The sequence below is a fragment of the Burkholderia sp. RF7-non_BP4 genome (genome assembly GCF_001521935.1).
Classification (GTDB): Bacteria; Pseudomonadota; Gammaproteobacteria; order Burkholderiales; family Burkholderiaceae; genus Burkholderia; species Burkholderia diffusa.
Genome location: NZ_LOTA01000033.1, coordinates 1 through 57671, shown reverse-complemented (window position 1 = coordinate 57671; position 57671 = coordinate 1). Strand labels below are relative to the sequence as shown.

42 protein-coding genes are annotated in these 57671 nt (G+C 65.6%); 27 read left to right on the top strand and 15 right to left on the bottom strand.

Features of this window, described 5'->3' with window-relative positions:
• Window positions 1–46: 46 nt before the first annotated feature.
• Both WS49_RS13820 and WS49_RS13815 read right to left on the bottom strand, forming a co-directional pair.
• Window positions 47–1306: a c-type cytochrome gene (locus WS49_RS13820; protein ID WP_059529223.1), complete on the bottom strand. Its 1260-nt coding sequence runs from the start codon at window positions 1304–1306 to the stop codon at window positions 47–49.
• An 82-nt stretch (window positions 1307–1388) separates the two neighbouring features.
• Window positions 1389–3116 (bottom strand): methanol/ethanol family PQQ-dependent dehydrogenase, encoded by a 1728-nt coding sequence (locus WS49_RS13815; protein WP_059529219.1) that lies wholly within the window; start codon window positions 3114–3116, stop codon window positions 1389–1391.
• 540 nt (window positions 3117–3656) lie between these two features.
• Here WS49_RS13815 and WS49_RS36065 point away from each other — a divergent pair.
• From WS49_RS36065 to WS49_RS13795, 4 genes are all read left to right on the top strand, one after another.
• Complete coding sequence (locus tag WS49_RS36065) at window positions 3657–4442, top strand: energy transducer TonB (protein WP_082725517.1); 786 nt, start codon at window positions 3657–3659, stop codon at window positions 4440–4442.
• 10 nt (window positions 4443–4452) lie between these two features.
• Window positions 4453–5172, top strand: a complete 720-nt coding sequence (locus tag WS49_RS13805; protein WP_059529213.1) for a MotA/TolQ/ExbB proton channel family protein — start codon at window positions 4453–4455, stop codon at window positions 5170–5172.
• Window positions 5169–5597: an ExbD/TolR family protein gene (locus tag WS49_RS13800; protein ID WP_059529210.1), complete on the top strand. Its 429-nt coding sequence runs from the start codon at window positions 5169–5171 to the stop codon at window positions 5595–5597. Before WS49_RS13805 ends, WS49_RS13800 begins: the two co-directional genes overlap by 4 nt.
• Before the next feature lie 88 nt (window positions 5598–5685).
• Entirely contained in the window at window positions 5686–7986 is a 2301-nt protein-coding gene (locus tag WS49_RS13795; RefSeq protein WP_059529207.1) for a TonB-dependent receptor, read from the top strand.
• On the opposite strand, the gene WS49_RS13790 is transcribed toward WS49_RS13795, so the two are convergent.
• Complete coding sequence (locus tag WS49_RS13790; RefSeq protein WP_059529203.1) at window positions 7971–8948, bottom strand: alpha/beta fold hydrolase; 978 nt, start codon at window positions 8946–8948, stop codon at window positions 7971–7973. The genes WS49_RS13795 and WS49_RS13790 overlap by 16 nt on opposite strands.
• Window positions 8949–9281: 333 nt before the next feature.
• Between WS49_RS13790 and WS49_RS13785 the strand changes: the two genes are divergently transcribed.
• The 6 genes from WS49_RS13785 (at window position 9282) to pqqE (ending at window position 14781) form a co-directional block, all read left to right on the top strand.
• Window positions 9282–11291, top strand: a complete 2010-nt coding sequence (locus WS49_RS13785) for a sigma-54-dependent Fis family transcriptional regulator (RefSeq protein ID WP_059529200.1) — start codon at window positions 9282–9284, stop codon at window positions 11289–11291.
• Window positions 11292–11583: 292 nt separating this feature from the next.
• Window positions 11584–11658 carry a pyrroloquinoline quinone precursor peptide PqqA gene (pqqA, locus tag WS49_RS33555; RefSeq protein WP_006410019.1) on the top strand — a complete coding sequence of 25 codons (75 nt, stop codon included), beginning with the start codon at window positions 11584–11586 and terminating at the stop codon, window positions 11656–11658.
• Between the two features lie 64 nt (window positions 11659–11722).
• Window positions 11723–12646: a pyrroloquinoline quinone biosynthesis protein PqqB gene (gene pqqB, locus WS49_RS13780; protein ID WP_059529197.1), complete on the top strand. Its 924-nt coding sequence runs from the start codon at window positions 11723–11725 to the stop codon at window positions 12644–12646.
• Window positions 12647–12648: 2 nt separating this feature from the next.
• The gene (gene pqqC, locus WS49_RS13775; RefSeq protein WP_059529194.1) at window positions 12649–13368 is read left to right on the top strand and encodes a pyrroloquinoline-quinone synthase PqqC; all 720 of its coding nucleotides are present in this window, start codon (window positions 12649–12651) and stop codon (window positions 13366–13368) included.
• Window positions 13365–13646: a pyrroloquinoline quinone biosynthesis peptide chaperone PqqD gene (gene pqqD / locus WS49_RS13770; protein WP_006751646.1), complete on the top strand. Its 282-nt coding sequence runs from the start codon at window positions 13365–13367 to the stop codon at window positions 13644–13646. The genes pqqC and pqqD overlap by 4 nt, the downstream gene beginning before the upstream one ends.
• A 16-nt stretch (window positions 13647–13662) precedes the next feature.
• Window positions 13663–14781, top strand: a complete 1119-nt coding sequence (gene pqqE, locus WS49_RS13765; protein ID WP_059529243.1) for a pyrroloquinoline quinone biosynthesis protein PqqE — start codon at window positions 13663–13665, stop codon at window positions 14779–14781.
• A 51-nt stretch (window positions 14782–14832) separates the two neighbouring features.
• Here the strand turns inward: pqqE and WS49_RS13760 are convergent, their stop codons facing one another.
• Entirely contained in the window at window positions 14833–15879 is a 1047-nt protein-coding gene (locus WS49_RS13760; RefSeq protein ID WP_059529191.1) for a DNA topoisomerase IB, read from the bottom strand.
• Window positions 15880–16304: 425 nt separating this feature from the next.
• Here WS49_RS13760 and WS49_RS13755 point away from each other — a divergent pair, with 425 nt between their 5' ends.
• From WS49_RS13755 to yjfF, 4 genes are all read left to right on the top strand, one after another.
• Window positions 16305–17267, top strand: coding sequence for an ABC transporter substrate-binding protein (locus WS49_RS13755; RefSeq protein ID WP_059529188.1), 963 nt, complete (start codon window positions 16305–16307; stop codon window positions 17265–17267).
• A gap of 68 nt (window positions 17268–17335) precedes the next feature.
• The gene (locus WS49_RS13750; RefSeq protein WP_059529185.1) at window positions 17336–18850 is read left to right on the top strand and encodes a sugar ABC transporter ATP-binding protein; all 1515 of its coding nucleotides are present in this window, start codon (window positions 17336–17338) and stop codon (window positions 18848–18850) included.
• Window positions 18847–19887 (top strand): ABC transporter permease, encoded by a 1041-nt coding sequence (locus tag WS49_RS13745; protein WP_059529182.1) that lies wholly within the window; start codon window positions 18847–18849, stop codon window positions 19885–19887. The genes WS49_RS13750 and WS49_RS13745 overlap by 4 nt, the downstream gene beginning before the upstream one ends.
• A complete protein-coding gene (yjfF, locus tag WS49_RS13740; protein ID WP_059529179.1) occupies window positions 19884–20993 on the top strand; it encodes a galactofuranose ABC transporter, permease protein YjfF in 1110 nt (369 codons plus the stop codon). The genes WS49_RS13745 and yjfF overlap by 4 nt, the downstream gene beginning before the upstream one ends.
• Window positions 20994–21143: 150 nt before the next feature.
• On the opposite strand, the gene WS49_RS13735 is transcribed toward yjfF, so the two are convergent.
• The 4 genes from WS49_RS13735 to WS49_RS35005 form a co-directional block, all read right to left on the bottom strand.
• Complete coding sequence (locus tag WS49_RS13735) at window positions 21144–23477, bottom strand: sensor histidine kinase (protein WP_059529240.1); 2334 nt, start codon at window positions 23475–23477, stop codon at window positions 21144–21146.
• Window positions 23470–24303 (bottom strand): response regulator transcription factor, encoded by an 834-nt coding sequence (locus WS49_RS13730; protein ID WP_059529176.1) that lies wholly within the window; start codon window positions 24301–24303, stop codon window positions 23470–23472. Before WS49_RS13730 ends, WS49_RS13735 begins: the two co-directional genes overlap by 8 nt.
• 47 nt (window positions 24304–24350) lie before the next feature.
• Complete coding sequence (locus WS49_RS35010; protein ID WP_156441393.1) at window positions 24351–24626, bottom strand: hypothetical protein; 276 nt, start codon at window positions 24624–24626, stop codon at window positions 24351–24353.
• A 424-nt stretch (window positions 24627–25050) separates the two neighbouring features.
• Entirely contained in the window at window positions 25051–25260 is a 210-nt protein-coding gene (locus tag WS49_RS35005; RefSeq protein WP_156441392.1) for a hypothetical protein, read from the bottom strand.
• Window positions 25261–25786: 526 nt separating this feature from the next.
• Between WS49_RS35005 and WS49_RS35000 the strand changes: the two genes are divergently transcribed.
• The 6 genes from WS49_RS35000 to uvrA all read left to right on the top strand — a co-directional run bounded on the left by WS49_RS35000 (window position 25787) and on the right by uvrA (window position 40709).
• The gene (locus WS49_RS35000) at window positions 25787–29782 is read left to right on the top strand and encodes a YadA-like family protein (RefSeq protein ID WP_059529173.1); all 3996 of its coding nucleotides are present in this window, start codon (window positions 25787–25789) and stop codon (window positions 29780–29782) included.
• A 125-nt stretch (window positions 29783–29907) separates the two neighbouring features.
• Entirely contained in the window at window positions 29908–30570 is a 663-nt protein-coding gene (locus WS49_RS13720) for an OmpA family protein (RefSeq protein ID WP_059529238.1), read from the top strand.
• A 203-nt stretch (window positions 30571–30773) separates the two neighbouring features.
• Window positions 30774–31688: a LysR substrate-binding domain-containing protein gene (locus tag WS49_RS13715; protein ID WP_059529235.1), complete on the top strand. Its 915-nt coding sequence runs from the start codon at window positions 30774–30776 to the stop codon at window positions 31686–31688.
• Between the two features lie 182 nt (window positions 31689–31870).
• Window positions 31871–33145, top strand: a complete 1275-nt coding sequence (locus WS49_RS13710) for a dicarboxylate/amino acid:cation symporter (protein WP_059529230.1) — start codon at window positions 31871–31873, stop codon at window positions 33143–33145.
• Window positions 33142–34602: an amino acid racemase gene (locus WS49_RS13705; RefSeq protein WP_156441391.1), complete on the top strand. Its 1461-nt coding sequence runs from the start codon at window positions 33142–33144 to the stop codon at window positions 34600–34602. Before WS49_RS13710 ends, WS49_RS13705 begins: the two co-directional genes overlap by 4 nt.
• 203 nt (window positions 34603–34805) lie before the next feature.
• Window positions 34806–40709, top strand: coding sequence for an excinuclease ABC subunit UvrA (gene uvrA, locus WS49_RS13700; protein WP_059529170.1), 5904 nt, complete (start codon window positions 34806–34808; stop codon window positions 40707–40709).
• A gap of 86 nt (window positions 40710–40795) precedes the next feature.
• Here the strand turns inward: uvrA and WS49_RS13695 are convergent, their stop codons facing one another.
• On the bottom strand, window positions 40796–41737 hold the full coding sequence (locus WS49_RS13695) for an amino acid ABC transporter substrate-binding protein (protein ID WP_059529167.1): 942 nt from the start codon (window positions 41735–41737) through the stop codon (window positions 40796–40798).
• A 13-nt stretch (window positions 41738–41750) separates the two neighbouring features.
• Window positions 41751–43058 (bottom strand): dicarboxylate/amino acid:cation symporter, encoded by a 1308-nt coding sequence (locus WS49_RS13690; RefSeq protein ID WP_059529163.1) that lies wholly within the window; start codon window positions 43056–43058, stop codon window positions 41751–41753.
• 612 nt (window positions 43059–43670) lie between these two features.
• On the opposite strand from WS49_RS13690, the gene WS49_RS13685 reads away from it, so the two are divergent.
• Window positions 43671–44528, top strand: coding sequence for an HpcH/HpaI aldolase/citrate lyase family protein (locus WS49_RS13685; RefSeq protein WP_059529227.1), 858 nt, complete (start codon window positions 43671–43673; stop codon window positions 44526–44528).
• 215 nt (window positions 44529–44743) lie between these two features.
• Here WS49_RS13685 and WS49_RS13680 read toward each other — a convergent pair whose 3' ends face one another.
• Together WS49_RS13680 and WS49_RS13675 are read right to left on the bottom strand one after the other, a co-directional pair.
• On the bottom strand, window positions 44744–45187 hold the full coding sequence (locus WS49_RS13680; RefSeq protein ID WP_156441390.1) for a hypothetical protein: 444 nt from the start codon (window positions 45185–45187) through the stop codon (window positions 44744–44746).
• Window positions 45188–45217: 30 nt separating this feature from the next.
• Entirely contained in the window at window positions 45218–45670 is a 453-nt protein-coding gene (locus tag WS49_RS13675; RefSeq protein WP_059529155.1) for a pyridoxamine 5'-phosphate oxidase family protein, read from the bottom strand.
• A gap of 288 nt (window positions 45671–45958) precedes the next feature.
• Between WS49_RS13675 and WS49_RS13670 the strand changes: the two genes are divergently transcribed.
• From WS49_RS13670 to WS49_RS13645, 6 genes are all read left to right on the top strand, one after another.
• The gene (locus WS49_RS13670; protein WP_059529152.1) at window positions 45959–47050 is read left to right on the top strand and encodes an Acg family FMN-binding oxidoreductase; all 1092 of its coding nucleotides are present in this window, start codon (window positions 45959–45961) and stop codon (window positions 47048–47050) included.
• Between the two features lie 368 nt (window positions 47051–47418).
• Window positions 47419–48498, top strand: a complete 1080-nt coding sequence (locus WS49_RS13665) for a type II asparaginase (protein ID WP_082725515.1) — start codon at window positions 47419–47421, stop codon at window positions 48496–48498.
• A 174-nt stretch (window positions 48499–48672) separates the two neighbouring features.
• The gene (locus tag WS49_RS13660) at window positions 48673–50070 is read left to right on the top strand and encodes an MFS transporter (RefSeq protein ID WP_082725514.1); all 1398 of its coding nucleotides are present in this window, start codon (window positions 48673–48675) and stop codon (window positions 50068–50070) included.
• Between the two features lie 67 nt (window positions 50071–50137).
• Window positions 50138–51148: a LysR family transcriptional regulator gene (locus WS49_RS13655; RefSeq protein WP_059529149.1), complete on the top strand. Its 1011-nt coding sequence runs from the start codon at window positions 50138–50140 to the stop codon at window positions 51146–51148.
• A complete protein-coding gene (locus tag WS49_RS13650) occupies window positions 51114–52526 on the top strand; it encodes an aspartate ammonia-lyase (protein WP_059529145.1) in 1413 nt (470 codons plus the stop codon). The genes WS49_RS13655 and WS49_RS13650 overlap by 35 nt, the downstream gene beginning before the upstream one ends.
• 76 nt (window positions 52527–52602) lie before the next feature.
• On the top strand, window positions 52603–53106 hold the full coding sequence (locus tag WS49_RS13645; protein WP_059529142.1) for a prolyl-tRNA synthetase associated domain-containing protein: 504 nt from the start codon (window positions 52603–52605) through the stop codon (window positions 53104–53106).
• Window positions 53107–53325: 219 nt separating this feature from the next.
• Here the strand turns inward: WS49_RS13645 and WS49_RS33525 are convergent, their stop codons facing one another.
• From WS49_RS33525 to WS49_RS35840, 3 genes are all read right to left on the bottom strand, one after another.
• Window positions 53326–53727, bottom strand: coding sequence for a hypothetical protein (locus WS49_RS33525; RefSeq protein ID WP_082725513.1), 402 nt, complete (start codon window positions 53725–53727; stop codon window positions 53326–53328).
• A gap of 1164 nt (window positions 53728–54891) precedes the next feature.
• Window positions 54892–57213, bottom strand: coding sequence for a hypothetical protein (locus tag WS49_RS13640; RefSeq protein ID WP_059529139.1), 2322 nt, complete (start codon window positions 57211–57213; stop codon window positions 54892–54894).
• Window positions 57214–57463: 250 nt separating this feature from the next.
• Window positions 57464–57671: hypothetical protein (locus WS49_RS35840; RefSeq protein WP_218921280.1), on the bottom strand; the 208-nt coding region annotated here is incomplete at its 5' end.

The following is a 57671-nucleotide window of genomic DNA, read 5'->3' as shown; positions in this document are numbered from 1 at the left end:
GGGAAGGGCGCGGCCCGCATCGCGTGGCGAAGCCGCTTGCCCTGTGTTACTGGCTCGCGTCCTTGTGCGCGGCGGGCCCGGCGACGAGCGGCGCGGTCGACGCGTGAGCGGTATCGGCCGTCAACTTGTTCTTGCTGGCGGCATAGCCGTTCGACGCGAGCAGGAAGGCCATCAGGTCCGCGTATTCTTCGTCCTTCAACTTGCCCGGCTGGTCCGCCGGCATGTTGGTCGCCATGTAGCCGAACACGCCGCCGATCGTCAGGTGCGAATGCGACAGCGGCGCGAACGATGGGCCGCTCAACGCGGGCGCGGTGTTGCCTTCGAGATCGGCGCCGTGGCACTTGGCGCACGCATTGCCGTAGATTTCCTTGCCGTGGGCGACCTGGGCCGCGTCGAAGGACGGCGCGGCGTCACCGGTGCTCGCGCCGACGCGGATGAAGCCGCCGCCGGCCGGCGCGTTGCGCGCGCGCAGCAGGCTACCGGGCACGCGGCCTGCGCTCGCCGTCGCGCCGTCGAGGAAACGAGACGGCATGCGCGACTCGTGCGCCTCGAGCGCGCTGCCGGGCAGCGTCCACTTGCGGGTCAATGCGGCGAGCCGGCCGTTGTTCTTCATTTGCGTGAGTGCCGCGTCGATACGTTGCTGCAACTCGGCCGAGCGCGGCGCGAATGCAAACGTGAGCTGCCATTCTGCATACGGCGACGACGTCGCGCCGATGCGGAACGCCTGTTTCGGATGGGCGGCCTGATACGCGACGACTGCCGGATACCAGACGATCGCGCGATGCGCGCGGCCGCGCGCGACCGCGTCGACCGTTTGCTCGGACGTGTTCTCGAGATCGAAGCGCGCGTTCTTCTGCTGAACTGCGATCAATTGCGCGGGGCTCGCGTAGGTCGCCGCAACGATTTCGCGGCCGGTGGCCGGCGCGCCGGCATCGCGGCGCGTGACGCTTACGTAGCCCGAGCGCAGGTAGCCCTGCGAGAACAGCAGTTTCGTATCGGATGCGTCGGCGATGGCCGAGCGCGGAAAACCGGCGAGCACGTCGCAGTCGTGTTCGAGGATGCCGGCGAGCTCATGCGCGGACACGCCGTCGTCGTCGTTGCCGCCCGCGTCATGCCCGGAGAAGCTCGCGGCGATGCCGGCCGTGCGGAACACGTCGCGAGCGACGGCCTTGTCGAGCGCGGCCGTCGGCGTGCCCGGCAGCGAGCAGACGCGCACCGCCGTCGCGGCCGTGGAGAGCGCCGGTGTCAGCGCCGTGCCTGCCGCGAGCGCACAGGCCACGGCGAGGCGGGAAAGTCGGATGTTCATGATCGTACGCTCGGTTGAACAGGCGAAAGGGAGGGGCGCCCGCGCCGGCGGCGCGGACGCAAAACGGTTGGCCGGGTGTCGATCAGCCGCGGTCGAGGGCGAACACGTACAGCGTGCCGCCGCGCGGCACGTCGTCCGCCGCCTTGGCCATCGGGCCGCCCCAGATCGGATTCGCGCCGCCGTAGCCGGCGAGTACCGCTACGTACTCCTTGCCGTCGACTTCAAAGACGGATGGCTGCGCGATGATCCCGCTCGCGAGCTTCGGGCTCTCCCACAGCACCTTGCCGGTGGCGACGTCGAACGCGTACAGGTGGCCGTCGAGCGAGCCGCTGAACGCGAGGCCGCTCGCGGTCGTCGCGACGCCGCCGTTCCACGGCAGCTTGCTCCAGTGGCTCCATACCTTCTTGCCGGTGTTCACGTCGATCGCCTGGAGTTCGCCGTAGCCTTCGCTGCCCGGCTCGGGCTTGATCTCGAAGCCTTCGCCGAGATACGGCAGCCCTTCCATGTAGTTGACCGACTTGCCCGACAAGCTCATGCACGCATGCAGTGCCGGCACGATCGCGAGATGGCGCACGGGGTCGTACGACACCGACCACCAGTTCTTGCCGCCGAGGAAGCTCGGGCACGTGTCGATCGTCGTGCCGACCTTCGGATACTTCGCGGGATCCTGGATCGGCGCGCCGTCTTCCGTGTAGCCGGTCACCGACGTCGCCTTCACGAACGGCTCCGCATAGATCAGCTTGCCGGTGTCGCGATCGATCGCATGGAAGTAGCCGTTGCGGTCCGCGTGGATGATCGCGTCGTGCTCCTTGCCTTTGTACTTGATCGTCGCAAGCACGGGGGTGTTGACGCCGTCATAGTCCCAGGTGTCGTGCTTCGTGTACTGGTAGTGCCACTTGAGGTCGCCGTTCTTCGGATCCAGTGCGAGCAGCGAATCGGAGTACAGGTTGTCGCCCGGGCGCAGGTCGGCAAGCCACGGCCCCGGGTTGCCGACGCCCCAGTACAGCGTGCGCGTCGCCGCGTCGTAGGTGCCGGTCAGCCAGGCCGGTGCGCCGCCGTGCGCCTGCATGCCGTCGGGCCAGGTGTCAGCGTGCTTCTCGCCCTGGCCGGGAATGGTGAAGCGTTTCCACAGCAGCGTGCCGTCGTTCGGGCTGAGCGCCGCGATGAAGCCGCGTGCGCCGTATTCGCCGCCCGAGCTGCCGACGACGATCGCGCCGTCGAGCGCGAGCGGCGCGAGCGAGAACGCATAACCGAGCCCCGGCTCGAACATCTGCTTCTTCCACACGAGCGCGCCGGTCTGTGCATCCAGCGCGGCCACCTCGCCGCTCAGCATCGCGACGTAGACGTTCTTGCCGTACAGCGCGACGCCGCGGTTCACGACGTCGCAGCAGGCCGTCTTGAATGATTCGGCGCCGAGTTTCGGTTCGTATTTCCACAATTGCGTGCCGGTGGCCGCGTCGAACGCGTACACGTTGTCCTTCGGCGTGGTCACGAACAGGTAGCGGCCGTTGACGATCGGCGTGGCTTCGAAGCCCTGCTTCAGCTCGGCCGGAAACTTGTAGCTCCACGCTTGCGTGAGCTGCTTCACGTTCGACGCGTCGATCTGCTTGAGCGGCGAATGCGCCTGGCCGTTGTACGTGCGGTAGTAGGTGAGCCAGCCCGGATCGCGTTGCGCATCCGTGAGCCGCTGGTACGTGACGGCCGGATAATCCGCGGCAGCGTCCACCAGGCCGGGATTCAGGGCGATCGCGGCCGCCGCCGCGATTCCGATCGTTGCCAGTCGGCTCGTCGAAGCCGAGAGTTTTTTCATGGTTGTCTCCAGAGTCATTGTGGTCGCACCGCGGCCAACACATGGCCGGGCCGGCAGGGTGGGGATCCGGGGCCAGTGCGCAGCCAATCACGCAAATCGCATGCCATTGAGGCGCGCGCCCTGTCGCGCAAGGCGGAGCGGCCGATCGTGCGCGCCGCGACGACGTGCGCGGCGTGGCGCGGATGATCCGCGTGTGTTGCGTTCGGGGACAGCCGCGGGTCGAGTGTTGCGAAACATGACAGTGCGGTGCGCGGCCGCAGGCGTCGCCTCGTTGATCCAAATTGACACAGGCGCAACAGGGGTGGCACGAACTGCAACAGGTGCGCGGTTGCGTAGCGATGCGTGGCGGCTTCGATCGGCGGCCGGCCGGGTGTTGTGCGGATCGGCATGCTTCTTGCCGTTCGACACGGGAATGATTCCGCGCAACGAGAGACCGCCATGCATGTCCCGATTTCGTCCGATGCTGCTCGCGGGTGCGAGCGCCGCCGCGTGGTCGCGCTCGCATACGGCGTCGCGCCCGCCGGCCCGTACGCGGCGACGATGGAGATGCCGCAGGCCGCGCGAGCCCGCGAACCGTTGCCAGCCGTCGCGATAACGGTATTCGCCGTTCATGCGGTCATCGTGGTCGCCCTCTGGCACGCATGGGTATCCGATGGACGCCCGACGCTGCCGCGCGCACTCGCCGTCGAGGTGGACGCGAGCGAATTCGCGCGGGCGGCAGAGCCGGGTGTGCATCGTCGGGGGGATGCCGCGACGCAGGTTCCTCACGCGGCTATGCCGTCGCATTCGAGCCGACAAACAGCCGTGCATCGAGAGGCTCGGCCGAGTGTGGCCGCAACGCGTCAGGCCGATCATGCAGGTCCTTCGCACAAGCCAGCCGCCGCCATCGCGGCGGCGCAGCCGGACAGTGAACGTGGGCGAACCGTGCCGGGGCAGGAATCGGCTCAGCCTGCCGCTGAAAATGCAGCGGCGGATACCGCGACGGATGCCGCGCATGCGATGCCGGGCGCGCGGTCGTCTACCGAACCCAAACCAGAACCCGTCACCGCACCGCGCTTCGCGGCGGCGTACCTGCGCAACCCGGCGCCCGACTATCCGGACGTCGCACAGCGGCGCGGCTGGGAAGGCACCACGTTCCTGAACGTGCATGTGCTCGCGAACGGCCGGCCCGATCAGGTGCGGCTGTCGGCGAGCAGCGGACACGACGCGCTCGACGACGCGGCCGTCGCGGCGGTCATGGACTGGCGTTTCGTGCCGGCGAAGCGCGGCACGGAATCGATCGACGGCTGGGTCAGGGTGCCGGTCGTGTTCAAACTCGGAAACTAAGGAATCCGTCATGTCAGATTACATTCACTACGCGGTCGCGGGCGCGTTTGCACTCCTCGCGATGCTGTCGGCGATCACCTGGACGCTGATCGTCGTCAAGGCGACGCTGTATGCACGCGTCGCGCTCGCCAACCGCCGTTTTGCCGCGCGCCGCGGCGATCGCCCGGCGCTGTCGATGCCGACGGACGACGATGCGGCCGCCAGCCTGAACGCGCATCTGCAAGGTGCCGTGTGCATCGCATTGCGCGATCTCGACGCACCCGAGCCGCACGCACCTGCGGCGCTGGTCGCGTGGGATCGCCGCGATCTGCTCGAACGCACGGTCGCACGCGAGATCCGGCGCGCGCAGCGGTCGCTCGAGCGCGGGCTTACCGTGCTCGCATCGATCGCGAACGTCGCGCCGTTCGTCGGGCTGTTCGGCACCGTGTTCGGCATCGTCCATACGTTGCAGTCGATGACGGCGTCGGCCACGAACGGCATCGATGCGATCGCGGGGCCGATCGGCCAGGCGCTGGTCGCGACCGGCATCGGCATCGGCGTCGCGATTCCGGCCGTGCTGGCGTACAACCTGTTCCTGCGGCGGGTCAAGACCGTGACGGCCGGGCTCGACGAGTTCGGGCAGGACCTGATCGCGCTGGCCGAGCAGCGGCGGTTCAGGATCGACGCGCCGGTGCATGCCGCGCTTCCGGCCGCGAGCAACGCAAGCGCCGTGCGTCGGGCGGCCGTATGAGGACGGATAACCGCGAAGCCGACGCGGGCGAACCGCTCGGCGAGATCAACGTGACGCCGCTCGTCGACGTCGTCCTCGTGTTGCTGGTGATCTTCATGGTCGCCGCCCCGCTGATGACGCATGCGATCCGCATCGACCTGCCGAAGACGGCCGCCCCGGCGCGCGACATGCGTGCATCGACCGTCACCGTGACCGTCGACGCGCACGGCGCGGTCCGTATCGACGGTGCGCAGGTCAAGGCAGCCGAGGTCGAAGCCGTGCTGGCACGCCGCGTCGCGCGCGACCCGTGGACGAGCGTCAGCCTGCACGCGGACCGCAACGAGTCGTTCGGCACCGTGGCCGGTGTCATCGCGTCGATCGGGCGCGCGCGTGTCGCGCATGTGGCGATCGCGACGTCGGACGGCGATGCCGGTACGGCACGGTGAGGTGATCGACGTCAGCCGAGTCGCCACCGACATATCGGTACGGACAACGATATAACGACGATCAGACAAGAAAAGAGGAGACGTGGAGATGAAGGAAACGGATGGGGCGAAGCGCCGCTTCGTCGCCCGGCGCGCGGGCGTCACGCTGTGCTTCGGCGGCATGCTTGGCGGCTGGCTGACGTCGGCGTCGGCGCAGGTCGAACCGGCAGGCAATGTCGATGCGCCGACGCTCGCGCCGATCGTCGTCGTCGGCACGACGCCGCTGCTCGGGATCGGCACGCCGCTGTCGCGCGTGCCGGCCAACGTCCAGACGATTCGCGGCGAGGACATCGCGCGTCAGCACGGCAGCGTACTGACCGACTACTTCGAGAAGAACGTGTCGAGCGTCGATATCAACGAGGCGCAGGGCAATCCATACCAGACCGACGTGAACTACCGCGGCTTCACGGCATCGCCGGTCGTCGGCACGCCGCAGGGGCTGTCGGTGTTCGTCGACGGCGTGCGCGTGAACGAGCCGTTCGGCGACGTCGTGAACTGGGATCTCATCCCGCAGGCGGCGATCGACACGATGCAGTTGATTCCCGGCTCGAATCCGACCTACGGGCTCAACACGCTCGGCGGCGCGCTCGCGATCACGACGAAGAACGGCAAGACGAGCCCGGGCGGTACCGCACAGGTGTCGGTCGGCTCGTGGGGCCGCAAGACCGCGCAGATCGAGCAGGGCGGGCGCATCGGCGGCAACCTCGATTACTACGTGACGGGCAACGTTGCGAACGACAACGGCTGGGCCGATCACAATGCGAGCCGCGTGCGGCAGGGATTCGGCAAGCTGCGCTACACCGACGCCGATACGGCGCTGTCGATCTCGGCCGGCGGCGCGGACAATGCGCTGCAAGGCTCGCAGACGATTCCGCGCTCGTTTCTCGACAATCGCGCGCAGGCCTACACCTATCCAGACCTGAATCGCAACAGCGCCGCGTACGTCACCGTGTCGGGCGACCATTCTTTCGGCGATCACGTGCAGCTCAGCGGCAACGCCTATTACCGGCATTACCGCAACACCAACACCAGCAGCAACGTGAACGACGATTTCGGCAGCATCGACGGCAGCGGCGCCACCGACACCGTGCAGGCGACCAACGACCGCTCGGTGATCACGACCGACAGCTACGGCGCGAACCTGCAGCTGACGCTGCTCGGCAAGCTCGCGGGCCTGGACAACCAGTTCGTCGTGGGCGCGTCCGCCGATCTCGCTAACTCGGGCTTCGAGCAGTCGTCGCAGGATGCGATGTTTACGGATACGCGTGCGACGGTCGGCATCGGCGACTTCACCCGGAAGACGCACGCGAAGACGCGCAACGCCAGCTACGGCGTCTACTTCGACGACACGCTGGCGCTGACGCGGCAATGGTCGCTGACGCTGGCCGGCCGCTTCAACTGGTCGCGCGCGGCGATCGAGGACGCGAGCGGCCTGCAGCCGTTGCTCACCGCGCGTCATACGTTCTCGCGGTTCAATCCGGCCGTCGGCGTGACGTGGAATCCGGTGCCCGGCTTCACCGCATATGCGACGTACAACGAAGGAATGCGCTCGCCGACCGCGATCGAGCTCGCATGCGCCGATCCGGCCGCGCCGTGTTCCTTGCCGAACGACTTTCTCGCCGACCCGGCGCTGAAGCCGGTGATCGCGAAGACGATCGAGTTGGGCGCGCGCGGCCGAAGCGGTGAGGCGACGACGTGGAGCGCGGCCGTCTACAGCACGACGCTCGACGACGACATCCAGTTCGTCAGCAGCAACGGGGGCGCGAGCACGCTCGGCTATTTCCAGAACGTCGGCAAGACGCGCCGGCAAGGCTTCGAGCTGGCGGGCCATACGCGGCTGGGGCCGGTCGGGATCGGTGTCAGCTACAGCTATGTCGACGCCACCTACCGCTCGACGTGGACCGAAAGCAGCGCGAGCAATTCGAGCGCCAATGCGCAAGGCAACATCGTCGTTCGCTCCGGCGACCGCATTCCCGGGATTCCGTCGAGCACCGTGAAGCTGAGGCTCGACTATGCGGCGACGCCGAAGTGGAACGTCGGCACCAACATCACGTATCGCAGCGGGGTGTTCGCGCGCGGCGACGAGAACAACCAGGACGTGAACGGGAAAGTGCCCGGCTATGTCCTGATCGACCTCGACACGACGTGGCAGGTGACGAAGCGCCTGCAGCTGTTCGCGTCGATCACCAACCTGCTCGACAAGCGCTACGCGAGCTTCGGGATGCTCGGCCGGAATTTCTTCAACGGTCCGAATCATTCGTTCGACGGGCTCAACGCCGTCAACGAGCAGTTCGTCGGACCGGGCGCGCCGCGCGGCGCGTGGGTGGGCGCGCGCTATGCGTGGGACTGAACGGGCGGCTCGGCGTGTTGCGGTGCGTCCGCTGCCGTGACGGCGAGCATCTGGCGAACCGCGCGAGCGACGCTACGCGCAAGGGCGTCGTCGCTCATGAGATGCCCGGCCGGCACGCGCTCGACGACGGCCGCCGGCACCGCGCGCGCGAGCCGATCGACGTTGTCGACCGGGCACACGCGGTCGCGCGTGCCGTGCACGGCATGCAGCGGCACGCCGGCCTGCGCGGCCCGCCGCGCCAGCGCCAGCAACCGGCGCTCGCCGAGCCAGCAGTCGCGTTGCAGGTAGTGCGCCTGGATCCGGTATTTGTCGATCAGCCGGTCGATGGCGGGTTGCGTCGGCCGCGCGCCGCGCGCCGGCCGCCCGGTCAGGACCGCATCCTCATACGCGTTCCATGCGAGCGCGACTGCACGCTGCCGCGCCGCACCGGCGCCCGGCTGGAGACGCCGCGCGCAGCAGGCGATCAGGCGATCGGCGCGCGCTGTGCCGGCGGCGGCAGTCAGGCGCTGCCAGGCCCGTGGCGCCCGTGCGCGCGTGCCGACGAACAGGCCGCGCACTTCGCGAGACGACGTCAGAAACAACCCGCGCAGCACGACGCCCGTCACGCGCGACGGATGCCGTCCCGCGTAGGCGAGCGCGAGCGCCGCGCCCCACGAACCGCCGACGACGCACCAGCGCGCGATGCCGAGCCGTGCACGCAGCGCGTCGAGATCGCCGATCAGACGCATCGTGTTGTTGTGACGCAGGCCGCCGCGCGGCGTCGATGCGCCCGCGCCGCGCTGGTCAACCAGCACGACGCGCATGCGTGCCAGGTCGAACAGGCCGAGCACCGCCGGTCGGCTCCCGCTGCCGGGGCCGCCGTGCAGCACGACGACCGGATCGCCGTGCGGGTTGCCGAATTCGGTCCACGCGATCCGGCATGCGTCGCGGGACAGGGCAGGTCGGGGCAGTCGCTGCGTCATGTCGTGTCGCAAAGAGGATGACGGGTCAACGCCGTAACGGGTGGATCCGGGAGAACCCGACAACAGGCCGGGGCTTGACTCACGTCAAAGCCAGAATCGCGCCAGCGACCACGATCGGGATCGATCGGGTAGCGGCGGCCGGCGGAATCGCGATATTGCGTCCCGGCGCGTCGCCTGCACCGCATGCAATCGACGTTGCTTTCATTTTGATTTCGGTGGGCGTCGAGCGATGATGCACGGCGCCCGACGCCAGCGCTGCCGACAGCGTGGCCCGAAGTTTGCTTGATCCAGCACAAAGTCCGGCACCGACCGGAAGGATCCCCGGAGGAGACAATGCGCGATGACGTTCATCCGACGGCCAACGCACGGGCTACGCATGCGCCCGGCTGGCCGACGCCGACGATCCAGAAGTCCCATGAGCGGTCCGAGACGTTCGGCCTGCAGGCGTCTGCACGTCCCGACTACGACCTGCTGTCCGGCGCCGCGCTGGCGCTCAAGCGCGAGCAGAACCGCGTGCTGTGCGTGCATGCGATGCCCGTGATGGAGACGCTGCACGAGCAGATCGTCAATACGCAGAGCATGATCGTGCTGACCGATGCGGAAGGGCTGATCCTGCATTCGATCGGCGACGACGACTTTTTGCGGCGCGCCGAACGGGTCGCGCTGCGCCCCGGCGCGAACTGGGCGGAGAGCCGGCAGGGCACCAACGCGATCGGCACCGCGCTCGCCGAGCTGTGCCCGATGGTCGTGCACGGCGACCAGCACTTCCTGGCCGCGAATCATTTCCTGACCTGCTCGAGCGTGCCGATCCTCGACCCGTACGGCGACGCGATCGGCGTGCTCGACGTGACGGGCGATCATCGCAGCTATCACCAGCACACGATGGCGCTCGCGAAGATGTCGGTGCAGATGATCGAGAACCACCTGTTCACGACGACGTTCCAGGAAACGCTGCAGGTGTCGTTTCACGGCCGCCCCGAATTCCTCGGAACGTTGATGGAAGGGATCGTCGCGTTCACCGCGGACGGCCGCTTCCTGTCGGCGAATCGCAGCGCGCAGTTCCAGCTCGGGATGCCGCTCGCCGCGCTGCGCGCACATACGCTCGCGTCGCTGTTCGACGTGACGAGCGCGCAGCTGATCGACCGGATGCGCGCGAGCACCGAGCAGCACGTGTCGTTGAACCTCGGCAACGGCGCGGTGGTCTGCGCGCGCGTGCAGTTCCGGCGCGCATTGCGGGCCGAGGGCAGCCGGCCCGCCGAAGTGCACGACGGCGCCGCGTCGGCCGCGCGGCCGCCAGCCGCGCAGGGCGCGGCGAGCCTGTCGCGGCTGAGCTATCTCGACACCGGCGATCCGCAGGTGGCGGCGGTGATCGCGAAGGTCTGCAAGGTCATCGGCAAGGACATTCCGGTGCTGATCACCGGCGAGACGGGCACCGGCAAGGAGTTGCTCGCGCAGGCGATCCACAACGACTCGCCCCGCCGCGACGGGCCGTTCGTCGCGGTCAACTGCGCGTCGATACCGGAGACGCTGATCGAATCCGAGCTGTTCGGCTACGAGGAGGGCGCGTTTACCGGCGCGCGCCGCAAGGGCGCGACCGGCAAGCTGCTGCAGGCCAACGGCGGCACGCTGTTTCTCGACGAAATCGGCGACATGCCGTATCCGCTGCAGGTGCGGCTGCTGCGCGTGCTGCAGGAGCGCGTCGTCAACCCGCTCGGCTCGACGAAGGCGATCGGCGTCGACATCGCGATCATCTGCGCGACGCACCGCGACCTGCGCGACATGATCGCGCAGAACCGCTTTCGCGAAGACCTGTACTACCGGCTCAACGGCCTCGTCGTGCGCCTGCCGCCGCTGCGCGACCGCACGGACCTCGCGGTGGTCGTCCAGAAGATGCTGCAACGGGAGACGTTGTCGGGGCCCGGGCGCCGGCCGTTGAGCGTCGCGCCCGACGTGATGGCGCTGTTCGAGCGCTGCGCGTGGCCGGGCAACTTCCGGCAGCTCGCGAACCTGCTGCGCACGGCGGCCGCGATGGTCGACGACGACTGCGAGATTCGCTGCGAGCATTTGCCGGACGATTTCTTCGACGACGTGCGGTGCGACGGCGGCCCGGCGGCGCAGGAGACCTGTGCGCCTGCGCCGCTCGCATCGGAAGCGCCGGCGTTCGCGACCACGGCCTGCGATGCGCGGCTGCAGGACGTGGCCGCCTCCGCGATCGCGGCCGCGCTCGCGCGTCACGGCGGCAACGTGTCGGCCGCCGCACGCGCGCTCGGCGTATCGCGCAACACGATCTACCGCAAGATGCCGCCCGCCGGACCGGATGCGCTGGAGCGGGACGAACCGTGACGCAAGCCGCGACTGTCACACCGGTGTGTCAGGTTGCAACACCCGGTGTTCAAGGATTCAACACTTGCTCAACCGGCCGTGCGTCACATGAGCCGTCGCCAGACGGTTTCTGAAATCTTTACGTTTGCAAATCGTAAAAATGACGGTGCCGTGACCACCCGGTGGCTGCCGCATGCTTTCGCACGCCGCTGCGCGACGCAAGTCCCGCCCCGGCACGCTCCTTGCTGAATGGGTATCGGCCGCTCGATCGATGCGGTTTTTTCGACTCACCCACTCAACAAGGAGACACATCATGCAATGGACCACCCCGGCCTATACCGACCTGCGTTTCGGTTTCGAAATCACGATGTACATCGCCAACCGTTGATCGACGCGCGCTGTGCCGCCCGCATCGACGGACACGATGCGGGCGGCACCGGGAGCATACGCAGATGAAGATCAAGATACTCGGCTCGGGCGCCGGCGGCGGACTGCCGCAATGGAACTGCAACTGCGGCAACTGCCGTCGCGCGCGGGCCGGCACCGACGGCATCGTGCCGCGCACGCAATCGTCGATCGCCGTCAGCGGCGACGGCGTCGACTGGGTGCTGGTGAATGCGTCGCCGGACATCCTCGCGCAGCTGCGCGCCGCCCCCGACCTGCAGCCGGCTCGCGCGATCCGCGACAGCGCGATCGTCGCCGTCGTGCTGTGCGACGCGCAGATCGATCATGTGACGGGCCTGCTGATGCTGCGCGAACGCACGTCGCCGCTGCCGCTGTATGCGAGCGCGCCGGTGCTCGACGACCTGTCGACCGGGCTGCCGCTCGTGCCGCTGCTCGGCCACTATTGCGGCGTCGACGTTCACACGATCGCACCGGGCGAACCGTTCGCGATACCGGGCGCCGGCGGCATCCGCTTCACCGCCGTGCCGGTCGACAGCAAGCCGCCGCCTTATTCGCCGCGCCGGGAGGCGAGCGTGCCGGGCGACAACATCGCACTCCTGATCGAGGATACGACGAGCGGCCGACAGGCGTTCTATGCGCCGGGGCTCGCCGACGTCGACGACGGCGTGCGCGCCGCGATGCGCGACGCCGACCTCGTGCTGGTGGACGGCACGTTCTGGACCGGCACGGAGATGATCGACCTCGGCCTGTCGTCGAAGCACGCGGCCGACATGGGGCATCTCGAGCAGTGCGGCGACGCGGCGCGGCCGGGCATGATCGACCGCCTTCGGCTGTTGCCGACGCACACGCGCAAGGTCCTCACGCACATCAACAACACGAATCCGATTCTCGACCCCGGTTCCGCGCAGCGCGCGCAATTGCGCGAGCACGGCATCGAGGTCGCCCACGACGGCATGCAATTCGAGGTCTGACCATGAACGCACCGATTCCCGCCGCGGCGCTGCACGCGACGCCCTGGAGTGCGCAGGAGTTCGAGGCGCGCCTGCGCGCGCTCGAATCGCGCTATCACATCCACCATCCATTCAACCGCCGCCTGAATAGCGGCGCGTGTTCACCGGCGCAGATTCGCGGCTGGGTCGCGAACCGCTTCTACTATCAGATCAGCATTCCGCTGAAGGACGCGGCGATCCTGTCCAATTGCCCGGATCGCGACACGCGCCGGCTGTGGGTCGAGCGGATTCTCGACCACGACGGTCACGGCGGCCAGGAAGGCGGGATCGAGGCATGGGCGCGGCTCGGCGAGGCGGTCGGCATCGAGCGCGCGGAGTTGTGGTCGCTCGAGCATGTGCTGCCCGGCGTGCGGTTCGCGGTCGACGCCTACGTCAATTTCGCGCGGCGCGCGCCGTGGCAGGAGGCCGTGTGCTCGTCGCTGACCGAGATGTTCGCGCCGCAGATCCACCTCGACCGGCTCGCGGGCTGGCCGTCCCACTATCCGTGGATCGAGGCGGCCGGGCTGCAGTATTTCCGCAGCCGCGTGCCGCTCGCGCAGCGCGACGTCGAACACGGGCTCGCGGTGACGCTGAACCATTTCACGACACCGGACGCGCAACGGCGCGCGCTCGACATCCTGTCGTTCAAGCTGGATGTGCTGTGGTCGATTCTCGATGCGATTGAAAAGGCGTATCCCGCATGAACTCCAACGACGCCGTCAGCGGCGTGCCGCTGCGCCCCTCGCTGAGGGGCATGTACCGCCTGCAATGGGAGGCGGCCCAGGATGCGTACGTGCTCCTGTATCCGGAAGGCATGGTCCGGCTCAACCCGAGCGCGGGCGAGATCCTCGCGCGCTGCGACGGCACGCGCGAGCTCGACGACATCATCGACGAACTCGAGCGGCTGTTCAGCACGTCGGACCTTGCGTCGGACGTCTATCGCTTCCTCGATCATGCGCGACTGCGCGGCTGGCTCGACTGACTCGACTGACATGGACATGACCCCACCCCCGAACCGGCCGTCCGCGCCGCTTTGGCTGCTTGCCGAGCTCACATACCGCTGTCCGCTGCACTGCGCGTTCTGCTACAACCCCGTCGATTTCGCGACGCACGGCGCGGAGCTCGATACCGACGCATGGCGCACGGTGATCAGCGACGCGCGCGCGCTCGGCGCCGCGCAGATCGGCTTTTCCGGCGGCGAACCGCTGCAGCGCGGCGACCTGGAGGTGCTGGTCGAGCATGCGCGGTCGCTGGGTTTCTATACCAACCTGATCACGTCGGGCGTGGGCCTGAATGCCACGCGCATCGACCGGCTCAAGGCGGTCGGGCTCGATCATATCCAGCTGTCGCTGCAGGATTCGACGCGCGAGCTGAACGACTTCCTGACCAGCACGCGCACCTTCGACCTCAAGCGCGGCGTCGGGCGGCTGATCAAGTCGCACGGCTATCCGATGGTGCTGAACTGCGTGCTGCATCGGTACAACCTGCCGCACGTCGGCCAGATCATCGAGATGGCGCTCGACCTCGGCGCGGATTTTCTCGAACTCGCGAATACGCAGTACTACGGCTGGGCGATGCTGAATCGCGACCAGCTGATGCCGACCGCCGAACAACTGCGCGAAGCGGAGGAAACGGTCAACCGCTACCGCAAGCTCGTCGGCGAACGGTGCAAGATCCTGTTCGTCGTGCCCGACTACTTCGAGCAGCGGCCGAAGGCCTGCATGAACGGCTGGGGCTCGGTGTTCCTCGGCGTCGCACCGGACGGCACCGCGCTGCCGTGCCATGCCGCGCGCGGATTGCCCGGTCTCGTGCTGCCGAACGTGCGTGACCGGTCGCTGAAGGACATCTGGTACGAAAGCGACGCGTTCAACGCGTTTCGCGGTGACGGCTGGATGCGCGACCCGTGCCGCACCTGTGACGAGCGCCATGCGGATCATGGCGGGTGCCGATGCCAGGCGTACATGCTGGCCGCCGATCCGGCGCAGGCCGATCCGGTCTGCGCGAAGTCTCCGCATCACGGCCGGGTCGAGCAGGCCGTGCAGTTCGCGCGACGGGCAGGGCGACAGGACGAGCGTCCGCTGATCTTTCGCAGTGCTGCGAATTCTGTCGGGCGATGAGCGGCGCGAGCCGCTGCATCGGGCACGTCACTTTCTTGACTTCCTCGACGATCAACGCACCGCCTGTTCGAGCAACGCCGCGAACGCGGCCTCGTCCACGCGCAGCCCTCGCGGCGAGCGGCGTACCTCCAGCGCCGCGAGCATCCCGGCCTCGAACGCATCGAGCACCGCCGGGTGGATGTAGCAGCGCCGGCATACGGCCGGCGTGTTGCGCAATATGTCGGCGACGGCCCGCACCGTCTCGACGATCTGCTTGCGCGCCTGCGTGACGTCCTCATGCGGGATGCGCCGCAGCAACGCCAGCGCCTGAACGCTGCCCGCCCAGGTCCGGTAATCCTTCGCGGTGAACTCCGCGCCCGCCGCCTCGCGCAGATAATCGTTCACGTCGGACGAGCCGATCGAATGACGTGCGCCGTCGTCGTCCACATACTGGAACAACTCGTGCCCGGGCAACTCCGCGCAGCGCCGCACGATCCGGCCGACGCGCGGATCTTCCACGGTCACGTCATGCTCGATGCCGCTCTTGCCCGTGAAGCGCAGGCGAACCTGTCCCGGCCGGATCGTCACGTGGCGCTTGCGCAGTGTGGTGAGCCCGTACGACGCGTTCTCGCGTGCGTATTCGGCGTTGCCGATCCGCGCGAGCGTCGTGTCGAGCAGCCGGACGATCGTCGCGACGATCTTGTCGCGCGGCATCCCGGGCAGTGCCAGATCACGCGCGACGCGCGTGCGGATGCGCGGCAGTGCGCGGGCGAAGGCCGCCATCCGCGCGTACTTGTTCGCGTCGCGCGTCTCGCGCCACTGCGGGTGATAGCGATACTGCTTGCGCCCGCGCGCATCTCGCCCGGTCGCCTGCAAGTGGCCGCGCGGGTCCATGCAGATCCAGACGTCGGTATACGCCGGCGGAATCGCGAGCGCATCGATGCGGGCGATTTCGTCGGCGTCGCGGATCCGGACGCCGTCCTGCGTGTAGTACGCGAAGCCGTGACGCAACCGCCGGCGCGTGTAGCCGGGATGCCGGTCGTCGACATGGCGCAGCGGCGCGGCCGAACGATCGCCGGTTTCGGTGCCGGAGCCGCGCCGGGACGCGCGCTTCTTCATGGCGCGAGGCGCCAGCGGACGAGCGTTTCCATGTGCGGCGTTCGGGGGTTCACGCACGGCGGGCATCGTCGTTCTCCTTGTTGTCGGAGCGGCCGTCGCGGGGCGCGAACGGCGCTTGCAAGGGCGACAGCAAGATCCGTGCGCCGCCGCCGGATACGCCGCCCCATCGACGTCGAAGCGGTCGGGGCAGGCAAAGATAAGCGCTAGGTGTTTATACGTATGCCGATATCGATATCGCTTCAATCCAATATTTCATTGGAAGGTTATCGGACTTGTTTCTAGACTGATCCGGGGCGTACATACCGGGCCGACCGCACGCGCCGGCCGGCACCGCCCGAACCGCGTCCGCGCCACGCAGAACCACAACAGCACGGCACCGCGCCAGGCCGGGCCGCGACATACAACGACATCATCGGAGACGGACCATGACATTCATCAGGAAGCTGACGGCCGGTGCGCTCGTCGCCGCGGCGACGGTATTCGCGTCGGGCGCGCACGCGCAGCAAAAGCCGATCACGCTCGGGTTCTCGCAGGTCGGCGCGGAAAGCGCGTGGCGCACCGCGAACACCGTGTCGGTGAAGAGCGCGGCGAAAGATGCCGGCATCAACCTGAAATTCTCGGACGCGCAGCAGAAGCAGGAGAACCAGATCCGCGCGATCCGTTCGTTCATCGCGCAGAAGGTCGACGTGATCGCGTTCTCGCCGGTCGTCGAGTCGGGCTGGGAGCCGGTGCTGACCGAAGCGAAGGCGGCCCATATTCCGGTGATCCTGACCGATCGCGGCGTCGACGTGAAGGATCCGTCGCTGTACGTGACGATGATCGGTTCCGACTTCCTCGAGGAAGGGCGGCGCGCCGGCCACTGGATGGAAGAGCGCTTCAAGAACGACGCGGGCCCGATCAACATCGTCGAGCTGCAGGGCACGGTCGGCTCCGCACCGGCCAACGACCGCCGCGCGGGCCTGCTCGAAGTGATCAAGAACAATCCGAAGTTCAAGGTGATCGCGTCGCAAAGCGGCGACTTCACGCTCGCCGGCGGCAAGCAGGTGATGGAAGCGTTCGCGAAGACGTACGGCAAGCAGATCAACGTCGTCTACGCGCACAACGACGACATGGCGCTCGGCGCGATCCAGGCGATGGAAGAGGCCGGCATCAAGCCCGGCAAGGACGTGAGCGTCGTGTCGTTCGACGCGACCAAGGGCGGCTTCCAGGCGATGGTGGCCGGCAAGATCAACGTCGACGTCGAATGCAGCCCGCTGCTCGGCCCGCAGCTGATGACCGCGGTGAAGGACGTGGTCGCCGGCAAGCAGTTGCCGAAGCGCATCGTCACGAACGAGACGGTGTTCCCGATGAGCGTCGCGGCGCAGGTGCTGCCGACCCGCAAGTACTGAGTCCCGGCGGACGCGGGCGGCGGCGCGGCTGCCGCCGTCCGTCGTCCGCCTCGAATCGAGGGCGATCCATGACGAATCCGCCGGTGGTCGAGATGATCGGCATCGACAAGGCGTTCCCGGGCGTGAACGCGCTGCAGCGCGTGAACTTCCGGTTGTTTCCGGGCGAAATTCATGCACTGATGGGCCAGAACGGCGCGGGCAAGTCGACGCTGATCAACGTGCTGACCGGCGTGCATGCGCACGACGCGGGCGAGATTCGCGTCGGCGACGCGCCGGTGCGGTTCGCCGCGCCGCGCGAGGCCGAGGCGGCCGGGATCCAGACGCTGTACCAGGAAGTGAACCTGTGCGCGAACCTGTCGGTCGCCGAGAACATCTTCGCGGGCCGGCAGCCGATGCGGCGCGGCGCGATCGACTGGAAGACGATCCATGCGCGGGCGCGCGATGCGCTCGCCGAGCTCGACCTGTCGCTCGACGTCACGCGTTCGCTCGACGCGTATCCGATCGCGGTGCAGCAGATGGTCGCGATCGCGCGGGCCGTGTCGGTCGATGCGCGCGTGCTGATTCTCGACGAACCGACGTCGAGCCTCGACGACGGCGAGGTCGCGCGGCTCTTCGACGTGCTGCGCCGACTGAAGGCGTCGGGGATGGCGATCCTGTTCGTCACGCACTTTCTCGAACAGACCTATGCGGTGTCCGACCGGATCACCGTGATGCGCAACGGCGAGCGCGAGGGCGAGTATCTCGCGCGCGACCTGCCGGTCGACATGCTCGTCGCGAAGATGACCGGCCGCGAACCGATGTCCGGCACGCTGCAAGCGGGCGCGGCGGCGGTGCAGCGCGACGCCGACGCGGCCGCGCCGTTCCTGTCGATGCAGCAGGCCGGCCGGCGCGGGATGATGAGCCCGCTCGATCTCGACGTGCGGCCCGGCGAAATCGTCGGGCTGGCCGGGCTGCTCGGCTCGGGGCGCACGGAAACCGCGCGGCTCGCGTTCGCGGCCGAGCGCACCGACACCGGCGCGATCGAGATCGACGGCACGCGCAAGCGGCTCGCGTCGCCACACGATGCCGTTCGCAACGGGATCGCGTATTGCCCGGAGGATCGCAAGAAGGAGGGGATCGTCGCGGCGTTGTCGATCCGCGAGAACATCGTCCTCGCGCTGCAGGCTCGGCGCGGCTGGTGGCGGCTGATCAGCCGCGCGCGCCAGCGCGAACTCGCGGAGACGTACATCGCGCGGCTCGGCATCAAGGCGCGCGACGCGGAGCAACCGATCGGGCTGCTGTCCGGCGGCAACCAGCAGAAGGTGCTGCTAGCGCGCTGGCTCGCGACGGAGCCGAAGCTGCTGATCCTCGACGAGCCGACGCGCGGCATCGACGTCGCCGCGAAATTCGACATCATGGAGCGCGTGCTCGCGCTGTGCGCGCAGGGGCTCGCGATCCTGTTCATCTCGTCGGAGATCAGCGAAGTGGTGCGCGTGAGCCACCGGATCGCGGTGCTGCGCGATCGCCGCAAGGTCGCCGAACTGACCGGTGCCGAGGCGTCGGAGGAACACGTGTATCAACTGATCGCGGGAGGCCGGTCATGATCCGGTTACGCACGTTGCTTCGCCATCCGCTCGTGTGGCCGGTGCTGACGCTCGCGCTGCTGTTCGCGCTCGACGTCGCGTATCGGCCGGGCTTCCTGTCGATCGCGGTGCTCGACGGCCACTTGTTCGGCGCGCCGATCGACATCCTGAATCGCGCGGCACCGCTCGTGATCGTGTCGCTCGGCATGACGCTCGTGATCGCGACGCGCGGGATCGACATCTCGGTCGGCGCGATCGTCGCGATCGCCGGCGCGGCCGCGGCGATCGTGCTCGACGGCGATCCGACGCGGGTCGGCACGGCGCTGGCCGCCGCGCTCGGCGTCGGGTTGCTCGCGGGCGCATGGAACGGCGTGCTCGTCGCGTTCGTCGGGATGCAGCCGATCATCGCGACGCTGATCCTGATGGTCGCCGGACGCGGCATCGCGCAGTTGCTGACCGGCGGACAGATCATCCCGATCGGCGCGCCGGGCTACCTCGAACTCGGCGGCGGCTATCTCGCGGCCGTGCCGTGCTCGGTCTGGATCGCGATCGCGACGATCGCGGCGACCGCGCTGCTGGTGAACCGCACGGCGCTCGGCCTGTTCATCCGCGCGATCGGCGTGAATCCGGTCGCGACGCGGCTCGTCGGGCTGCGCGCGGGGGCGGTCGTGTTCGGCGTCTATCTGTTCTCGGGCGTGATGTCGGCGCTCGCCGGCATCCTCGCCAGTTCGAACGTGCGCAGTGCCGACGGCAACAACGCGGGGCTGCTGCTCGAACTCGACGCGATCCTCGCGGTGACGCTCGGCGGCACGTCGCTGCTCGGCGGCCGCTTCAGCCTCGCGGGCTCCGTGCTTGGCGCGCTGATCATCCAGACGCTCACCTACACGACTTATTCGATCGGCGTGCCGCCGGAGGCGACGCTCGTCGTGAAGGCGCTCGTCGTGATCGTCGTGACGCTGATCCAGTCGGACGCGGCGCGCGCGCTGGTGATCCAGCATGCGTCGCGGCTGCTGTCTTCCACCCGTTCGCGCACCACCACCGGAGCCACGCCGCGATGAACCGATTCTTCGCACGGTTTACCGACCCGCGCACGCTGCCGATCGTCGTGACGATCGTGCTGTTCGTCGCATTGTTCAGTTTCGGGTCCGTGATGTACACGGGCTTCTTCTCGATGCAGGTGCTGACCGGGCTGCTCGTCGACAACGCATTCCTGCTGATCGTCGCGATCGGGATGACGTTCGTGATCGTGTCGGGCGGCATCGACCTGTCGGTCGGCTCTGTCGTTGCATTGACAACGATCTTCTGCGCGGTCGGCGCCGAACGATTGCACTGGCCCGTCTGGGCGATCGTCCCGCTCGTGCTCGTGTTCGGCGCGCTGTACGGCGCGGCGATGGGCGCGTTGATTCATTACTTCCGGTTGCAGCCGTTCATCGTCACGCTCGCCGGGATGTTTCTCGCGCGCGGCGCATGCTTCCTGATCACGACGCAGTCGATCACGATCAACGAGCCGACCTTCCATGCGCTCGCGGGCATCAGCGTGCCGGTCGGCGGCGGGACGCTGAGCGCGGGCGCGCTGATCGCGCTCGCGACGCTGGCCGCCGCGATCTACGTCGCGCATTTCACGCGCTTCGGCCGCAACGTGTATGCGGTAGGCGGCAACGAGCGATCGGCGCTGCTGATGGGGTTGCCGGTCGCGCGCACGAAGGTCGGCGTGTATGCGCTGAGCGGCTTCTGTTCGGCGCTCGGCGGCGTGGTGTTCACGCTGTACGTGCTGTCCGGCTACGGGCTGCAGGCGCAGGGGATGGAGCTCGACGCGATCGCCGCGACCGTGATCGGCGGCACGCTGCTCACGGGCGGGGTGGGGTATGTGATCGGGTCGGTGTTCGGCGTCGGTATTCTCGGCACGATCCAGGTGCTGATCACGTTCGACGGCACGCTGAGTTCGTGGTGGACGCGGATCGTGATCGGCGCGCTGCTGTGCGTGTTCTGTCTGCTGCAGCGGGTCATCGAGCGGCACGCGGCGCGGCGGCGTAGCGGTGGGACCGGGCTCGATCCGAAGCGGCGGAAGCGCGATGCCGCGCAGGTGACGCCCGCCGCGCCGCGTGACGATGCGGCGCTCGGTTCGACGATGCGCAGGTTGTTGCGTCTGCAACGTTCGGCGTGATGCCGGCGCGCCTTTGGCGGGCTTCTTCGTTGGCCGGCATCGCTTGCTGCGTCGCCGTTGGTGGCTGTCAACGGCGCATCGGCGCGGCCGCCAGCCGCGTTTGACCGATTCGCGAATGCGCATTGCGCAACCGCGACGCGAGCGTTGCAGTCACGCCGGCCCGGCCATGTCGGGTTCCACGTCGAACGACGCATCCGCGATGCCCGTGTGCTTCAGCGACTCGGCGAGTCGTTCGATCGCCGGCAGATCCAGCGCGTCCAGGCGCTCGCGCATCGCCTGCATGAACGCGGCATGCCGTGGTGCATGCGCGTGGTGCCCGAGCCATTCCTCGATATCGGTGAGGCGGCCTTCGCTCGCGAGCACGGCCAGCTCGTCGAGCGCGTCGGCAGGCGGACAGCGCATCGCGTGTGCATCCGGCACGGGCCCGGTTGGATCGGCGGATTCGGCGGCGCGTACGAGCGCCGACGCCGGGATCATCGCGCGGCCGATCGCGGGCGCCACGATCTGGAACGTGAACGACGTGCCGACCCCCGGCTGGCTCGATACGGCCAGCTCGCCGTGCATCGCGCCGACGATCCGCTGCGCGATGAACAGGCCGAGCCCGGTGCCGCCGTTCACCGCCTGCACCTGCTGGTATGCACGGAAGATGTCGGTGGTCTTGTCGATGTCGATGCCGATTCCGGTGTCGGCGACTTCGAACACGATCCGCCATGCATCGCCTTCCGGATACGCGCCGACCGACAGCGTGACCGTGCCGTCGCACGTGAACTTCGACGCGTTCGACAGCAGGTTGAGCAGCACTTGCTGCAGCCGAATGCCGTCGATCGACAGCTTGCGCGGCAACGGCGTCAGCGGCCGGTAGACGAACCGGTTGTCCTGCTGGGAACACAGCGCGACCGCATAGTCGCCGATGTCGTTCAGCAGGCCGGGCAGGTCGGTCGCGTGCGGCGAAATGCCGAGCGGCTGCAACTCCGCCTTCGTGTATTGCAGCAATTCGTCGATCAGCGTGAGCTGGTAGCGGATGCTGCGGTCGATCGAGCGGATCAGCCGCGCCTGGCTGCGCGTCGCGCCTTGCAGCAGCAGCTTCGCGTAGCCGTTGATCGTCGACAGCGGCGCGCGCAGGTCGTGGCTCACGTAGCCGAGCGTCTCGATCTTCTGCTGCATGTGCATGCGAACCTGTTGCAGCGCGTCGTTGAGCGCGACCGTGCGCTTCGCGACTTCGTCGCGCAGACGATCCTGTTCGGTGAGCTGCCAATGCTCGAGGCGCTTGCGTGCTTCGGTGCGCTGACGGCCCACGTGGTTGATCCACGCGGCCAGCACGAGCAGGTGCGTGGCGAGACCGATGATCGCGATGACGGGGTTCGGGTAGATGTCGGACTTGAGCCAGAACAGCCAGGCCGGGATTGCGTCCTTGCCGTCGAGAATGCGGATCACCATGTTGAAGCTCGCGAACGCGATCGCGATCAGCATCACGCGGCCCGTCGGCGTCCGGCGAATCGCGAGCGTCAGCGCGAGGGTGAGGTTCACGATCGCCAGCACGGTGTTCAGCCGCAGGCAGAACCACGTAAACGTGAGGAGGTCGCCGCATGCGGCCCCGGCGATGCCCGCGCACTCGAGCGCGATGAATCCCGCGTAGATCGCGCGGAACGGGATGCGTGCCTTCTCGCGACGGGCGACCGTCAGGATGAACGCGATGAAGCACACGACCGACAGGTAGACGAAGATCACCTCGCCGCGCGCCGACCATTCGCGCGCGGCGGGCCACAAATACAGCGCGGTGTAGCCGCGGTAGGTTGCCTCGAACAGCGTCGTGTTCAATGCGAGCATCGCCAGCACGACGAACATGCCGCTGCGCGAGAAGAAGCCGATCAGCAGCGCACACCACACGAGCGCGAGCAGCCCGCCGAGAAAGCCGAAGTTCCACATGGTCGCGTGCAGCTCGTGGGCCTGCCATGCGTCGCGCGTGAAGGCGCGCGGCGCGAGCCGCAGTTCCTTGCGCGACGTGATGCGGATCAGGACCGGCAACCGTTCGCCCGGGCGCAGCGTCGCATCGAGCACCGGATACCGGGACGCCGGCCGGCTCATGCCGTTTTCGTCGGCCGGGAAGCGGCCGGCGAGCGTCCACGTGCCGCCGTGCCCGACGTAGAAATCGGCGCGGTCGACGCGTGCGTCGCGGATCGCCAGCACCAGCGGCTGTTCGACGCGGTCGCGGTTGACCAGCGTCGCGCCGACCCACCACGCGGAGCGTGAGAATTCGATGTTGAACGACGGTCGCGCCGCCGCGGCAGCACGACGTTGAGGCTCGGCGAGCCGTGCGGCGGCCTGGTCGACGGACAACTGCGTGCCCGGATCCTCGAGCAACGAGACCGCGTCCAACTGTGCGGGGTTTTCCGTCGCGGCGGCCCGGTGTGTCGCGCAGGCGAGCACCAGTGCCGTCAGCAGCAGCACCATCGCGTGCCAGCCCGAGGTTCGACGCCTATGCATCGCGCGGGCAGTCATGCGACGGCGGCGGAACATCGACCGTCGGCCGCTGACGCCGCCAGTCCGACGGCGTGATGCCGAACCGTTCGCGAAACGCAGTCGCGAAATTGCCCGGCGTCGAGAAGCCGATCTCCTCGGCGATGTCGCCGATGCCCATCGACGTCTCGGCGAGAAAGTGCTTCGCGGCGCGAAGCCGCGTGTCGCGCAGGTATTCGAATACGGTCTGGCCGAGATGATCGCGGAACACGCGTGACAGCCGTTTTTCGTGCGTGCCGACCTGTCTCGCGAGTTCGTCGAGCCCGGGCGGGTTGCGCAGCTCGCGCAGCAGGATGTCGCTTGCCGCGCGCACCAGCGCGGCGTCGGGGTGGTCGGGCAGCTTGGGCAGATGCGCGAACGGCTGGCTGCGTCGCGCCCGTTTCAGATGATTGCGGATCCGTGCAATGACCTCGACCGGTTCGAACGGCTTCACGATGTAGTCGAGCGCACCGGTTTCGAGCCCCGCGATGCGATCCTGGAGATCGCTCGCGGCAGTCAGGATGATGACGGGAATGTTCTGCGTCGACGGCGTCGAGGCCAGCAGCCGGCACGCGGCGAAGCCGTCCATGCGCGGCATCCGCACGTCCATCAGGATCAGGTCGGGCGCGATCGCCTGCGCACGGTGATAGGCCTGCAGACCATCGAACGCGACGCTGATCCGGCAGCGCGCGGAACGCAGGATCTCCGTCAGGAGCCGCAGGTCGTTCGGTCGGTCATCTACGACGAGAATGTGTGCGCCAACGAGATCCGGCGTGACGCGGAGCGACGCCGGACTGGACGAGCGGGATGACATGGTTGCGAACGCGAAGGGAGGGTAGGCCGGGGTCGGAATCGATGCATCTATATGCACGATTGTTGCGAAAAATTATATGCCGACAACAAAGTCGTCGGTGAGGATTCCGTGCGGTCCGTGGGGGCATGTCTGACATGGCCGAGCGGGCGCATGGCCGCTCCGAACGGTTCGGCGAAAAAGGGAGCGGAAAAACTTTCCGGATTGCCGATCGAATATCGGTTTTTATTTCCGTGTGATTCCTTATAAAAATGGCGTGGCCCGAATAATGATTTTGAACGAATTATGTCGTTGCCATGCCCGAATTCGGTGCTGGTCGATTTCATCAATTCATTGCCTCGTAATGGAAATCTTATCGATGGCGGGTTGAAATTACTTTCATATTTAAATTTTCAGCCCGGCGGGCTTGTATGAATGTAAATATCGTCCGCTCTGGAAAAGCATTTTTCCGCCCGGGAAAAGGTTTGGTCTGACGAACCCCGGCACACTAGGCTGGAGGCGGATGAAATCGGTTCTGGATGACCAGCGAATTCACCGCAAACGTTTTGCCGTCGCCGACTTTTTCGGGGCGCAATATTCAATGTGACATTGCATGCTGTCAATCTCATATTCCGGGATTGCAGCGGTGTGACGGAAACCGGCACGAGGGTAATAAAAACTTCATCATTCTTCGAATGTACCGATGTAACAAGGTGCATCGGTGAATGCAGAAGTCGATGCGAGTTTGACACATCAGGCAGCAAGAAATCGTCAAAGAAAGTCAGTCGATAAATGGAATGAAGGGGTCATCCGGCCAGTCGGCGGTATTTCCGGAAATCCGGAATGTCCGGCGGTGGCCTGGATGTAAAAAGGGGTGAGCAGGTACGCGTCGATCGCCGGGCAGTTCGATCCTTCGAACGGCGGTCGCGCGATACCGCTGTCGATCAGACGGGCACGAGAAGACATGAACATCAAAGGCATGGCAGATCAACGCACCGGTTCGCTCGAACCGGTGTCGGCTGTCAGCGTTCGCGATCCTGCGGCGCATGCGTCAACCCACGGGGCCGCACGGCGGCATCCGCCTCCCGAATGAACCAGGGCGGCCGGTCTGCAGGTCAGGCCGGCCGCTTCCATCCGGCGTCTGAACGACGCCTCCTCATGAGATTCGACGTCGCCGCGGGTCCGGCGCGACGGTGTCCGCACGCGTTCGTTTCGCGGGCGCGGGGCGCGTCGCGCCGTCGCCTGGCCCAGCGATGTCGGTGTCCGTGAGTCGATAACCCGCGATCGTCGCCGCGCCGCGTGTCCGATTGGCACGAGCGGTGTGCGGTCGTGCGATCGCGACAGCGGTCGCGAGTGTCGTGCGGGGCCATTCGCAATCAAGTTAGTCGTACGAAGTGAAGCAATGGAGCGGTGCGAGGCGACGGGCGCGCGTGCATGGATGCGCGCTTCGTTTGCCGTCGCGTTCGCTGTCGCGTGATTCAGCACACGAAAACCGAGGGAAAACGAGATGAACAAGTCGTTCAAGTCGATCTGGAACGAAGCACTGGGGGCGTGGGTCGCGGCGTCCGAGCTCGATCGCGCGCGAGGCAAGCGCGTGGTGTCGTCGAGACGTGCGGATGCGCATGCGGCACCGGACGCTGGCGCTGGCACGACAGTGCTGGCGGGGCTGTCGCCGCGGCGAATTGCGACGGTGGTCGCGGCCGCGTATCTCGGCTTGTTCCAGGCGGGCGCCCACGCGCAGTATTCGGCGGGGGGCGGCTCCGCGACCGGCGGCGCGAGTTCGATCGCCGTCGGTAACGGTTCGGTCGCCACGCAGGTGAATTCCACCGCGTTCGGCAACCTGTCCACGGCGACGGGCGTTTCTGCCACGGCGATCGGCCCGGGCGCGCACGCCATTGCCGACGGTTCGACATCCGTCGGCATCAATTCTCAGGCAACCGGCGTCAACAGCGTGGCGATGGGCGTGCAGGCGATCGGCTCCGGCAACTATTCGGTCGCGATCGGCAACCTGTCGAGCTCGACCCAAAGCGGCTCGGTGGCGATCGGCAGCGGTGCGTCGGCGATCGGCGTGTCCGCGATCGGGCTCGGGAACAATGCGACGGCCTCCGGTCAATACGCGGCCGCGCTCGGCCTCGGATCGGTCGCGTCGGGGGCGCAAGCCGTCGCGCTCGGTTTTTCGTCAAACGCCACGAATACGGGCTCCGTCTCGCTCGGCAATCAGTCGACGAGTTCGGGCGCGGCCGGCGTAGCCGTGGGCAGCGGCTCGCTCGCTTCCGGCAATTCGGCCGTGGCCATGGGCGTGAACAGCGGCGCGAAGGGCACGTCGTCGATCGCCATCGGCTGGGGCGGCACGGCAGGCGTGCCGGGGTCGGGCGCGCAATCGCTCGGCACCAGTTCGATCGCGATGGGCTCGAATACCTCGGCGGGCGCCGACAATGCGCTGGCGTTCGGCCTGAACGCGAATGCGTCGGGCCTCAGCTCGATCGCGATGGGCGTGCAGTCGACCGCGACGCAGCAGTTCGGCGTCGCGCTCGGCAATCTCGCGCTCGCGACGGGCATATCGGGCACCGCGCTGGGCGCCGGCGCGACGGCGTCTGCCGTGAATGCGACGGCGATCGGTATCAACAGCGTGGCGGCGGCGGGTGCCACGGTCGCAATCGGCGCCAGCAACTCCGTCGCGGCGGCGGCGGGCGCGGGCTCGATCGCCGGCGGGAACAACTCGCAGGTCCTGAGCGGCACCGGCGCCGTCGCGCTCGGCGAAGGTCAGACCGTGAGCGGCAACGGCGCGGTCGCCATCGGCGATCCGAGCACCGCGATCGGCACCGGCGCGGTGACGATGGGCTCGAACAACACCGCGAACGGCAACGGCGCGGTGGCGATCGGCAATTCGAACAACGCGCAGGGCGTCGGCTCCATCGCGCTCGGCAATACGTCGACGGCGGCAGCGGCGGGCGCAGTGGCGTTCGGCGCGTCGGCCGTGGCGAACAACGCCAACGATGTCGCGCTCGGTTCCGGCTCGGTGACAGCCGCGCCGAATCCGACGGCGTCCGCGACGATCGGCGGCGTCACGTACAGCTTCAACGGCGTCAATCCGACCAGCGTCGTCAGCGTCGGCGCGGCGGGCAGCGAGCGCCAGATCACCAACGTCGCGGCCGGGCGCATCAGTTCGTCGAGCACGGACGCGATCAACGGGTCGCAGCTCGATGCGACGAACCTGGCGGTGACGTCGCTGTCGACGTCGACGCTGTCGAGCATCACGTCCTTGTCGACCTCCACGTCGACGGGCTTGTCGTCGGCGAACAGCGCGATCACGTCGTTGTCCACGTCGACCTCGACCGGGATCAGTTCGCTTTCCACGGGCCTGAGCTCGACGAACAGTTCCGTCGCGTCCCTGTCGACCTCCACGTCGACGGGCATCAGCTCGCTGTCGACCGGCCTGAGTTCGACCAACAGTACGATCACGTCGCTGTCGACGTCGACCTCGACCGTCGCCGGTTCACTGTCCACCGGCTTGAGTTCGACGAACAGCAATCTGACCTCGCTGTCGACTGCCACGTCCACGAGCATCGGATCACTGTCGACGGGCCTGAGCTCGACGAACAGCACGATCACGTCGCTGTCGACCTCGACGTCGACCACCATCGGCTCGCTGTCGACCGGCCTGTCGAGCACGAACAGCAACCTGACGTCGCTGTCGACCGCCACGTCGACGAGCATCGGGTCACTGTCGACGGGCTTGAGCTCCATCGTGAACAACAACACCAACCTCGGCAACAGCACGGCCGGCGCGATCGGCGGCGGGGCCACCTACGATCCGACGACCGGCACGATCTCGGCGCCGTCGTACGTGACGTACAACAGCGACGGCTCGACGACGATCAACAACAACGTCGGCTCCGCGGTCGACAACATCAACGCGCACGGCATCAAGTACTTCCACGCGAACTCGACCGCGCCGGACAGCCAGGCGCTCGGCGTCGACAGCGTGGCGATCGGGCCGAACGCCATTTCTCGGGTCGACGGCAGCATCGCACTCGGCTCGGGTTCGGTGGCCGACCGCGCGACGGTGCCGGCGTCCGGGACCATCCGCAACGGCACCGCGTCGATCCCGTTCAACACGACGGACCAGACGCTGCTCGGCGCGGTGTCGGTCGGCGACGCGACCAGCAGGACGTATCGCCAGATCACCAACGTCGCGGACGGCACGGGCCAGCAAGACGCGGTCACGGTGCGGCAGCTTGCCGGCGCATTGCAGTCGTTCGCGGTCACGGGCCAGAAATACTTCCACGCGAATTCGACGGCGGCGGATTCGCTGGCCGTCGGCGCGGAATCGGTCGCGGTGGGGCCGACGACGGTCGTCAACGGCGACAACGGCGTCGGCATCGGCAACGGCGCGATCGTCGATGCGACCGCGCCGGGCGGGATCGCGATCGGGCAGGCGGCGAGTTCCGCGCAGGCCGACGCGATCGCACTCGGCAGCGGTGCGACGGCGACCGGCGCGCAGTCCGTCGCGCAGGGCGCGAATGCGGCGGCGGTCAGCGTGGGCAGCGTCGCGCTCGGTTCCGGTGCGCGCAGCACCGCGACCGACGCCCTCGCGCTCGGCGCCGGCGCGTCGGCGACGTTCGCCAACAGCGTGGCGCTGGGCGCCGGTTCGCTGACGACAGTCGGCGCGCTGACGAACTACGTTGCATACGGCCTGAGCAGCCCGCAGTCGTCGGCCGGCGAAGTGAACGTCGGCAACCGGCAGATCACGGGGCTCGCCGCCGGCAAGAACGGCACGGACGCGGTGAACGTGTCGCAGCTCGACTCGGTCGCGAACCAGCTGACGACGCTCATCGACAAGCGCACGACCAATCTCGGCGGTTCCTACACGTCGAACCCGTCCGGCGGCAACGTGCCGCCGGGGCCGTCAGGCTCGAACTCGTCGGCCGGCGGCTCGGGCGCGGTGGCTTCCGGTTCGAACAGCACGGCCGTCGGCAACGGGTCGACGGCGTCCGGCAGCGGCTCGACCGCGCTCGGCGTCGGGGCGACTTCGTCGGGCAGCAATTCGGCGGCGGTCGGCGCGGGCAGCAACGACGGCGGCCGCTCGAACGTCGTCGCGGTCGGCTCGGCGGATTCGGCGCGGCAAGTCGTCAACGTCGCGGCGGGCACGCAGGGCACCGACGCGGTGAACGTGAACCAGCTGAATGCGGTATCGAACCAGTTCACGCAATCGCTGAACACGGTCAACAACCAGCTCACGCAGATGCAGCAGCAGATCCAGCAGACCGATTCGATGGCGCGCGAGGGGATCGCCGCGACCGCTGCGATGGCGTCGATCCCGCACATGGACCGCGATTCGAACTTCGCGATGGGTGTCGGCACGGCGTCGTTCCAGGGCCAGAAGGCCATGGCGGTCGGCGTGCAGGCCCGCATCACGGAGAACCTGAAGGCGACGCTGAACGGCGGTTTCGCCGGCAGCCAGCGCGTCGTCGGCGCGGGCATGCTGTATCAGTGGAAGTGATCGCGCGCGGCGGTTCGTTCCGGCACGCGTTGCCGGGGCGGACCGCGCCGAGCGCAAACGCATGCGCATGCGGCCGCGCCATCGCGCCGCATGCGCCGTGCCCAACGCATTTTCGGAGTCCTCAAGTGAAAAACATCCATCTTGCCTTGCTGGCGTCCGTCGTGTCCCTCGCAGCCTGTTCGAGCGCGTCGGGGCCGACGTACAACGCATACGAACTGCAGTCGCGAAACGGTATCCGGACGTTCCAGGTCGACTGCCACGGCATCCTGTCGACCGCGAAGACCTGCATGAAGGTCGCAACGCGCATGTGCGGCAACGAGCCCGTGCGCCTGGTCGATTCCACGACGCCGTTCCGCGACGGCGCCGATCCGCACTCGATCGCGTTCCAGTGCGGCGCGGCGCCCGCGCCGGCCGCCGCGGCCGTTGCGCCGGCACCTGCTCCGGTCGAGAAAGTGAGCCTCACCGGCGATGCGTACTTCGCGACCGACTCCGCGGTGCTCTCGCCGGCCGCGCGTGCGGAGCTCGACACGTTGCTGAACCGGCAAGGCGACAGGCATTTCTCGCGTGTCGAAGTGGACGGCTATACCGATGCGACCGGCCCGGAGGCGCACAACCAGGCGCTGTCGAAGCGCCGCGCCGATGCGGTCGCCGCGTATTTGCGAGAGCGCGGGCTGAAGGCGGATTCGTTTGAAGCGACCGGTCACGGCGAAGCCGATCCGGCCGCCTCGAACGATACGGCCGAGGGACGGGCGCGCAATCGCCGGGTGGAAATCTCGTTGCAGCGGTAAGGCGCGGCACGCGGGTTGCCGCGGGCGTGGCCGTCGAAACCGGATGGCTCGCTCGCGGCAGCGGCGCTCGTCGCGGAAACGGGCCGAGGAGGCAGGAACTGCCGCCGAATCGAGCACATACAATGGAGGCGTCCGTCGGCACGCGCTTCGCCATCGCTTCGGTGGCGAGCAAACCGCTCCACCCGCGACCCTCCAAGGCCACCATGGAAATCAAATGGATCGAGGATTTCCTCGCGCTCGCGCAATATCAAAGCTTTTCCCGCGCGGCTGAATTCCGCAACGTCACGCAATCGGGCTTCAGCCGCCGCATCCAGTCGCTCGAGCAATGGATCGGCGCCGAACTGATCGACCGCAGCAGCTTTCCGCCGGTGCTGACGCCGGCGGGGCGCCTGTTTCGCGAAACGGCCGAGGACGTGCTCAGCCGCCTTTACGACACGCGCGCCATCATCCGCACGGAGCAGCGGATCGGCGGCAAGAGCCTGCAGATCGCCGCGGGCCACACGATCGCGCTGAGTTTCCTGCCGACCTGGCTCAAGGCGCTCGCCCCGCATTTCGGCGAAGTGCGGGCGCGCGTCATTCCGACCAATGTCCACGACTCGATCCTGATGCTCGTCAACGGCAACTGCGAGTTGATGTTCGCGTACCACCATCCCGAGCTTCCGCTCCATCTCGATCCGGCGAAGTACGAGCACCTGACCGTCGGCATCGACACGTTGATGCCGGCGTGCCGGCCGAACCGGCGATCGGCGCCGGCGTTCCGGCTTCCCGGCACGAGGCAGAATCCGCTGCCGCTGATTTCCTATACGGAAACCAGCTATTTCGGCCGGTGCCTCGCGCTGCTGCTCGGCCGTGCGCCGGACGCGCCGGCCTTGCAGCTGCATTACGAATCCGACATGGCCGAGGTACTGAAGAAGCTCGTGATGGAGGGCGAGGGCGTCGCGTGGCTGCCCCGCAGCGCGATCGCCGCCGAACTGGCGGCCGGCGACCTCGTGCCGGCAGGCCCGGCGGTGTGGAACCTGGAAATCGAACTGCGCGTGTATCGCGACGTGTCCAATCGCAGCGAATTCCTCGACACGCTCTGGCAGCACCTGCGCGCGGCGCCTTCCCGTCTCGGCTGAGCAGGGTTTTCCCGCCTTATGCGGGGCTCGCATACGGCCATGTTGCACCAGCATCACGGTTTTTCCGGCCGTCCCTACCATTCGTTCCAACGGCACATGTGACGCGTGATCCGCGTCGCACGGCCTTCTTCGCAGCGCTCGCCGCATTCCCACGGCCGGGTGCCATCCAAGGACGAATGGACATGAAAAATCGCCTTACCTTCAGCATCGCAGTCGGCATGATCCTCGGTGTCGTCGCCGGCTATGCGTGTCACGCCAATATCGCGGACCCGGCCACGCTCAAGACGATCGCCGGCTATTTCTCGATCGTCACCGACATCTTCCTGCGCCTGATCAAGATGATCATCGCGCCGCTGGTGTTCGTGACGCTCGTGTCCGGCCTCGCCGGCATGGACAGCGGCGAAGACGTCGGCCGCATCGGCCTGCGCTCGATCGGGTGGTTCGTCTGCGCGTCGCTGATTTCGTTGAGCCTCGGCCTCGTCATGGCCAATGCGCTGCAGCCTGGCGCCGGCCTGAACCTCACGGCGGGCGCGGGCGAGGTCGGCACCGGGCTGAACACCGCCGCACTGAACGCCCGGGACGTGATCACGCATGCGTTCCCGACCAGCCTGCTCGACGCGATGGCGCGCAACGACATCCTGCAGATCCTGGTGTTCTCGGTCTTCCTCGGCATCGCGCTGAGTGCGCTGAAGCACGACAAGCGGGTCGGCGTCGTGATCCGGTCGATCGACGGGATGGTGCCGGTGATGCTGCGCCTGACGAACTACGTGATGCGCGCGGCGCCGCTCGGCGTGTTCGGCGCGATCGCGTCGTCGGTCGCGCTGCGCGGGCTCGATGTGATCTACACGTATGGGAAGCTGATCGGCGCGTTCTATCTCGGCCTGCTCGTCCTGTGGGCGATCCTGATCGGCGTCGGCTACGCGTTTCTCGGACGGCGCGTCGGGTGCCTGCTGAAGGCCGTGCGCGAACCCGCGCTGATCGCGTTCTCGACCGCCAGCAGCGAGGCCGCCTATCCGCGCCTGACCGAGCAGCTCGAACGGTTCGGCGTCGACAAGAAGGTGGTGGGCTTCACGCTGCCGCTCGGTTATGCGTTCAACCTCGACGGCTCGATGATGTATCAGGCGTTTGCCGCCATCTTCATCGCGCAGGCGTTCGGCGTGCACATGCCGCTGTCGGAGCAGGTGTTCATGTTGCTGGTGCTGATGTTGAGCAGCAAGGGGATGGCGAGCGTGCCGCGCGGCTCGGTGGTCGTGGTCGCGGCGGTCGCGCCGATGTTCCATCTGCCGGTGGCCGGCGTCGCGATGGTTCTCGCGATCGACCAGATCCTCGACATGGGCCGCACGATGACGAACGTGATCGGCAACAGCGTCGCGACGGCGGTGATCGCGAAGTGGGAGAGCCGGCGGTCCGCGAAATCGCAGGACGCCGTATTCGAGCAGCCGGAGCTGAACGCATGATGCACGCGGATATCGTGAATGCACGGCGGAAATTCGGCGTCGTCGGCGGTCTCGGGCCGCTGGGGAGCGCCGACGTGTTCTTCAAGATGGTGAAGGCGACGCCTGCATCGTCCGACGAGGAGCACGCCGAAATGATTTTCGAGCAATACCCGTTCAAGGGCTCGGGATCGGGCAGCGCGGCGACGATCGAACGCAAGCTGTACGTGTTCGACATGATCCGTGCGTTCGAGAAGCGCGGCGTGACGACGGTCGTGCTGCCGTGCTTTCTGAGCCACACGTTCATCGACGAGCTGAAGGCGAATACGCGCCTGCCGATCGTGGATATCGTCGAGGCCGTGCGCAGCCACGTGCGGCGCAAGTATCCCGACGCGACGCGCATCGGCGTGCTGGCGTCCGACTACGTGCGGGACAAGCGACTCTTCGACGCGTATTTCCCGTCGCCTCGGTTCGAAATCGTCCATCCGCGGATGCACGACGGAATCGACCTCGTGACCGAAGCCATCTACGGCGCCGACGGCATCAAGCGCGGCAACCTTCGCGGCCGGCCGGTCGAGCTGCTGCGCCGCGCGTGCGCGGACCTTGCCGATCAGGGCGTGCAGGTCATCGTCCCCGGCCTGACCGAGATCGCGCTGGTCGCGGATGAAATCGGCCCGCAGCGCGTGCCGCTCGTGGATTCGAACCTGGCGTATGCGCAGTACGCGGTGACCGGGCAGCCGGGGGCGCGCGCGGCGACGTTCAAGATCGGCGTGGTCGGCGGCGTCGGGCCGGCCGCGACGGTCGATTTCCTGGACAAGATCGTGCGCAATACGCCGGCGGCGCGCGATCAGGAGCACGTCAAGCTGCTGGTCGAACAGAATCCGCAGATTCCCGATCGCACCGAGAACCTGGTGGGCACCGGCGCGGACCCGACGATCTCGTTGTATGCGACCTGCAAGAAGCTCGAGGACGGCGATGCCGACCTCATCGCGATTCCGTGCAACACCGCGCATGCATTCGTCGAGCGGATTCAGCCGTACCTCGGCATTCCGATCGTCAACATGTTGACGGTCACGGTTGCTCACCTGCGCGACACGTATCCGGCGCTGAAGGAGGTCGGTGTGCTCGCGACGACCGGCACGATCGAAAGCGGTGTCTACGAGAAGGCGCTGGCGTCGCAAGGACTCCGGCAAGTCGCGCCGAAGCCCGCGTTGCAGGCGCGCGTGATGGAAGCGATTTACGGGAGGCAGGGCGTCAAGGCCGGCTTCACGACCGGGCAGTGCCAGGACGATATCGGCGCCGCCATCGAGGCGCTGATGGCCGAGGGCGTGCGCGTGATCGTGCTCGGCTGCACGGAATTGCCGATCCTGCTTCCGGGCGGTGAATATGTCGCGCGGAACGGGCATCGGGCGACGCTCGTCGACCCGACCGACGTGCTCGCCCGCACGTGCGTCGCCCATGCGACGGCGGGTGGCGGCTGAAGCGCATCGAGCCCGTGGCCGACGCCGACGGATCGTGTTGCCCCGCCTGCTCGTGGAAAACTGTATGAATATACAGTATAGTATCCGGCGAACTCGAGCGGCGCGGGCATGACCCGTGCGGCACGTGCGCCGCGCCTGCGGGCATCCGCCGCAGCGTTCCGGCACCGTGAATTCCGGCTAACTTACTCAGACGGGCAGGCAAATTGTCATCCAGCAATCTGATCCGCATTCGCGGAGCACGTCAGCACAACCTCAAGAACCTCGATCTCGACCTGCGCACGGGCGAAATGACGGTCGTTACCGGGCCGTCGGGCTCCGGCAAGTCGAGCCTCGTGTTCGACACGCTGTACGCGGAAGGCCAGCGGCGCTACGTCGAGACGTTCAGCGCGTATGCGCGGCAGTTCCTCGACCGGATGGACCGCCCGCAGGTCGAGCGCGTCGACGGCGTGCCGCCCGCGATCGCGATCGACCAGACCAATCCGGTCCGCAGTTCGCGCTCGACCGTCGGCACGATGACGGAGCTCAACGATCACCTGAAGCTGCTGTACGCGCGCGCGGCCGAGCTGTTCGACCGCCAGACCGCGCGGCAGGTGCGGCACGACACGCCCGAGACGATCTACGCGGAACTCGTCGAGCGCACGCGCGCCGACGATCCGCGCGTCGTCGTCACGTTCCCGGTCGAGCTGCCGGAAAGCGCGTCCGAGGACGAAGTCGCGCAGTGGCTGTCCGCGAGCGGCTACACGCGCGTGCAGGCGCAGCGCGAAGTCGCGTCGCCCACGGGCCCGCGCAAGCTGCTCGATGTGGTGGCCGACCGTTTCCGCGTGCAGCAGGCCGACAAGGTGCGCGTGGTCGAGGCGATCGAGGCGTCGCTGAAGCGCGGCGGCGGCCGCGTGAACGTCTACGTGCTCGCGCCGGAAGCGGAGAACGCGCTTGCCGCGACCGTCGAGCCGCAGGTGTGGCGTTTCTCCACCGGGCTGCACGACCCCGACAGCGACCTGCGCTACGCGGAGCCGCAAGCGGCGCTGTTCTCGTTCAACTCGGCATACGGCGCATGCGAGACCTGCCGCGGCTTCGGCCGCGTGATCGGCGTCGATCTCGGCCTGGTGATTCCCGACGCGCGCAAGACGCTGCGCGGCGGCGCGATCAAGCCGATGCAGACGCCCGCATGGAAGGAGTGCCAGGACGACCTGATGCGCTACGCGGCGAAGGCGGACATCCGCCGCGATACGCCGTGGTCCGACCTGACCGACGCCGAGCGCGACTGGGTGATCAACGGCTCGCCGGACTGGAACGGCAAGTGGCAGAGCCAGTGGTACGGCGTGAAACGCTTCTTCGGCTATCTCGAATCGAAAGCGTACAAGATGCATATCCGCGTGCTGCTGTCGAAGTACCGCAGCTACACGCCGTGCGAGGTCTGCGGCGGCGCGCGCCTGAAGACCGAATCGCTGCAGTGGCGGCTCGGCTCGAAGGCGAACGCCGATACCGTGCTCGCGCCCGCGAATCGCTTCATGCCGCGCGGCGTCGACTGGACGCGCGCGCAGCTCGAGGGGCTGCCGGGCCTGACGGTGCACGACCTGATGCTGCTGCCGATCGAGCGCATTCGCCGTTTTTTCGACGAGATCACGCTGCCGAGCGCGCTGCTCGACGATGCCTTGAAGCTGCTGCTCGCCGAGGTGCGCACGCGCCTGAAATACCTGTGCGACGTGGGGCTCGGCTACCTGACGCTCGACCGGCAAAGCCGCACGCTGTCGGGCGGCGAGGTGCAGCGGATCAACCTGACCACGGCGCTCGGCACGTCGCTGACCAAAACGCTGTTCGTGCTCGACGAGCCGAGCATCGGCCTGCATCCGCGCGACCTCACGCGGATCGTCGAGGCGATGCAGCGGCTGCGCGACGCGGGCAATACGCTGGTGGTCGTCGAGCACGATCCGTCGGTGATGCTCGCGGCCGACCGGCTGATCGACATGGGTCCGGGCCCCGGCGAGCGCGGCGGCACGATCGTCTACGACGGCACGCCGGGCGACATCCGTTCCGCGCACACGCTGACGGGCGAGTATCTCGGCGGCCGCAAGCACGTCGCGCATGCGTCGAACTGGGCGCGCCGCCCGGTGGACGCGAACACGCCGCGCATCGTGCTCGAAGGCGCGACCGAGCACAACCTGCGCGACGTGACGGTCGAGATTCCGCTGCAGCGGCTCGTGTGCGTGACGGGCGTGTCGGGTTCCGGCAAGTCGACGCTGCTGCAGGACGTGCTCTATCCGGCGATGGCGCGCCACCACGGCAAGGCGACCGAGTCGCCGGGCGCGTTCCGCAATCTCACGGGTGCCGACCAGGTCGGCGACGTCGTGTTCGTCGATCAATCGCCGATCGGCAAGACCACGCGTTCGAACCCGGCCAGCTACGTCGGCGCGTTCGACGAGATCCGCAAGCTGTTCGCGAAGGCGCCGCTCGCGCTGCAGCGCGGCTACGGCGCCGGCACGTTCAGCTTCAACTCGGGCGACGGCCGTTGCCCGACCTGCGGCGGCTCGGGCTTCGAGCACATCGAGATGCAGTTCCTGAGCGACGTCTATCTGCGCTGCCCGGATTGCGACGGCAGCCGCTACCGCGCCGAGATTCTCGAAGTGCGCATCGAGCGCGACGGCCGCGCGCTGAACATCGCCGACGTGCTCGACCTGACCGTCAGCGAAGCGGCGGCGTTCTTCGCGACCGATGCCGAGGTGCTGCGCGTGCTGCAGCCGATCGTCGACGTCGGCCTCGAATACGTGAAGCTCGGCCAGCCGGTGCCGACGCTGTCCGGCGGCGAAGCGCAGCGGCTGAAGCTGGCCGGCTTCCTCGCCGAATCGGCGGCCGCCGCGGGCGGGCGCCGGGTCGCGAGCGAGGAGGCGCGCATCGCGCGTGCGAAGCTGTTCATGTTCGACGAACCGACGACCGGGCTGCACTTCGACGACATCGCGAAGCTGATGCAGGCGTTCGGCAAGCTGCTCGCGGCCGGCCATTCGCTGATCGTGATCGAGCACAACCTCGACGTGATCCGCGCGGCCGACTGGCTGATCGATCTCGGCCCGGAGGGCGGCGACGGTGGCGGCCTCGTGCTGTGCGCGGGCACGCCCGCCGACGTGAAGGCATGCGCGCAATCGCATACCGGCGTCGCGCTGCTGCAGTACGACCGCGCGATGGACGGCGAAACCGCGCTCGCCGACGAAGGCGTGCCGCTGCAGGCCGTGCTGAACGCCGCCCGCGAGCGGCGCGCGATCGAGGGCGAGGACGTCGTGCGGATCGTCAATGCGCGCGAGCACAACCTGAAGGCGCTCGACGTCGACATCCCGCACGGCAAGTTCAACGTGATCACCGGCGTGTCGGGTTCCGGCAAGTCGACGCTCGCATTCGACATCCTGTTCCACGAAGGCCAGCGCCGCTACCTCGAATCGCTGAACGCGTATGCGCGCTCGATCGTGCAGCCGGCCGGGCGGCCGGAGGTCGATGCCGTGTACGGCATTCCGCCGACGGTGGCGATCGAGCAGCGGCTGTCGCGCGGCGGCCGCAAGAGCACGGTCGCGACCACGTCCGAAGTCTGGCACTTCCTGCGGCTGCTGTACGTGAAGCTCGGCCTGCAGCATTGCATCCACGACGGCACGCCCGTCACGTCGCAAACCGTCGAATCGATCGCCGCGCAGTTGCTGCGCGACCATCGCGGCGAGCACGTCGGGCTGCTCGCGCCGCTCGTCGTCAACCGCAAGGGCGTGTATACCGATCTCGCGAAGTGGGCGAAGGCGCGCGGCAGCACGCATCTGCGCGTGGACGGCGAGTTCGTGACGGTCGATCCGTGGCCGAAGCTCGACCGCTTCCGCGAGCACACGATCGAATTGCCGGTGGCCGACATCGTCGTGTCGCCGGACAACGAGGCCGAGTTGCGGCGCGTGCTCGACGAGACGCTCGAGCTCGGCAAGGGCGTGATGCACCTGCTCGCGCCGCTCGACGGGCTGCACCACGCGATGCAGAACGACCGCTCGACCGCGCGCGTCGGCGAAATCAAGGTGCTGTCGGTCAAGCGCGCGTGCCCGGTGTGCGGCACGAGCTATCCGGAACTCGATCCGCGGATGTTCTCGTACAACAGCAAGCACGGCTGGTGCACGACCTGCGTCGGCACGGGCGTCACGCTCACGCGCGAACAGCGCGCCGCGTACGACGACACGGTGCTCGCCGGGGACGATCGCGGCCGCGAGCAGACTCTGCCGTCGGACGAGCAGGAACCGGAAGGCGTCGGCAACGAGCCGTGCCCGGATTGCAGCGGCACGCGCCTGAACCCGTCCGCGCGCGCTGTCACGTTCGATGCGCATCCGATCGTCGAGGTCGCGCAGTGGACGGTGTCCGATACACGCCGCTGGATCGACGCGCTGGAGCTGACGGGGCGCGACGCGCAGATCGCGCGCGACATCGTCAGCGAGATCGGCAGCCGCCTCGCGTTTCTCGAGGAAGTCGGGCTCGGCTACCTGAGCCTCGATCGCGCGGCGCCGAGCCTGTCGGGCGGCGAAGCGCAGCGCATCCGGCTTGCGGCGCAGCTCGGCAGCAACCTGCAAGGCGTGTGCTACGTGCTCGACGAGCCGACAATCGGCCTGCATCCGCGCGACAACCAGATCCTGCTGGATGCACTGCGCAAGCTCGGCGACAAGGGCAACACGCTCGTCGTCGTCGAGCATGACGAGGACACGATTCGCCGCGCCGATCACATCATCGACGTGGGCCCGGGCGCCGGCAAGCGCGGCGGCACGCTGGTCGCCGAGGGCGCGGTCGCCGATCTGGCCGCGCGGCCCGACTCGGTGACGGGGCGCCTGCTCGCGCATCCGATGACGCACCCGCTGCAACCGCGCCGTGCGGTGAGCCTGCCGGGCAAGCAGGGCGCGCCGGCAGTGCCGGAGGGCTGGCTGACCGTGCACGGCGCGACGCTGCACAACCTGCGCGACGTCACCGTCGGCATCCCGCTCGCGCGGCTTGTCGCGGTGACGGGCGTCAGCGGTTCGGGCAAGTCGACGCTCGCGCGCGACGTGCTGATGACGAACCTGCTCGATGCGGTGGGCCGCTCGGTGCTGTCGTCGCCGGCCACGCGGCGCGCGCGCAAGGCCGCGCAACAGGATGCGCCGGCCGCGAACCGCCGCTCGAGCGTGCTCGCGCGCAGCGCGCCGCGGCCGTCGCTGAACGTCACGCATGCGTGGCAGGGCTGCGAGTCGCTGAGCGGCTGGGAACGGATCGACCGCGTGCTCGAAGTCGACCAGACGCCGATCGGCAAGACGCCGCGCTCGTGCCCGGCCACCTACATCGGCGTGTGGGACACGATCCGCAAGCTGTTCGCTGATACGCTCGAAGCGCGTGCGCGCGGCTACACGGCGTCGCGTTTCTCGTTCAACACCGGCGACGGGCGGTGCCCGGCCTGCGAAGGGCAAGGCGTGCGCACGATCGGAATGAGCTTCCTGCCCGACGTGAAGGTGCCGTGCGACGTGTGCCACGGGCAGCGCTTCAATCCGGAGACGCTCGCGGTCACGTGGCGCGGCCGGAACATCGGCGACGTGCTGACGATGGAAATCGACGAAGCCGTGGAGTTCTTCGCGCCGATTTCCAACATCGCGCATCCGCTGCAGCTGATGAAGGACGTCGGCCTCGGCTACCTGACGCTCGGCCAGCCGTCGCCGACGCTGTCCGGCGGCGAGGCGCAGCGCATCAAGCTCGTCACCGAGCTCACGAAGGTGCGCGACGACATCACGCGGCGCGGCCAGAAGGCGCCGCATACGCTCTACGTGCTCGACGAGCCGACGGTCGGTCTGCATATGGCCGACGTCGCGAAGCTGATCCGCGTGCTGCACCGGCTGGTCGACGGCGGGCACAGCGTGGTCGTGATCGAGCACGACCTCGACGTGATCGCGGAAGCCGACTGGATCATCGATCTCGGCCCGGAAGGCGGCGTGGGCGGCGGCACGATCGTCGCGGCGGCGCCGCCCGAAGGGCTCGCGCAGGTGAGGGCGAGCCATACCGGGCACGCTCTGAAGCCCGTGCTGGCGCGAACGGCGACGGAAGACGGCAACGCGGCGCGGCAGGGAGAAGCGCGGGTCGGTTGAACGCGGTGCTTCATGTGAACGGCCCCGGTGTCAGGTCAGACACCGGGGCCGCTTTTACATGCGTCCGTGCGGTCAGCCGCGCAATCTCATTCGCCCTTGACGCCGATCGTCTCGATGATGGTCTCCAGTTGCGGGCTCATCGGCAGGTTGAGACTCATGCCCGACGGAAGCGGGCGCAGGAACCAGCGCTTGTACTGTCGCGTGATCTCGCCGTCGACGGCCAGCTCCTCGAACGTGCTTTTCACGACCTGCGCGAGCTGCGGATCGTCCTTGCGGAACATGATTCCGTACGGGTCGTATGACAGGAAATCGCCAACCACGTCGTACTTGCCGCCCTTGCCCGCATTCTCGGCAATCAGGCCGTACAGCAGCACGTCGTCCGTCGCGAACGCGTCGGCTTGACCGTTCGCGACGAGCGCGAAGCCCTGCGCATGGTCCGGCACCACCTGCAGCTGGATCCCGAGCCTGAACCGCGCGTCCAGATCGCGCAGCGCCTTCTCGTTGGTCGTGCCGGCCGTCACTGCGACCTTCTTGCCCGCGAGATCGCGGAACGAGCGGATCGGCGAGCCTCGCTTCACCATCACCTTCGTGCCGGCCACGAAGATGATCGGCGAGAACGCCACGCGCTTCTGGCGCTCCAGGTTGCTCGTCGTGGAGCCGCATTCCAGATCGACCGTGCCGTTGACCACCGCGTCGATGCGGTTGTCGGACGTGACCGGCACCCAGCGGATCGTCAGGCTCTTGTTGACCGCATCCTCGATCGACGACACGAGCGCCTTGCAGAGCTCGATCGAATAACCGATCGGCTGGTTGCGCGCATTCAGGTACGAGAACGGGATCGACGCGTCGCGATAGCCGATCGCGATCGTGCCGCTGCTGCGTACCTTCGCGAGCGTGCCGGTCAGTTGGGCCGGCGCGAACGGCTCGACGCGCGGCGCCGTGGACGGGGCATCTTCCGCGCGCGCGGTGGCGCCCGCGGCAAGCAGGCCTGCGAGCGCGAGCGCACGCCAGAATCGCTGCATCTTCATCGCCGGGCCTCCGTCAGACATCCGCCGGATGCGCGATCGTCCCTTCCTGCTCCGCGTCGATGCGCGCCAGGTTGGCCTCGGCTTCCGCCTCCGACATGAGCTGGCCTTCCCACTTCGCGACCACGGCGCTGGCGATCGAATTGCCGACCGCGTTGGTGGCCGAGCGGCCCATGTCGAGGAACGTGTCGACACCGAGGATCAGCAGCAGCCCGGCTTCCGGAAGACCGAACTGGTGCAGCGTGGCGGCGATCACGACGAGCGACGCGCGCGGCACGCCGGCCATCCCCTTCGAGGTCAGCATCAGGACCAGCAGCATCGTGATCTGCGTGCCGAGCGACAGGTGGATGTTGTACGCCTGCGCGATGAACAGCGCCGCGAAGGTGCAGTACATCATCGAGCCGTCGAGATTGAACGAATAGCCCATCGGCATCACGAAGCTCGAAATTCTGCGCCGGACGCCGAACCGGTCGAGTGCATCGAGGATCTTCGGATACGCGGCTTCCGAGCTGGCCGTCGCGAACGACAGCATGAACGCTTCCCGGATCAGCACCAGCAGCTTGAATACGCGGCGGCCGAGGAACAGCAGACCCGCGCAGACGAGCAAGGTCCAGAGCAGGAACAGGCTCACGTAGAAATCGCCCATGAACACCGCGAACTTCAGCAACACCGACAGCCCGTTGACCGCGACGGTCGCGGCCATCGCCGCCAGCACCGCGAGCGGCGCGAGCTTCATCACGTAGCCGGTGATCTTGAGCATCACGTGCGACAGTTGGTCGATTGCGGCCACGAGGATCTTGCCGCGCTCGCCGAGCGCGGCGAGTGCCACGCCGAAGAACATCGAGAACACGACGATCTGCAGGATCTCGTTGTTGCTCATCGCCTCGGCGAACGACCTCGGCACCATGTGGCCGACGAAATCCTTGAGCGTGAACTTGGACGTCGCGAGATTCGCCGATGCGCCGATGTCCGGCAGCGGCAGGCCGAGGTTGTCGCCGGGCCGCAGCAGGTTCGCCATGAACAGCCCGAGCAGCAGCGAGATCAGCGACGCGGTGACGAACCAGCCGATGGATTTCGCGAACACGCGCCCGACCGATGCCGCGTCGCCCATGTGCGCGATGCCGACGACCAGCGTGGAGAAGACGAGCGGCCCGATCACCATCTTGATCAGGCGCAGGAACACGTCGGAGATCAGCGAGATGTATCCGGCGATCTCGGTGGTGGCCTTTTTGTCAGGAAAGCTCGTGAAGATCATGTAGCCGATCAGGATGCCTGCCACCATCGCGATCAGGATCCAGATGGCTGCAGCGTTCTTTTTCTGCATCGTGAGCCTCCCATGCACCGGTTCCGCAACCGGGGATGGAAGGACAATACAGGACGCGAACGGCGATGAACAGTGCAACCGGGGGCGGGTTTGCGCTAGCACGGTGTCGCGACCGATTGCCCGGCGACGATTGCACCGGTGGCGCCGCGGTGCACGGGGCCGGCGCAACCCTGCATCCGATTTGTGCGGAGCAGCACACGGCTTGTCCGATGGCCTGTGAATCCCGACGGCGGTTTCGCGGTGGGCGACGCGCTTCGCGCCGGCTTCCGGCTTCGGAAAAGGGCCGCGCGTCCCTCGAATCGCTGCGTGGGTGAATGCTGTCACTCATGCAGCGCACAACATTCGGAAGCCGGCAGGCGCAATGAAGAGGAGTGGCCGTGGGGGGACTTCTTCCCGGCGCTCAAAAGTGCGCGGCGCAATAGGTTCGGGCTATGACCGGCAGAGTTGATCGATAGTTGTCGCGTGACGGGTTTCCGCGTGTAATGGCCTCCGAAACCGGATGATGCCAACGACTCGACGGAGGAGCCGCCCGTGAAGATCGCAGCAGCAGTGAAACGAGCGGTCGATGACGACGTGAAGGTCCGCGTAAGGTCGGACAACACGGGCGTCGACATCGCGGCGAGAGAAGCGGTGCGCGTGAATGCCCGGTCATACCTGTTCGTGCCGGGAAACAAGCCCGAATGGTTCGACAAGGCGCTCGCGAGCGGCGCCGATGCGGTCATCATCGATCTCGAGGATGCGGTCGAGCCGAAAGCCAAAGAGGCCGCGCGCGAGGCGATAGCACAGTGGGTTTCGCCCGGGCATCCGGTGCTCGTTCGAATCAACGCACGAAACACGCCGTGGTTCGAGACGGATGCCGCGCTCGGCGCGTTGAACGGGGTGGCCGGAATCGTGCTGCCGAAGGCCCAGCGTGCGGACGACGTGTGCGCTGCCGTTGCGCTTGCGCGCCGGCGTGTGCCGGTCTATCCGCTGATCGAAAGCGCGCGTGGCATGTGGAATGCGCTTGAGGTCGCCAAGGCTCCGCATGTAGAACGATTGTTGTTCGGCACGCTCGATTTCATCGTGGACATGGGGATGTCGGATGATGGCGTTTCGCTCAATCACTTTCGCTCGCAGCTGACGTTGATTTCGCGCGTCGCCGGGATCGAATCGCCGGTTGACGGCGTGACGCCGGATATTCACGACGGGGAACGGATCGAGCGCGACGCGTTAAACGGAAAGCAACTGGGATTCGGCGGAAAGCTATGCATTCATCCGAGGCAGATCGGGTTCGTGCACACGTGCTTTCGACCGAGTGCGGATGAGGTGCGCTGGGCGCGCCGCGTGCTCGACGCGATGTGCGATGCGAACGGCGGCGTGGTGACGGTCGACGGGAAGATGGTCGATCGGCCCGTGTTGTTGCGAGCGACACGCATTGCGGAGCAGGCCGCGTCCGTCAGCTCGGCAGCGGAGGGGGCGGGCCGTGCATGACAAAGCGCGATCTTGCCGGCATCGGGACGAGATGCGAGTCGTTCCCGGTGACATCGCACACGTTCATCGCCTGTCCACCGAAGCAGGTTCGTTCATCAGCTCGACAACCCGGTCGATGAACGATCCTGTTGTGAAAATTCGGAGACGTTGCTCATGAGCGACGTCGGCCTTCGCATGTGCGAGCACGGCGTTTCCAAACCACGCGGCAATCGCGCTCACCTGCTTGATTCGATTCGGTGACCGCTCGCCTGCAGAAATGGAAAGCCTGCAAAGCAAAGTTGGCTCGCGAGGCCGATCGCGCCGGGCACAGACCAAAAGCCGGCAAAGTACTCGAGCACGGTCCTTTTGAACAGCAGCCAGCCAGTGCACACCTCCGCAAACGTCAATATGGCCAGCGCGATCGCGCCCATCAGCAACGCCTCGTTGGTATCTGTCAGCATGTCGTATTTTTTCGCACTCCAGCGCGACAGGTACCAACTCGCGGCAAGCATGAATGGCGCTTCGAGCGATACCGCTGCCGTCTCTCCCAGGAGCCGCACCAGCAGCAGGACACGAATCGTTCCGAAGGCGAAGCCGATCACAAAAACGGTCAATGCATAAGCGCAGCCCGCTTTGGCGCAGGTTGCCCATCTGGGGCTACGATGCAAGCGCCGCGTCACGGAGTTTCACGTGTTGGATAGGGAGGGGCACTAGCACGTGAAAAGATCGGTGTGCCCGAAGCCCTGCGAGTAATCGAGCACCGAAATGACTGTCGGAATCACGCGAAATATCCGGACTTCGTCAGGAGACGGCATCGGCATCGGCGGCGTCTGCATCTCCGGATACTTCAGCGGAAGCATGCGCAAGACCTTCTCTGCTTCGGCACGATCGGTCACGGGTTGTGCGTGCGCCGCCATCGACAAGCCGGTAATCGCCATCAGATCTGACGTGTCGTGATCGATCGTGAGCGATACGCGGTCGTCGCGGGCCAGATTGGCCGCCTTCTGGCTTTCCAGGCCGCAAAGAAAGTAAAGCGTCAGTCCCTGGCTCACGTAGCCGACGGTGGTCGCCTGTGGCCAGCCGTCCGGCCGCAGCGTGGCGATCGTCATGATCCGATGCTGGTCCAGCAATGACAGGATCTTTTGCTTGATCTGCTCGTCCATGGATCACCTTCCCGTTCGTGAAATCCTATCCTGTACCACCGTGTCATCCGGCGCTTGATGCAAATCAAATGCCGAAGATGACGACTTCGAGACGCACGGTGCGCAAAAGCGAGCGGCCCGCCTACACGGCCCGCTTCGCGGGACTCGACTCAAGCCGACCGCAATTGACTGAAATCAACAGCGCCGGCATTTGCCTGACATAGGTTGAGGCACGGGGGATTGGGACTCGCGCTCCAAAGGGGGCATTGCGAATTTTCCGTTGCCCGCTGCAACGTACGGGAATCTGGCATGAACAGGCGAACTTTTTTCGTCGGCGCCGGCGGCGCCTTGTTGCTGGCCGGCGGCACGACAGCGTGGATGTCGTCCGTGGGATCGATGGCCGACTACCACGCCTATGCAAAGCGCCTGCGTGCCGATCTGACAATGCCGCCGAACCTTGGCGGGCTCATCCGCCATGCGACTCTTGCCGCCAACAGCCACAATACGCAGCCCTGGTGGTTTCATGTCGGCGACGGGTTCATCGACATTCTGCCGGATATTTCCCGCCGCACACCCGCTGTCGATCCGGACGATCATCATCTGTTCGTGAGCCTTGGATGCGCGGCGGAAAACCTCGCCATCTCGGCGGCGGCAACCGGCTGGCCGGGCGAGGTGCAGATGGCGCCCGGCGGAGACGGCGCGCGTTATGCATTCATACACGGATCGACGAGGGCGAGTTCGCTCCATGCTGCAATTGCCAAACGACAGTCGACGCGCGCGGAATATGACAGCCATCCCGTTCCTGTCGCCGATCTCGCATTCCTCGAGCAGGCTGCCGCCACGCCCGGCGTTCACTTGACCCTCATCACTGACCGAATGAGGATCGACAAGGTCAGAGATCTGGTTGTCGCGGCCAACGACGTTCAAATGGCGGATTCGGCTTTCATGAGCGAACTGGAGCGATGGATCCGATTCAACCCACGCAGCGCCATGTCGTCGGGCGACGGCCTGTTCTCCGCTGCGAGCGGGAATCCCGTGCTGCCGAGCGCACTCGGCCGCTTCGCGTTCGAACGGTTCTTCAACGCCCGAACCGAGCGCGACAAATATGCACGCCAAATCGATTCGTCAGCGGGCATCGCCGTGTTTGTCGGCGATCGGGAAGACAACGAGCATTGGATCAGGGTCGGTCGGGCCTGTCAGCGCTTCGCGCTGACGGCGACAAATCTTGGAATCAAGGTCGCCTTCGTCAATCAGCCCGTCGAGGTCGCGCGCTTTCGTCCGCTTCTGGCAGGCGTCGTCGGCGATACTGGCCGGCGCCGGCCGGATATCGTCATGCGCTTCGGCTATGGACCGACCTTGCCGTTCTCGCCCCGCCGTCGCGTGGAGGCGGTGCTGGTTTGATGCCGCGGTATTGCCGCGCTGTTGGCGTCGTGGAGCACGATGTGAGGAAGTGACTGTTTGACCTGGACAGTTGCCGTTAGCGTGGAACGCCGATCGCGATCGGGCATCGCCCGACGTTCGACAATGTTCATGAAATCTTTCGCTCGGTATCAGAATTAGTAATCGTAGTGTCCGACAAATTTGGCGCGCTCCACTGCTCACTAAACTGCCCCTCATCGGACGCCAGACACCCCAACGTCGTCGTTGTTCCGCATCCCGTCGGGACGGCCATCGAATAGTCCGATCAGAGCAACCGCGTCATCGCCCGATGCGGCCCCAGCTTTTACACTTTTCATTCGGAGTCCGTTGTGAGAGACGCGTGTGAGCAAATGAGCAAGTACAGAAAGGTGGTTCGCCGACTTTTTGCAATCGGTTGGATCGTTAGCGGGTCAGCGATGGCCCAGACCCCGCTGCAACCCCCAACGCAAATATCGCTTCCGCATGTCGCGGTGCTTGCGACAGGCGGCACCATCGCTGGAACCGCCGCCAGCGAAACGCAAAGCACGGGTTACAAGTCCGGCGTGCTCACGGCCGATGCACTGCTGAGGTCGGTTCCGTCGCTCGGGAAGGTGGCGCAGGTATCGGGAGAACAGATATCGAACGTTGGAAGCGAAAACATCACCAATGAAATTCTTCTCAAACTTGCCAAGCGTGTGAACCAACTCCTGGCTCAGCCCGACATTGCGGGTGTCGTCATCACGCACGGAACGGATACGCTCGAGGAAACCGCCTATTTTCTCAACCTCGTGGTGAAAAGCGAGAAGCCCGTGGTGCTGACGGGCTCCATGCGCCCGTCGACCGCAATCAGCGCGGACGGCCCGAGCAACATCCTCCAGGCAGTCACGATTGCGGCATCCCCAGCGGCACGCGGACGAGGCGTAATGGTTGTCCTCAACGACCGCATTGGCTCGGCCCGGTATATCACCAAAACCAACGCCAACACTCTCGATACGTTCAAGAGCCCAGACGACGGCTATCTCGGTACCTTGATCGACAATGTGCCGCACTTCGAAACCACCGTGGCCAAGCTGCAGACCACCCGGACGCCGTTTGACGTGTCGAAACTGGACTCGCTTCCCGAAGTCGACATCGTTTACGGTTACCAGAATGACGGTGGGTATATGTATGACGCTGCAGTGGCGCACGGCGCGCGCGGTATTGTGGTCGCCGGCGTCGGTGCCGGCAGTGAATCCCTGCTCACACTTCCGTCGATCAGGAAGGCCGTTGACAAGGGCGTTATCGTTGTCCGTTCATCGAGAACCGGAAGTGGCTATATCCCCGAAGACCCTGCGTATATTGGTCTGCTCGGCGATAACCTGAACCCACAAAAAGCCCGAATCCTCTTGATGCTCGCGCTCACGGTGACGAACAAGCCGGAGCGTGTACAGGAGATGCTTCACCAGTTTTGAGCGTTCGAGGGCGCGGCGAGGCCGTCGCATCGCCGCGCCCGTTTTCACCCCTGCTGACAGAGAGTATTAGTATTACTGATACTGTGCAGACACATGCTGTTTTCTTGAAATCGCCGCTCTACACTGGTCTCCAAGGTGCATCGATATGGACACCACATTAGACAGGAGACGATTGTGAGCAAACAGGTACTACTCGAAGACTTGCCTCTGCGCCCATTTCACGTCGGGGTTGCATTCAGTGGAACGGGTGGCCAATTCAGCGACGGCTTCGTGCTCGGCATTGTCGGCATCGCGGTCAGCATGGCAGTCGTGCCGCTGCATCTCGATGCGCTATGGATGGGGCTGCTCGGCGCGGCATCGCTTGCAGGCCTGTTTTTCGGCAGCATGCTGGCTGGCCCCATCGCGGACAAGTATGGCCGTCGGACGATTTTCGCGTATGACATGCTGCTCTTCGCAGTCGTCTCGGCGGCGCAGTATTTCGTGACGTCGCCCTCGCAGTTGCTCGTTTTGCGCCTGTTGCTCGGCCTCATCCTCGGCGCCGACTACGTGGTCAGCAAGTCCCTGGTGACCGAATACTCTCCACGCCGCTATCGTGGCCGTCTGCTCAGCGTGCTTGCGGCAGCGTGGGCGGCGGGCTATGTCGGTGCATATCTGGCTGGCTTCGCCATGCGCGATATCGGGCCCGATGCCTGGCGGTTCATGCTCGCTGCCAGCGGCATTCCGGCGCTGCTGATTCTTCCGTTCCGCCTGATCGTTCCCGAATCACCGATGTGGCTGATGAAGCGCGGCCGCGGTGACGAAGCGCTGGCCATCGTTCATCGCAGATTCGGTCCTGAAGTCGCGCTTGCGACGACGTCGGCCGGACCGCAGCGACAAATGGGGGCGTGGTCGCAGTTGTACTCGCCCCGCTGGCGCAAGAACACGTTGGTTGGCTGCGTCTTCTACACCTGCCAGGTCATTCCGTACTTTGCGTTGGGCACCTTCGCCCCCAAAGTCCTTGAAGCGCTGCATGTCAAAGACAAGTTCGTGGGCGGCCTCGTCTACAACGTCCTGCTCTTCGCCGGTGCCGTGATCGGCCTGCTGTTGATCGATCGCATATCCCGTCGCACGTTCCTCATCGGAACCTTTTACCTGGCCGCGCTCGCCCTGGCCGTGCTGACATACGGCAGTTTCGGGCCCATCGGCACGATGCTCGTCTTCGGTCTCTTCGCGTGCGTTCTCTCGGCAGCAGCGAACCTTGAATTCGTCTATCCGCCCGAACTCTTCCCGACGCACCTGCGCGCGTCGGGCGTTGGCCTTGCGGTCGCTTCGAGCCGCTTTGGTTCGGCCGTCAGTACGTTCCTGTTGCCAATCGCCGTTCAGCAGGTCGGCATTCGCACAGCGCTAGGCGTTTGTGTCGCGGTACTGCTCTTCGGCGGTGTGTTCTGCCACTTCATGGCACCCGAAACTGGCACGGAGAACCTCTCCGACGTGAAGTCCGACAGTGTCGCCGAGGACCAGGTAAACGCTGCCGGGCACCATGATGCATCGTTCGTCACATCGGCGTCGGGCGGCAGGGAGACGCGCCTTTGATGACTTCGGAAGGCGATGGCGACGAGATGCGAGAACATATGCCGAGACGCCCACATTAGGACACGCCATGCCGTCGAACAAACCCATTGACATGCATGCTGTACAAGTCTTCGTCGCTGTCGCGGAAGAGGGCAGCATGTCCGCCGCCGCAACCAGGATGGGCATATCCCAGTCGGGCGTGTCGCAAATCATCCGACAGCTCGAAGACGAACTGGGCGTCGTGCTGGTCAACCGGACGACGCGACCGATGGCGCTGACGCCCTTTGGCATTGCACTCAGAAATCGGGGAGCCGTGCTGAGCGAAGAGATCGCCAATCTCAAGGCGCAAGTGGTCGAAGCAGGTAGCGGCATCAAACCTGATTTGCGCATCGGACTGGTCGATTCGTTTGCGTCCACGTGCGGCTCGGTTTTCACGAAAAAGCTGCTGGGAAAGGTGTCGCAGTTGTCGATTCGTACGGGCCTGAGTCCTCAGCAGGGAGAAGCCCTCCTGCGCAGGGATCTCGACCTGATCGTCACGAGCGACCCGCTGATGGATGCCAATGACGTCGTCCGATATCGACTGTTCTCGGAGCGGTACCTCGTGATAACGCCGAAAAATATCAGCATGCCCGTGAAGACCATCGACGACTTGCGCACGCTGGTTAACAGCTTGCCCATCGTCAGGTTCAACCGAACGTCTCAGGTGGGCATGCAGATCGAACGGTACCTCCGTCGCATCGAAATACGCGTGCCGAACAGGCTCGAACTGGACAACGCCGACGCCTTGACATCGATGGTGGCGGAAGGAATCGGCTGGGCCATTACGTCGCCGATGTGTCTGCTTCAGGGCGTGACGCACGCCGGCAATGTGGCCACGCACGTCGTGGACAACCTGGGTCTTGAGCGCTCGCTGTACCTCGTCGCGCGCCGGGGCGAATACAACGCTTTCTTCGACGACGCTTGCGATACGGCGCGCGAAGTGATCGAAACATCGTTCTTGCCGAGGCTGGCAGCGCTCGGCCGGGGCATTGAAAAACTCATCACTGTTGGTGGAAGGAAACCACATGAACAAGATTGCTCAGGGCGAACATCGAATTGAACGTGATTATGTCGGCGAGGTCTCCATTCCAGGAGACAAACTGTACGGCGTGAATACGGTTCGCGGGGTCGACAACCTCACCGTTTCGCCCTTGACCATCGCCCACTATCCTGCGTTTCGGGATGCTTTTGCGCAGGTCAAGTGGGCCGCGGCATTGGCCAATCGCGACAACGAGGTCATAACCAACGCTCAGTGCGATGCCATCGTTGCGGCGTGCAAGGAAATCATCGAGGGGAAATTCGACTCCTCATTCGTGGTCGATCTGATGGAAGGATCGGGCGGCACATCGACCAACATGAACTTCAACGAGGTCATCGCAAATCGCGCCCAGCAAATCCTGGGGCACGCTGCAGGGTCTTACGAAGTCACTCATCCGAATGACCATGTCAATCGCTCCCAATCGACGAACGATGCGTATCCTGCTTCCTTGAAGATCGCCACGTTCGCGATGCTCGGGCCACTCATCAACGAAGTCACGCAACTTGCGGCTCTTTTCAACGGAAAGGCCTCGGAGTTCGCCGACATTCTGCACCTCGGCCGGACATGCCTGCAGGATGCCCAGCCGATGCGTCTTGGTCAGCTTTTTGGCGGCTACGCGTCTCTCACTGAGCGTCTGGCGGGAGAACTTGTCGCGGTGCGCGACAAGCTTCGTACGCTTCCGCTCGGCGGCACGGCAATCGGGACGGGCTTCGGCGCTCCGGCGGGCTACCGCGCGGCCGTGTACTCGCATCTCCAGGCCGTCACCGGCGTCAATTATCAGGCGCCGGAAAATCCGTTCGACGCCATGCAGAACATGGACGTGTTCTCGCGCGTTTCTGCCGAACTTCGAACCTGCGCCGTGTCGCTTGCAAAGATCGCTTCCGATCTGACTGTCTTGTCGTCAGGTCCGGTCGGCGGGCTCGCGGAACTGATGTTGCCGGAGGCACAGGCGGGTTCTTCCATCATGCCGGGCAAGATCAATCCGGTCTTGCCGATGGCGATGGTCCAGCTGAGTTTTGCGGTCGTCGGAAACGACGTCGCCGTCGCTCAAGCGGTTCAGTACGGCGAACTGGAAATCAATCACTTCGAGCCTGTGGTTGCTTCGCGCGTGTTCGACAGTATCGCCCTGCTCACCAATGGTATTCGGCGTTTTGGCGAAAAGTGCGTGAAGGGCATCGCGGCAGACGTAGCGCGCAACGAGCAGCATCTGATGGAATCGATGGCGGTCGCAACAGCACTCGTTCCGAAGCTCGGCTATGCCCGTGTGAGCAAGCTCGCGCGCCAATCCGTAGCCGAAGGTCGCTCTTTGGTCGAAATTCTGGAGGAGTCCGGATTGCTGTCAGCGGAGGAAACGATCGCGGCGATTCGCAAGGCGTCGCACCCCGTGTTCGACGCGTGACATGTAATGGGTGAGAGGGCGGGCCCTGGAACGCGTCCGGGGCGGGTCGCCACCTTGAGATCGGGACGAACGACAGATGCTGGGAAAAGATGGAGTCTTGAAGCTCCTGGAAGAAACGGGGATTCCGTTCTCGTGCGAGGAGCACAGCTCGGTGTCCAACATGATGGAGTCCGGAATGTTGGCGCTTTCCGTAACGGGGGCTCGCTGCAAGAACCTGCTTCTGCAGGACAAGAAAGGCCGCTGCTTCCTCGTCGTCACGACTGCAACGAAGTCGCTCGATCTGGCTGGTGTCGCCGAAACCATCGGTAGCAAACGTCTTTCGTTCGCGTCTGGTGACAAGCTCTTCGAGTTGCTCGGGATACGTACGGGCTCCTTGAGCCCACTCGCGCTCGTCAATGACGAGGCCAAGCGCGTACGACTTGTCATCGACGCTGAACTGGACGGCGAAGACATCTTTCTGTTTCATCCACTCGAGAACAATGCGAGCGTATCGCTCTCCAGAAGCGCTTTGGATACCTTTCTTCGCAGCATCGAACGCTCGGCGGACTGGCTACCTCTCGCTGCCAGAAAATCAGATTGAGGGCAAAAAGGGATCGTAGTCCGCTGGCGTGAGTCCAGAGGCTCGCCGCCGCAAGCGGCCGCGGCAGCATCACTGGCCGGGTTTCGGCCGTTCTCTGACGCTGGGGCATGCAACGGTCGCGAGCTGCGGTTGTCCATGCACGGCCTTCCCATGAAGCGTAGCCTGACCGGCGAGCCTCTTTCCGTTTGGGCCGGTGGGTTCGGAAAGTCAGCGGATCCGCTATCCGAAAACCCGAGCCCATACCGCCCGAAGGCGTCGCGCGCGATCTTCGAGCAGATATGAGGCCGCGAGCGTCAAGAGACCTGAAATTGCACCCGTCAAGATGTGCTCGACAAAGGGGATGCGGTAGTGACTCGTGTGTGAGTAGGCATCGCCCAACGTTGTCAGGACACCAACGATCAGCGCATTGCCGTATCGATGTGTGTAGAGTTTCGATGCGGGCGTGAAAGTCAAAAGTACAGCCAGGAGTCCGGTGAACAAACCTGTATGAAATGCAATGGACCAGTGGGCAAGGCTCGTGATATTTCCCCAGCTTCCCGGCATACAGGTCATGCACGCACTGGTCGGCTGCCAGAAACGCTGGATAAACAGTCTGACGCGGTGCTTCCACTCGATTGACATGATGCATTCCCGTTGACGTCATCGTCACGGCCGACGCCACCACACGCATTGTTCAAGCGGTTTCCAAACCCTCCTACGAGCTTGCCGCCCTCGTCACCGATGGGTTGGCCGTGCGTCGCAGAGGCCGAGCAATAACTTGGACATTGGGGGAATACTACTCCACGATTAGACGGCCGCTGTCCCCGCCGAGACCGGAATTCAACTTTCGAGTCTATCGGTGCGGGCTCGTCCGTGATGCGCATCGAACGATGTGCTTCCTCGCGACGTCGACGTCCGGCATCGACCCGGAGCGCTCCTCCGAGGTTACTTTTTAGTAGCGTCGTTTGTGTCGTCGGATTCCGGAGATTTGAGAATCGGATTGATAACGCTCACTACCTCTGCGGTCCCAACTATTCGGCTACCCTCAGCGACTTTTACGCACCGTCCTGACCAGAATGTGGCGGGATACACCTCAGGTGTGAGGAGCCAAACCTCCGCTAGACCTGTCTCGCCGGTGTTAATGCCATCTTCGTCCAGGAACTCATGGCGCGCTGAAGACCAATAGTCAGGCATGACGTAGTACGCCGGGTGGTAGCCGGAACGAACGTTCTTCGATGTACCGTCATCTCTAAGTACGGCCAAGTGAAAGTTGACTACAAGATCGGGGGGACGGTGAGGTCGCGTCATCGCTCGATTCCTGCATTGAGAAGTTGCTTGTACAGAAAAGAATTGTATTGCTTGTTAGTTAGTTCGATCCGAATGACGGCGACTGGCCGAATCCGTAAGCTCGAAGTTGGTGGCCAGTCGCCCGCGCTGGCACTGGCGCCGAACTCCCACTGCAGACCCTCAAGAGACGTAGAACCCGGCGCTATCTGTGCGACGGTGTTGAGCGGTACAACGGTCATCCCTCTATCTGCAGCGGCCACCACATTCCTAGCCGGGTGAGTAACTGCCAGAGCGGCGCCATCCACGGGGGCACTCGCTTAGTCGCATGCGATCGTTCGGTAAATTCCAAAATGCCTGCGTGAGCGACTCGGAGCCAGCAGAGTCGCCCCATTCTTGCTTCAGTTGATGGCCGCCCGCCAAAGGCGCGCAAGCTCATGAGCGGGACTGCGGGCATGTCCGTTGCCGGCTCTAACTCGGGCTCATCATCGCTCGACGACGAGCCCAGGATTTCCGCGATGGCTACTTTCCGAGCAAACACGCATTCAATCGCTCGAGTATCGACCAGCAAGGAATCGGCATCTTGACGACCTGGGTTGCATCGCCGCCCCGTTTCACCCACGAACTGGTGACAACCCGCGACGCCTTGCGATCGATCCTGTAGTCGGCCGTGTAGATATCGCCCAGCATGGCCACAAGCAGCGTCCCGTCCGCACACGGGTATAAATTGGCGACCTCGGGGCGATTGAACTGCGTGTCGAAATCGTGATAGATCCACGACGGACGGGCGATTTTGCCTCTTCGGCATTTGAGCATCGAGGCATGCGTCGCGCACGCGATGCCTCCCTTTCCGAATAGCCACACATAGTGAGCATCGACCTCGATCGCGTTGTAGCTCTTCCAGCCTTCTGGACCTTCAACGGTGGACTCCTCACTCTCTTCCGTCACGTACAACTGATTTTTGTTTCGAATCCCGCCATATGTGAGCACCGAGTTCGGTTTGGGCTGGTTGTCGCCGGTCAAGGCATCGCCGTCCGGGTCATCCGATAAAGCACTCGCGGGAGCATACACGGAGCGAATTTCCGCCAGGTCGGCCAGACCATGCCACCCGGTCACGCGGGTGGCCTTCCCGTCTTTCCCGATCGTGTAGTAATTCACATAGCGCGCATCGTTCATCTCCCTGTTCTCGATCGCAAGCGAAACGAGCGTCTTGGGGCGCGTGCTGCCTTCAACACCGAATGTGCCATCGTTGAACGCAAGTCCGCTGACGTCGAGGTACGTCTCCGGGTTCCTCCTATCCCGGAGATCGTCGCCGATCACGGGGCCGGTGTCGGACAGGTTGCCACTAACAGAATCGAGAAGAAAGTGCGAAACACGGGACGGACCTTTTTCTGTCGCCAGAAGTTCATATTGGGGGGTGAACGAGTCAATCTGGGCCTTGGGAGTATGGATGGAGAGGCTACCAAGCCAACCGGTGTTACTCTTATAGTCCCACGCGAAGGGGCCGGCTTTGCCATTACCCCGGGCGACATACAGTCCAAGACCGGTCCCGCGACGTCCGACGCGCAGGTAGAGTCCACGCTCACGCGCAACAGGCCGTACGGCTGTCAGGATATTGAGCATTTCCTTTTTATCCCCTTCCCACGAAATGGGAAGTGCTTTCACGAGTGCCCCAAGATAAAGCACGGCTTTATGGCACCGACGCCGGACCCCCTTGGAAAGAGGGCTTGTCGTGTTCTCCTCTTGGGTAGCGGCCAACACCGCCTCCAGTTTTTCTCGACTGATTATGCAACTGAGCATCGTGTTTGCTGTCAGCAATTCGATATAAGTCTGGCACCATACGCCGAGGACTTCAGGCCATCCTTCCTTGCTCTGATTCGACGGCTTCAGGAGATATGCCGCCACTTTCCAGTTCAAGAAAACCGGGGAGTCGAGTTTCGCCTGATCCCTCCCAAGTCCCCAACCGAGCGCGATCAACTCCGTCATGAAAGCGTCCGCTTCGGTCTCGTTCGTGAGGGGCATGCCCAGAATTTCGTCGATGCTTCTTTTCACGATCTTCCGACGCCGGTACTGGCATGTGCCGGCTGACAGCGACTTTTCGTCATATTTCGTTGCCAGCGTCAAACTCGTATCGCTGTCGATCTTCTCGATCTGGTAGGGTTTTGTCGGCGCGTCGGTATCGAATGTGAGCCACTGACCGACCTCGGCAGTCGTGCTGAACTTCGTACCGGTTCCGACGACATTTGCTGAACCTTTTGTCAGGGAAACCGTACCGGGGAGCGCGACTGCCGCCATCCACGTCTTCTCACCCGAGCATTTCCAACGCAACGACGATGCGTAGCTGCTGATACTGTGGCCGAAACCCTTGATCGACTCGATCTCCTCGTCGGTCTTGAGTTGATCCAGCATCTTTTGGATCTTGCTTTCAAGCGAGGGCTGCTGCGGCGCGAAGAAACTGAGAATCTGCGCCACAACCGAGAACAGTGCGCCGATAAGTACACCGACAGGCCCGCTCATTGCCGTCGCTGCGGTCAAAATCGGGAGTACGCTCGCGCAGATGCTCATCATCGACGCGGAGGCCGAAATATAGTCGCCCTTCTTGAACGCCTTGTTGGCTGCGTAAATGCCATTCACGAGAGCTGGGAGGTTCTTTGCGATGGAGTCGCTGAGATCTTTGTGCTGAGCGGAGGTTTTTCCCTTTTCCACCGCCAACTCATATTGCTTTTGGATTCCATCTATACTGCTTTTCAAGTTCGACTCGTCGACAGGGTCCATGCCATCCAGTTTTAATTGCAAGAGCAAATCGATTTGCGCTTTAATTTGTTTCTCTGCAGGCGTAGGCATGATTGGGTCCCCCGGCTTGAATGTTGGATGCAACAGTGGTGTTTCTGCTCATGGATCTCGGTCAGGCAGCGGCATTATTCACCGCATATGCATGATAGCCCGGAATCTTTTCGGAAAATAGTGAGCAATCCTTGTAAGCGAGTCGCCGTTCTGCCGCGACTGGCAACGCTGGCTTCCGAGCCAGGCGTATCAGTCGCACGCTTGACGATGGAACACGGCCTGAACGCGAAATTGCTATTCAAATTCGGGTTCACCCGATGTTCTGAGCCATCGCAGCGCGTGCTCTGACGTGGACCGCAAAATGGCTGACGAGTGGCCGCTCCCAAATGACATCTTGCCTTTCGAATGGCTCACTACCCGCCACGGTCGATGTCCGGAAGTGGCCGAGGCTGTGTAAAAACAGCAGCGTCGGGCATAGAGCACCGGCGTCAGGGGATTCGCGCGGCGCCACTGTGCTC

Excerpts from the sequence above, each read along its gene's own strand:
- WS49_RS13750 (WP_059529185.1), top strand. The coding sequence starts at position 17,336 with ATGACGAATCCGCCGGTGGTCGAGATGATCGGCATCGACAAGGCGTTC.
- WS49_RS13735 (WP_059529240.1), bottom strand. The coding sequence starts at position 23,477 with ATGCATAGGCGTCGAACCTCGGGCTGGCACGCGATGGTGCTGCTGCTG.
- WS49_RS13670 (WP_059529152.1), top strand. The coding sequence starts at position 45,959 with ATGAACAGGCGAACTTTTTTCGTCGGCGCCGGCGGCGCCTTGTTGCTG.
- WS49_RS13675 (WP_059529155.1), bottom strand. The coding sequence starts at position 45,670 with ATGGACGAGCAGATCAAGCAAAAGATCCTGTCATTGCTGGACCAGCAT.
- WS49_RS13695 (WP_059529167.1), bottom strand. The coding sequence starts at position 41,737 with ATGAAGATGCAGCGATTCTGGCGTGCGCTCGCGCTCGCAGGCCTGCTT.
- WS49_RS13755 (WP_059529188.1), top strand. The coding sequence starts at position 16,305 with ATGACATTCATCAGGAAGCTGACGGCCGGTGCGCTCGTCGCCGCGGCG.
- pqqB (WP_059529197.1), top strand. The coding sequence starts at position 11,723 with ATGAAGATCAAGATACTCGGCTCGGGCGCCGGCGGCGGACTGCCGCAA.
- pqqE (WP_059529243.1), top strand. The coding sequence starts at position 13,663 with ATGACCCCACCCCCGAACCGGCCGTCCGCGCCGCTTTGGCTGCTTGCC.
- WS49_RS13760 (WP_059529191.1), bottom strand. The coding sequence starts at position 15,879 with ATGAAGAAGCGCGCGTCCCGGCGCGGCTCCGGCACCGAAACCGGCGAT.
- WS49_RS13790 (WP_059529203.1), bottom strand. The coding sequence starts at position 8,948 with ATGACGCAGCGACTGCCCCGACCTGCCCTGTCCCGCGACGCATGCCGG.
- WS49_RS35010 (WP_156441393.1), bottom strand. The coding sequence starts at position 24,626 with ATGAAATCGACCAGCACCGAATTCGGGCATGGCAACGACATAATTCGT.
- pqqD (WP_006751646.1), top strand. The coding sequence starts at position 13,365 with ATGAACTCCAACGACGCCGTCAGCGGCGTGCCGCTGCGCCCCTCGCTG.
- pqqC (WP_059529194.1), top strand. The coding sequence starts at position 12,649 with ATGAACGCACCGATTCCCGCCGCGGCGCTGCACGCGACGCCCTGGAGT.
- WS49_RS13715 (WP_059529235.1), top strand. The coding sequence starts at position 30,774 with ATGGAAATCAAATGGATCGAGGATTTCCTCGCGCTCGCGCAATATCAA.
- WS49_RS13690 (WP_059529163.1), bottom strand. The coding sequence starts at position 43,058 with ATGCAGAAAAAGAACGCTGCAGCCATCTGGATCCTGATCGCGATGGTG.
- WS49_RS13800 (WP_059529210.1), top strand. The coding sequence starts at position 5,169 with ATGAGGACGGATAACCGCGAAGCCGACGCGGGCGAACCGCTCGGCGAG.
- WS49_RS13645 (WP_059529142.1), top strand. The coding sequence starts at position 52,603 with ATGCTGGGAAAAGATGGAGTCTTGAAGCTCCTGGAAGAAACGGGGATT.
- WS49_RS13705 (WP_156441391.1), top strand. The coding sequence starts at position 33,142 with ATGATGCACGCGGATATCGTGAATGCACGGCGGAAATTCGGCGTCGTC.
- WS49_RS13815 (WP_059529219.1), bottom strand. The coding sequence starts at position 3,116 with ATGAAAAAACTCTCGGCTTCGACGAGCCGACTGGCAACGATCGGAATC.
- WS49_RS13785 (WP_059529200.1), top strand. The coding sequence starts at position 9,282 with ATGCGCGATGACGTTCATCCGACGGCCAACGCACGGGCTACGCATGCG.
- WS49_RS13805 (WP_059529213.1), top strand. The coding sequence starts at position 4,453 with ATGTCAGATTACATTCACTACGCGGTCGCGGGCGCGTTTGCACTCCTC.
- WS49_RS13820 (WP_059529223.1), bottom strand. The coding sequence starts at position 1,306 with ATGAACATCCGACTTTCCCGCCTCGCCGTGGCCTGTGCGCTCGCGGCA.
- WS49_RS33525 (WP_082725513.1), bottom strand. The coding sequence starts at position 53,727 with ATGTCAATCGAGTGGAAGCACCGCGTCAGACTGTTTATCCAGCGTTTC.
- WS49_RS13795 (WP_059529207.1), top strand. The coding sequence starts at position 5,686 with ATGAAGGAAACGGATGGGGCGAAGCGCCGCTTCGTCGCCCGGCGCGCG.
- WS49_RS13710 (WP_059529230.1), top strand. The coding sequence starts at position 31,871 with ATGAAAAATCGCCTTACCTTCAGCATCGCAGTCGGCATGATCCTCGGT.
- WS49_RS35005 (WP_156441392.1), bottom strand. The coding sequence starts at position 25,260 with ATGCCTTTGATGTTCATGTCTTCTCGTGCCCGTCTGATCGACAGCGGT.
- WS49_RS13745 (WP_059529182.1), top strand. The coding sequence starts at position 18,847 with ATGATCCGGTTACGCACGTTGCTTCGCCATCCGCTCGTGTGGCCGGTG.
- WS49_RS36065 (WP_082725517.1), top strand. The coding sequence starts at position 3,657 with ATGGAGATGCCGCAGGCCGCGCGAGCCCGCGAACCGTTGCCAGCCGTC.
- WS49_RS13650 (WP_059529145.1), top strand. The coding sequence starts at position 51,114 with ATGAACAAGATTGCTCAGGGCGAACATCGAATTGAACGTGATTATGTC.
- WS49_RS13730 (WP_059529176.1), bottom strand. The coding sequence starts at position 24,303 with ATGTCATCCCGCTCGTCCAGTCCGGCGTCGCTCCGCGTCACGCCGGAT.
- WS49_RS13655 (WP_059529149.1), top strand. The coding sequence starts at position 50,138 with ATGCCGTCGAACAAACCCATTGACATGCATGCTGTACAAGTCTTCGTC.
- yjfF (WP_059529179.1), top strand. The coding sequence starts at position 19,884 with ATGAACCGATTCTTCGCACGGTTTACCGACCCGCGCACGCTGCCGATC.
- WS49_RS13640 (WP_059529139.1), bottom strand. The coding sequence starts at position 57,213 with ATGCCTACGCCTGCAGAGAAACAAATTAAAGCGCAAATCGATTTGCTC.
- WS49_RS13665 (WP_082725515.1), top strand. The coding sequence starts at position 47,419 with ATGAGCAAGTACAGAAAGGTGGTTCGCCGACTTTTTGCAATCGGTTGG.
- WS49_RS35000 (WP_059529173.1), top strand. The coding sequence starts at position 25,787 with ATGAACAAGTCGTTCAAGTCGATCTGGAACGAAGCACTGGGGGCGTGG.